Annotated in this window: 59 protein-coding genes and 1 pseudogene (2 of these 60 running past the window's edge); 25 read left to right on the plus strand and 35 right to left on the minus strand. The window is 63.5% G+C overall.

The annotated features are described in order from the left end of the window. Positions 1-559, plus strand: partial view of a CoA pyrophosphatase gene (locus tag A9K66_RS18825; protein WP_067326521.1) — the 3' portion only. 74 nt of this gene lie to the left of the window's left edge; the window shows 559 of its 633 coding nt (coding positions 75-633); its start codon lies off the left edge, out of view; the stop codon is at positions 557-559. Beyond that, positions 556-1,824 (plus strand): CCA tRNA nucleotidyltransferase, encoded by a 1,269-nt coding sequence (locus A9K66_RS18830; RefSeq protein ID WP_067326524.1) that lies wholly within the window; start codon positions 556-558, stop codon positions 1,822-1,824. Before A9K66_RS18825 ends, A9K66_RS18830 begins: the two co-directional genes overlap by 4 nt. A 25-nt stretch (positions 1,825-1,849) precedes the next feature. Here the strand turns inward: A9K66_RS18830 and A9K66_RS31250 are convergent, their stop codons facing one another. The 5 genes from A9K66_RS31250 to hemF all read right to left on the minus strand — a co-directional run bounded on the left by A9K66_RS31250 (position 1,850) and on the right by hemF (position 5,683). After that, a complete protein-coding gene (locus A9K66_RS31250) occupies positions 1,850-2,830 on the minus strand; it encodes a S8/S53 family peptidase (RefSeq protein WP_082953954.1) in 981 nt (326 codons plus the stop codon). 88 nt (positions 2,831-2,918) lie between these two features. Continuing rightward, positions 2,919-3,497, minus strand: a complete 579-nt coding sequence (locus tag A9K66_RS18840) for a hypothetical protein (protein WP_066994307.1) — start codon at positions 3,495-3,497, stop codon at positions 2,919-2,921. A gap of 267 nt (positions 3,498-3,764) precedes the next feature. Continuing rightward, entirely contained in the window at positions 3,765-3,950 is a 186-nt protein-coding gene (locus tag A9K66_RS18845; protein ID WP_066994310.1) for a DUF1059 domain-containing protein, read from the minus strand. A 315-nt stretch (positions 3,951-4,265) separates the two neighbouring features. Beyond that, complete coding sequence (locus A9K66_RS18850) at positions 4,266-4,526, minus strand: DUF1344 domain-containing protein (protein ID WP_066994313.1); 261 nt, start codon at positions 4,524-4,526, stop codon at positions 4,266-4,268. Between the two features lie 242 nt (positions 4,527-4,768). Further along, positions 4,769-5,683, minus strand: a complete 915-nt coding sequence (gene hemF / locus A9K66_RS18855) for an oxygen-dependent coproporphyrinogen oxidase (RefSeq protein ID WP_067326527.1) — start codon at positions 5,681-5,683, stop codon at positions 4,769-4,771. Positions 5,684-5,801: 118 nt separating this feature from the next. Here hemF and A9K66_RS18860 point away from each other — a divergent pair, with 118 nt between their 5' ends. Next, positions 5,802-6,059, plus strand: coding sequence for a hypothetical protein (locus tag A9K66_RS18860; RefSeq protein WP_066994316.1), 258 nt, complete (start codon positions 5,802-5,804; stop codon positions 6,057-6,059). 7 nt (positions 6,060-6,066) lie between these two features. On the opposite strand, the gene soxR is transcribed toward A9K66_RS18860, so the two are convergent. Together soxR and A9K66_RS18870 are read right to left on the minus strand one after the other, a co-directional pair. Further along, complete coding sequence (gene soxR / locus A9K66_RS18865; RefSeq protein WP_067326530.1) at positions 6,067-6,510, minus strand: redox-sensitive transcriptional activator SoxR; 444 nt, start codon at positions 6,508-6,510, stop codon at positions 6,067-6,069. A gap of 148 nt (positions 6,511-6,658) precedes the next feature. Beyond that, entirely contained in the window at positions 6,659-7,105 is a 447-nt protein-coding gene (locus A9K66_RS18870) for a tRNA (cytidine(34)-2'-O)-methyltransferase (protein ID WP_067326533.1), read from the minus strand. Between the two features lie 482 nt (positions 7,106-7,587). On the opposite strand from A9K66_RS18870, the gene A9K66_RS18875 reads away from it, so the two are divergent. The 5 genes from A9K66_RS18875 (at position 7,588) to A9K66_RS18895 (ending at position 14,113) form a co-directional block, all read left to right on the plus strand. After that, the gene (locus A9K66_RS18875) at positions 7,588-7,983 is read left to right on the plus strand and encodes a hypothetical protein (protein ID WP_082953983.1); all 396 of its coding nucleotides are present in this window, start codon (positions 7,588-7,590) and stop codon (positions 7,981-7,983) included. A gap of 25 nt (positions 7,984-8,008) precedes the next feature. After that, positions 8,009-9,889, plus strand: a complete 1,881-nt coding sequence (locus A9K66_RS18880) for an ABC transporter ATP-binding protein (protein WP_067326540.1) — start codon at positions 8,009-8,011, stop codon at positions 9,887-9,889. Positions 9,890-10,018: 129 nt separating this feature from the next. Next, positions 10,019-11,911: an ABC transporter ATP-binding protein gene (locus A9K66_RS18885; protein ID WP_082953955.1), complete on the plus strand. Its 1,893-nt coding sequence runs from the start codon at positions 10,019-10,021 to the stop codon at positions 11,909-11,911. Beyond that, complete coding sequence (locus A9K66_RS18890; protein WP_067326543.1) at positions 11,908-13,791, plus strand: ABC transporter ATP-binding protein; 1,884 nt, start codon at positions 11,908-11,910, stop codon at positions 13,789-13,791. The genes A9K66_RS18885 and A9K66_RS18890 overlap by 4 nt, the downstream gene beginning before the upstream one ends. A gap of 10 nt (positions 13,792-13,801) precedes the next feature. Beyond that, positions 13,802-14,113, plus strand: coding sequence for a DUF6665 family protein (locus tag A9K66_RS18895; RefSeq protein ID WP_067326547.1), 312 nt, complete (start codon positions 13,802-13,804; stop codon positions 14,111-14,113). Here A9K66_RS18895 and A9K66_RS18900 read toward each other — a convergent pair. Together A9K66_RS18900 and A9K66_RS18905 are read right to left on the minus strand one after the other, a co-directional pair. Then, positions 14,110-14,964 (minus strand): alpha/beta hydrolase, encoded by an 855-nt coding sequence (locus A9K66_RS18900; RefSeq protein ID WP_067327129.1) that lies wholly within the window; start codon positions 14,962-14,964, stop codon positions 14,110-14,112. The two genes, A9K66_RS18895 and A9K66_RS18900, sit on opposite strands and share 4 nt — an antisense overlap. A 91-nt stretch (positions 14,965-15,055) precedes the next feature. Continuing rightward, positions 15,056-15,400, minus strand: a complete 345-nt coding sequence (locus tag A9K66_RS18905) for a cupin domain-containing protein (protein WP_066994340.1) — start codon at positions 15,398-15,400, stop codon at positions 15,056-15,058. Between the two features lie 313 nt (positions 15,401-15,713). Here A9K66_RS18905 and petA point away from each other — a divergent pair, with 313 nt between their 5' ends. The 5 genes and pseudogenes from petA (at position 15,714) to A9K66_RS18930 (ending at position 20,049) form a co-directional block, all read left to right on the plus strand. Beyond that, the gene (gene petA, locus A9K66_RS18910; protein WP_066994342.1) at positions 15,714-16,274 is read left to right on the plus strand and encodes a ubiquinol-cytochrome c reductase iron-sulfur subunit; all 561 of its coding nucleotides are present in this window, start codon (positions 15,714-15,716) and stop codon (positions 16,272-16,274) included. Between the two features lie 17 nt (positions 16,275-16,291). Next, on the plus strand, positions 16,292-17,596 hold the full coding sequence (locus A9K66_RS18915) for a cytochrome b N-terminal domain-containing protein (RefSeq protein ID WP_066994345.1): 1,305 nt from the start codon (positions 16,292-16,294) through the stop codon (positions 17,594-17,596). Positions 17,597-17,615: 19 nt separating this feature from the next. Next, positions 17,616-18,473, plus strand: a complete 858-nt coding sequence (locus A9K66_RS18920) for a cytochrome c1 (protein ID WP_067326549.1) — start codon at positions 17,616-17,618, stop codon at positions 18,471-18,473. Between the two features lie 140 nt (positions 18,474-18,613). Beyond that, positions 18,614-19,298: pseudogene (locus A9K66_RS31640) on the plus strand (phosphatase PAP2 family protein). A gap of 205 nt (positions 19,299-19,503) precedes the next feature. Then, positions 19,504-20,049 carry an adenine phosphoribosyltransferase gene (locus A9K66_RS18930; protein ID WP_066994354.1) on the plus strand — a complete coding sequence of 182 codons (546 nt, stop codon included), beginning with the start codon at positions 19,504-19,506 and terminating at the stop codon, positions 20,047-20,049. 74 nt (positions 20,050-20,123) lie between these two features. Here the strand turns inward: A9K66_RS18930 and A9K66_RS18935 are convergent, their stop codons facing one another. The 5 genes from A9K66_RS18935 to A9K66_RS18955 form a co-directional block, all read right to left on the minus strand. Further along, a complete protein-coding gene (locus A9K66_RS18935) occupies positions 20,124-20,594 on the minus strand; it encodes a MaoC family dehydratase (protein WP_067326553.1) in 471 nt (156 codons plus the stop codon). Beyond that, positions 20,591-21,052 (minus strand): MaoC family dehydratase, encoded by a 462-nt coding sequence (locus A9K66_RS18940; RefSeq protein ID WP_066994904.1) that lies wholly within the window; start codon positions 21,050-21,052, stop codon positions 20,591-20,593. The genes A9K66_RS18935 and A9K66_RS18940 overlap by 4 nt, the downstream gene beginning before the upstream one ends. A 103-nt stretch (positions 21,053-21,155) precedes the next feature. Next, positions 21,156-22,259, minus strand: a complete 1,104-nt coding sequence (gene ychF, locus A9K66_RS18945; RefSeq protein ID WP_067326556.1) for a redox-regulated ATPase YchF — start codon at positions 22,257-22,259, stop codon at positions 21,156-21,158. Between the two features lie 94 nt (positions 22,260-22,353). Beyond that, positions 22,354-23,076, minus strand: coding sequence for an aminoacyl-tRNA hydrolase (pth, locus tag A9K66_RS18950; RefSeq protein ID WP_067326561.1), 723 nt, complete (start codon positions 23,074-23,076; stop codon positions 22,354-22,356). A 24-nt stretch (positions 23,077-23,100) separates the two neighbouring features. Further along, complete coding sequence (locus A9K66_RS18955; RefSeq protein ID WP_066994365.1) at positions 23,101-23,745, minus strand: 50S ribosomal protein L25/general stress protein Ctc; 645 nt, start codon at positions 23,743-23,745, stop codon at positions 23,101-23,103. A gap of 396 nt (positions 23,746-24,141) precedes the next feature. On the opposite strand from A9K66_RS18955, the gene A9K66_RS18960 reads away from it, so the two are divergent. Next, entirely contained in the window at positions 24,142-24,813 is a 672-nt protein-coding gene (locus A9K66_RS18960; RefSeq protein WP_067326563.1) for a glutathione S-transferase family protein, read from the plus strand. A 109-nt stretch (positions 24,814-24,922) separates the two neighbouring features. Here the strand turns inward: A9K66_RS18960 and A9K66_RS18965 are convergent, their stop codons facing one another. Continuing rightward, entirely contained in the window at positions 24,923-25,366 is a 444-nt protein-coding gene (locus tag A9K66_RS18965) for a MarR family transcriptional regulator (protein WP_066994371.1), read from the minus strand. A gap of 150 nt (positions 25,367-25,516) precedes the next feature. Between A9K66_RS18965 and A9K66_RS18970 the strand changes: the two genes are divergently transcribed. Next, entirely contained in the window at positions 25,517-26,380 is an 864-nt protein-coding gene (locus A9K66_RS18970) for an alpha/beta hydrolase (RefSeq protein WP_067326566.1), read from the plus strand. A 72-nt stretch (positions 26,381-26,452) separates the two neighbouring features. On the opposite strand, the gene A9K66_RS18975 is transcribed toward A9K66_RS18970, so the two are convergent. Beyond that, entirely contained in the window at positions 26,453-27,682 is a 1,230-nt protein-coding gene (locus A9K66_RS18975) for an MFS transporter (RefSeq protein ID WP_067327132.1), read from the minus strand. Positions 27,683-27,813: 131 nt separating this feature from the next. Between A9K66_RS18975 and A9K66_RS18980 the strand changes: the two genes are divergently transcribed. Beyond that, positions 27,814-28,698: a helix-turn-helix transcriptional regulator gene (locus A9K66_RS18980; RefSeq protein WP_067326569.1), complete on the plus strand. Its 885-nt coding sequence runs from the start codon at positions 27,814-27,816 to the stop codon at positions 28,696-28,698. Here the strand turns inward: A9K66_RS18980 and A9K66_RS18985 are convergent. The 6 genes from A9K66_RS18985 to lgt form a co-directional block, all read right to left on the minus strand. Further along, positions 28,695-29,630 carry a ribose-phosphate pyrophosphokinase gene (locus A9K66_RS18985; protein ID WP_066994382.1) on the minus strand — a complete coding sequence of 312 codons (936 nt, stop codon included), beginning with the start codon at positions 29,628-29,630 and terminating at the stop codon, positions 28,695-28,697. The genes A9K66_RS18980 and A9K66_RS18985 overlap by 4 nt on opposite strands. A gap of 163 nt (positions 29,631-29,793) precedes the next feature. Then, the gene (locus tag A9K66_RS18990; protein WP_067326572.1) at positions 29,794-30,408 is read right to left on the minus strand and encodes a hypothetical protein; all 615 of its coding nucleotides are present in this window, start codon (positions 30,406-30,408) and stop codon (positions 29,794-29,796) included. A gap of 55 nt (positions 30,409-30,463) precedes the next feature. Beyond that, positions 30,464-31,615 (minus strand): Xaa-Pro peptidase family protein, encoded by a 1,152-nt coding sequence (locus A9K66_RS18995; RefSeq protein ID WP_067326575.1) that lies wholly within the window; start codon positions 31,613-31,615, stop codon positions 30,464-30,466. After that, positions 31,615-32,403 carry a peptidoglycan editing factor PgeF gene (gene pgeF, locus A9K66_RS19000; protein WP_067326578.1) on the minus strand — a complete coding sequence of 263 codons (789 nt, stop codon included), beginning with the start codon at positions 32,401-32,403 and terminating at the stop codon, positions 31,615-31,617. The genes A9K66_RS18995 and pgeF overlap by 1 nt, the downstream gene beginning before the upstream one ends. 108 nt (positions 32,404-32,511) lie before the next feature. Beyond that, a complete protein-coding gene (locus tag A9K66_RS19005; RefSeq protein WP_067326581.1) occupies positions 32,512-33,579 on the minus strand; it encodes a class I SAM-dependent methyltransferase in 1,068 nt (355 codons plus the stop codon). After that, positions 33,576-34,430 carry a prolipoprotein diacylglyceryl transferase gene (gene lgt / locus A9K66_RS19010; protein ID WP_082953956.1) on the minus strand — a complete coding sequence of 285 codons (855 nt, stop codon included), beginning with the start codon at positions 34,428-34,430 and terminating at the stop codon, positions 33,576-33,578. The genes A9K66_RS19005 and lgt overlap by 4 nt, the downstream gene beginning before the upstream one ends. Before the next feature lie 132 nt (positions 34,431-34,562). On the opposite strand from lgt, the gene A9K66_RS19015 reads away from it, so the two are divergent. The 3 genes from A9K66_RS19015 to A9K66_RS19025 all read left to right on the plus strand — a co-directional run bounded on the left by A9K66_RS19015 (position 34,563) and on the right by A9K66_RS19025 (position 36,065). Next, a complete protein-coding gene (locus A9K66_RS19015) occupies positions 34,563-34,865 on the plus strand; it encodes an accessory factor UbiK family protein (RefSeq protein ID WP_066994397.1) in 303 nt (100 codons plus the stop codon). Positions 34,866-35,186: 321 nt separating this feature from the next. Next, entirely contained in the window at positions 35,187-35,687 is a 501-nt protein-coding gene (locus tag A9K66_RS19020; RefSeq protein WP_066994911.1) for a YbjN domain-containing protein, read from the plus strand. An 18-nt stretch (positions 35,688-35,705) separates the two neighbouring features. Next, complete coding sequence (locus A9K66_RS19025) at positions 35,706-36,065, plus strand: tRNA-binding protein (RefSeq protein WP_067326584.1); 360 nt, start codon at positions 35,706-35,708, stop codon at positions 36,063-36,065. On the opposite strand, the gene A9K66_RS19030 is transcribed toward A9K66_RS19025, so the two are convergent. The 4 genes from A9K66_RS19030 to A9K66_RS19045 form a co-directional block, all read right to left on the minus strand. Beyond that, positions 36,057-37,121 carry a glycosyltransferase family 1 protein gene (locus tag A9K66_RS19030; protein WP_067326588.1) on the minus strand — a complete coding sequence of 355 codons (1,065 nt, stop codon included), beginning with the start codon at positions 37,119-37,121 and terminating at the stop codon, positions 36,057-36,059. The two genes, A9K66_RS19025 and A9K66_RS19030, sit on opposite strands and share 9 nt — an antisense overlap. Positions 37,122-37,324: 203 nt before the next feature. Next, a complete protein-coding gene (locus A9K66_RS19035) occupies positions 37,325-38,740 on the minus strand; it encodes an ATP-binding protein (RefSeq protein WP_082953957.1) in 1,416 nt (471 codons plus the stop codon). Between the two features lie 51 nt (positions 38,741-38,791). Further along, complete coding sequence (locus A9K66_RS19040; RefSeq protein WP_059188911.1) at positions 38,792-39,511, minus strand: response regulator transcription factor; 720 nt, start codon at positions 39,509-39,511, stop codon at positions 38,792-38,794. Then, positions 39,498-40,031: a MarR family transcriptional regulator gene (locus A9K66_RS19045; protein ID WP_067327140.1), complete on the minus strand. Its 534-nt coding sequence runs from the start codon at positions 40,029-40,031 to the stop codon at positions 39,498-39,500. The genes A9K66_RS19040 and A9K66_RS19045 overlap by 14 nt, the downstream gene beginning before the upstream one ends. Before the next feature lie 262 nt (positions 40,032-40,293). Here A9K66_RS19045 and A9K66_RS19050 point away from each other — a divergent pair, with 262 nt between their 5' ends. The 3 genes from A9K66_RS19050 to A9K66_RS19055 all read left to right on the plus strand — a co-directional run bounded on the left by A9K66_RS19050 (position 40,294) and on the right by A9K66_RS19055 (position 42,172). Further along, positions 40,294-41,187, plus strand: a complete 894-nt coding sequence (locus A9K66_RS19050) for a branched-chain amino acid aminotransferase (protein ID WP_067326591.1) — start codon at positions 40,294-40,296, stop codon at positions 41,185-41,187. Positions 41,188-41,326: 139 nt separating this feature from the next. Continuing rightward, complete coding sequence (locus tag A9K66_RS30405; RefSeq protein ID WP_156751098.1) at positions 41,327-41,464, plus strand: hypothetical protein; 138 nt, start codon at positions 41,327-41,329, stop codon at positions 41,462-41,464. A gap of 66 nt (positions 41,465-41,530) precedes the next feature. Further along, a complete protein-coding gene (locus A9K66_RS19055; protein WP_067326594.1) occupies positions 41,531-42,172 on the plus strand; it encodes an MBL fold metallo-hydrolase in 642 nt (213 codons plus the stop codon). A gap of 66 nt (positions 42,173-42,238) precedes the next feature. Here the strand turns inward: A9K66_RS19055 and A9K66_RS19060 are convergent, their stop codons facing one another. The 3 genes from A9K66_RS19060 to A9K66_RS19070 form a co-directional block, all read right to left on the minus strand. Then, positions 42,239-42,649, minus strand: a complete 411-nt coding sequence (locus A9K66_RS19060) for a BA14K family protein (protein ID WP_066994411.1) — start codon at positions 42,647-42,649, stop codon at positions 42,239-42,241. 189 nt (positions 42,650-42,838) lie between these two features. Further along, a complete protein-coding gene (locus A9K66_RS19065) occupies positions 42,839-43,051 on the minus strand; it encodes a cold-shock protein (protein ID WP_006202521.1) in 213 nt (70 codons plus the stop codon). 239 nt (positions 43,052-43,290) lie between these two features. Next, complete coding sequence (locus A9K66_RS19070; protein WP_006202520.1) at positions 43,291-43,503, minus strand: cold-shock protein; 213 nt, start codon at positions 43,501-43,503, stop codon at positions 43,291-43,293. Positions 43,504-43,960: 457 nt separating this feature from the next. On the opposite strand from A9K66_RS19070, the gene A9K66_RS19075 reads away from it, so the two are divergent. Both A9K66_RS19075 and A9K66_RS19080 read left to right on the plus strand, forming a co-directional pair. Continuing rightward, on the plus strand, positions 43,961-44,356 hold the full coding sequence (locus A9K66_RS19075) for a Kazal-type serine protease inhibitor domain-containing protein (protein ID WP_067326597.1): 396 nt from the start codon (positions 43,961-43,963) through the stop codon (positions 44,354-44,356). 170 nt (positions 44,357-44,526) lie between these two features. Continuing rightward, complete coding sequence (locus A9K66_RS19080) at positions 44,527-46,167, plus strand: sulfotransferase (RefSeq protein ID WP_067326601.1); 1,641 nt, start codon at positions 44,527-44,529, stop codon at positions 46,165-46,167. A gap of 142 nt (positions 46,168-46,309) precedes the next feature. Here A9K66_RS19080 and A9K66_RS19085 read toward each other — a convergent pair whose 3' ends face one another. The 6 genes from A9K66_RS19085 to A9K66_RS19115 all read right to left on the minus strand — a co-directional run bounded on the left by A9K66_RS19085 (position 46,310) and on the right by A9K66_RS19115 (position 54,062). Beyond that, complete coding sequence (locus tag A9K66_RS19085; RefSeq protein ID WP_067326604.1) at positions 46,310-46,663, minus strand: DUF1428 family protein; 354 nt, start codon at positions 46,661-46,663, stop codon at positions 46,310-46,312. Between the two features lie 109 nt (positions 46,664-46,772). Next, a complete protein-coding gene (locus tag A9K66_RS19090; RefSeq protein WP_066994423.1) occupies positions 46,773-47,189 on the minus strand; it encodes a glyoxalase/bleomycin resistance/extradiol dioxygenase family protein in 417 nt (138 codons plus the stop codon). 162 nt (positions 47,190-47,351) lie between these two features. Further along, a complete protein-coding gene (locus A9K66_RS19095; protein WP_067326607.1) occupies positions 47,352-47,534 on the minus strand; it encodes a hypothetical protein in 183 nt (60 codons plus the stop codon). A 158-nt stretch (positions 47,535-47,692) separates the two neighbouring features. Further along, entirely contained in the window at positions 47,693-49,219 is a 1,527-nt protein-coding gene (locus A9K66_RS19100; protein WP_067326610.1) for an ABC-F family ATP-binding cassette domain-containing protein, read from the minus strand. A 393-nt stretch (positions 49,220-49,612) separates the two neighbouring features. After that, positions 49,613-52,690 (minus strand): excinuclease ABC subunit UvrB, encoded by a 3,078-nt coding sequence (gene uvrB / locus A9K66_RS19110; RefSeq protein WP_067326616.1) that lies wholly within the window; start codon positions 52,688-52,690, stop codon positions 49,613-49,615. A gap of 118 nt (positions 52,691-52,808) precedes the next feature. After that, a complete protein-coding gene (locus A9K66_RS19115; RefSeq protein WP_067326620.1) occupies positions 52,809-54,062 on the minus strand; it encodes a hypothetical protein in 1,254 nt (417 codons plus the stop codon). A 96-nt stretch (positions 54,063-54,158) separates the two neighbouring features. Between A9K66_RS19115 and A9K66_RS19120 the strand changes: the two genes are divergently transcribed. Next, on the plus strand, positions 54,159-54,874 hold the 5' portion of the coding sequence (locus A9K66_RS19120) for a CapA family protein (protein ID WP_348626451.1). 349 nt of this gene lie beyond the right edge of the window; 716 of the gene's 1,065 nt are visible here — the first part of the coding sequence; the start codon lies at positions 54,159-54,161; its stop codon lies beyond the right edge, outside the window.

Raw genomic sequence — 54,874 nt, forward strand, 5'->3', positions numbered from 1 at the left:
ATCCGGCGACGAGTTCGGCGACCACCGCTTCAATCCAGGGCATCCCAGGCTGAAGCATGTAAAACCGCTGCGCGACGCCGCGGTGCTGATCCCGGTCGTCGATCACGCCGACGGCGCCACGGTGCTGCTCACCAAGCGGGCGGAGAAGCTGCGCAGCCATTCCGGCCAGGTCGCCTTTCCCGGCGGCACCATCGATCCGACCGATCCCACCCCTGAGGCCACAGCGCTGCGGGAGACATTCGAGGAGATCGGCCTCGACCGCGATCACATCGAAATTGTCGGCCGCATGCCCGATTATGTCTCCGGCAGCGGCTACCGCATCGTGCCGGTGCTTTCGGTGGTGCGGCCGGGCTTTTCGCTGATGCTCAACGCCGACGAGGTCGACGCCGCCTTCGAGGTGCCGCTGCGCTTCCTGATGGACCCTGTCAACCACGCGCGCGACAGCCGCATGTGGGACGACCTCGAATGGTTCTTCTACGAGATGCCCTATGGCGGCCAGCGGATCTGGGGCGTCACCGCCGGCATCATCCGCACACTCTATGAAAGGCTCTATGCGTGAGCGCTGAGGTGTCTCTCTCGGGCAGGGCCGATTGGCTGGGCGAAAAGCATCTGCAGAAGCTGCTTGCCGCGCTGAAGGAGGGCGGCGAGGAGGCGCGGGTGGCCGGTGGAGCGGTCCGTAATGCGCTGATCGGCCAGCCGGTGGCCGACATTGACATTGCCACCACGACGGTGCCCGAGGACACGATCCGCCGCGCCCAGGCAGCCGGCTTCAAGACCGTGCCGACAGGGATCGAGCACGGCACGGTCACGGCAATCGCCGGCGGCAAGGCCTATGAGGTCACGACGCTCCGGGCCGACATCGAGACCGACGGTCGGCGGGCGAAAGTCATCTTCGGGCGCGACTGGAAGGCCGACGCCGCGCGGCGCGACTTCACCATCAATGCGCTTTATGCCGAAGCCGACGGCACCATCGTCGACCTTGTCGGCGGCGTCGCCGATATCGAGGTGCGGCGGCTGCGCTTCATCGGCGATCCGGAAGCGCGCATCCGCGAGGATTATCTGCGTATCCTGCGCTTCTTCCGCTTCTTCGCCTGGTATGGCGACGGCCGGCCGGACGCCGAGGGCTTGAAGGCCTGCGCCAGGCTGAAGGACGGGCTCGGCAGGCTGTCAGCCGAACGCGTGTGGTCCGAACTGAAGAAGCTGCTTTCGGCGCCCGACCCATCGCGTGCCCTGCTGTGGATGCGCCAGGCCGGTGTCCTCACCGCCGTGCTGCCGGAGAGCGAGAAATGGGGCATCGACGCCATCCACGGGCTGGTCAGGACCGAAAAGGATCTCGGCTGGGATGCCGATCCGCTGCTCAGGCTGGAGGCCGTCGTTCCGCCGGATGCCGCGCGCATGAAGACGCTTGCCGAAAGGCTGAGATTTTCGACCGACGAGGGGGAGCGCCTGCGGCACTGGGCACAGACGGTTCCGCCTGAACCCAAGACGGCCGAGACGGAATTGTCGAAAAGGCTCTATTTCGGCGACCGCCAAGGCTTCGTCGATCGGCTGCGGCTCGCGCTCGCCGCCGCGCGGACAGGGGCCATCGAGGACGATCAGGCGATGATGGAAGCCGGCGGTTTCTCGCGCCTGCTCGGCTTCGCCTTGAAATGGCAAAAGCCGAGCTTTCCGATCAAGGGGGCCGACCTGACCGAACTCGGCGCCGCGCCCGGCCCGAAGCTTGGTGCCACGCTGAAGAATCTCGAAAGGGAATGGGTGGATTCAGCATTCGCCATGGATCGCGGCGCGCTGCTCAAACGCGCCGCGCAGGCACTCGAGGCTTAGATGAGTCCCTAAATCGTGGCGTCGCTCAGCGTATCGCCATCGGGGCCAGGGCACGCGAAAGGCTTGCCTCGCCCTTGCCGTAGACTGAGGGGTTGTAGTTGACCAGCGTGTCGGTGCGAGCCGTGTTGAGCAGGTCGTTGGTGATCTGAACCGGGGTCGCCTTGGTGAATTTGCTGCCGATGATTGCGGCATATCCGGAGACGATAGGCGCGGCGAACGATGTGCCGTAAAGGCCGGTCTTGTCGCCTTCGACGCCGACCACCAGGAAATGGCTCTGCACGGTCGGGTCGGAGCCGGCGTAATTGGAATACCAGGCAAGCTGAGCCTTGTTTGACGCCGTGCCGTTTGTGGACAGCGCGCCAACAAAGATCGCCGTCGGTTTGCCGATCAGAGCGAGATCGAGATAATCCTGCTGTCCGCTGGTGACGCCGCCGACCGCAACCGAATCGTTGCCAGCCGCTTTCGAGACGATGGCCGATCCCTTGCTGGCGTAGGAGATGATCGATTGCTCCTCCGGGGCCCAGCGGATCTGGTTCACGCTGTAACCCGCGTTCGCGTACATGCCGTAGCTGAGGTTGAGGACGTTGCGGCCACTTGCCAGCGGGACGGCCGAACCCGTCGAGAAGTCCTTGGAGCGGATGGTCGCCGCAGGAGCGATCATGCTTGCTTCCTCGCGCGTCCACTCTCCGTGTCGCTGATATTGCGTGCCGATGCCAAAATTGCCGGAGAAGCGCGATGAACTGCTGAAGTCGTCGACGATGGTGATGGTGACGCCCTTGCCCTTATAGCCAGCCGCCCACGCGGCGCCGACATCGGGACTCATCCAGCTCTGCACCGCTTGTGTCGTTCGCGCAACCGGTATCTTTGCGCTTACGCATATGGACCCGCCGCCGTGACACAGCGCGGCCGACTGGTCCGCGTCGAGAGCTTCCTGCGCCGACGCCAGGCATGCCGGCAGAATGGTCAGTGCCGCGGCAATGCCGAGCTTCCAGAAATTACCAGACATGGTCTTACTCCCGGTCAAAGCAGGAACGAGGACGGACGATCGCGAAGTTCGGGAGCAGGAAGATTTCTCATGCGCGGCATCCCGGCGATCAGAAGGTAACACGGTAGTTGAGCCACAGGCGCAGCCTTTCGGGCGTAGCGTTAACCAGATATTTCAGCGTGTCCTCAGGCGCCGTCTCCCCGGCCGCAAGCCGGCAGTTGACGCTGTAGGTGCCCAGATCCCCGTAGTCGGCCACGCATGGCTTTTCGCTCAGGTTGCCGCCGAAGGTCGAGGTAACCGAAAGGGAGAGAGTGCTGTTGAGGCTCGGATGGGTCTGGGTGAGAAAACCGAGCTTGAGGCTCGGCGCGATGCGGTACTTCTCGGCTTGTTCCCCGGTTCCCACTCCCCACAGAAAGCCGCTGTCTTCGGTAAGTTGCGTGATGAAGTCGACGTGCATGTCGACCCAATCGCTGTGGTACCAACGATTGAATGAGACCCAGCTCCCGTCCTGCAGCTCATAGCCGCCATTGCCGAGAGCTCTGGCGCGGTCGCTGAGCCATGACCCCTGGTGGATGTTCACGAGCGACGTGGTCATTTCCTGGGCCATCGACGGCGAGGCGCCAACGACTAGGCACAGCAACAGTGCGGCTGCGCCGAAACCGTCTCGTTTGTTGGATCTTTCGCGCATGCGCGAAGCACCTCGCCCCACCGGATCCAGACGCGCCTTGTGGCGGACGGCTCCTCGGGCAGCCGCGGTCCCCGGATCATGCGCGACGATCGCATGGAGACCGTTACCGCGGGGTTATCCAAGCCGGTACGAATATAAGTTTTTGCTTGAATTCGGCGAAGCCAAGCCGTTGCCAGCGATCAGACGCAAACGAAGCGAGATGCGCCGGATGCTGCATCCAACTCGCCGGCTTTGCCAATGGTCGTCCGAAAACGGTGACCCGATGCCTCAGGCCGCGTCGCGGACCTTTTGGATGCGCGAGCGGATCGCCTCGATCATGGTCTCGCGGATGGTGGTTTCGCCATGGGTTTCACGCATGTGCTCGACGGCGCGGCGCATGACCTCGGCTTCCTCCTCGGCGCGCGTGTGCCAATCGCAGCCCGGGACGAGTGTCCCGCATTGGAACTCCTTCATGGTTTTTCCTTTCCTAGGTCCGGAGCCCTGATTCCGCTCCTTGTTATCATGCAATTCCGCATGGAAAGCCGCATCGCATTTTCCTGAAATTGCCCCGGTGGAAAACCATAACACATGTCGCCGGCTTCGGTTGCATTGGAGCCGGTGGCGAATTGTTTTTTCACGGTCTCCGCGCGAAATCAAAGGCGGAGCATTGCTGCTCCGCCCGTTGCCACCTGGTTTCCGTGAAACGATGAACCGCACTGTCTTTTTGTTTTGACGCAATTCCGGCGGAAACCGCTTCAACGTTTCTGCAATTGCTGGCCGTGCAGGCCGTCACTTCATGATCTTGACAGCCTCGGCAATCTTGTTCTTGCCGCTCATATCCCAGGAAACGCGAACCTTCTCGCCCGGCTTTATGCCCGGATCCTTGAAGGCCTTGGACAGCGTGAAGGTCGATCCGTTGTCCAGAACAAGGCTCATGGCCGTTCCATCAAAGCTCTTCACTGTTCCCGTGGTGTGCTTGACCGCGGCGAACGCGGCGCCACCGGAGGCGAGAAAGGCGGCGGTTGCCGCCGTCACAATAAGCTTGCGCATAGGATGTTCTCCTGGGATGCGGGCACCATTGGGAAGGCACTCCGCTCGATCAGGGCCGTCCGGACGCGTCGGGTCGCGGCTCGTAGCAGTGACGAGCCGCCGGCGCTTCCCGACCCGGCACGTTAAATAGATCAATTTTTTCAAAAGGATATTAGACGAAAAAGAAATCGCCCCTGCCACATTGCCGGTCAAAATTCGGCGAATGGGACAGCAATGCGGCTGGCCTTCCGCTCACCGGATTTTTACGGCCACTTTACCTCGGGCGGCAGGCTGGAGAGGATCGAGGCGACATTGCCGCCGGTTTTCAGGCCGAAGATGGTGCCGCGATCGTGAAGCAAATTGAATTCGACGTAACGGCCGCGCCGGACGAGCTGTTCCTCGCGGTCGCCGTCGGTCCAGTTCTGGTTGAAATTGCCCCGCACCAGATGGGAATAGACGACGAGGAAAGAGCGGCCGACATCCTGGACGAAATTGAAATCGGCGTCCCAGCCGCCCTTGCCCTCATCGGAATGCAGCCAATCGAAAAAGATGCCGCCGATTCCTCGCGCCTCGTTGCGATGCGGCAGGAAGAAGTACTCGTCGCACCACGCCTTGAATTTCGGATAGTCGGCCACCCCGGCGTTCTTCTCGCAGGCGAACTGCATGGCGCGGTGGAAGGCGATCGTGTCGGGATCGTCCTGGGTACGGCGGCGGTCGAGCACCGGCGTCAGGTCGGCGCCGCCGCCGAACCAGTGGCGGGTGGTCACGACCATGCGTGTGTTCATATGCACGGCCGGAACGTTGGGGTTCCAGGGGTGCGCGATCAGCGAAACGCCGCTCGCCCAGAAGCGCGGATCCTCGTCGGCGCCCGGGATCTGCTTGCGGAATTCGGGAGAGAATTCGCCGTGGACGGTCGAGGTATGCACGCCGACCTTCTCGAAGACGCGGCCGCGCATCATCGACATGGCGCCGCCGCCACCTTTGCCGTCGTCGCGCTCCCACGGCGTCTGCTCGAAATGCCCGGGCGACCATGCCGATTGCGGTCCAGTGAGTTCCTGCTCGATCTGCTCGAAGGCGGCGCAGATGCGCTCGCGCAGCGCTTCGAACCAGAGGCGGGCCTTCATCTTCTTCTGCTCGATGTCGTCAGGCAGGCCCACCGCAATGTCGGGTCGTTCCAATTCCGTCTCCAGTCCAGGCTGCTTGCCCGACAAATGACTCGTTTTTTCTGCGCGCGATCCCTAATCTCTTAAGGGCAAGGGTCAAGTCCTGTCTGACCAAGGTGCAAGGAGTTTGCTCGTGCGCACCCCGGCAAGACCGCCGCTGGATGGCTTGAAGAAGAGGCTGGAGCGCTCACGGGCCGAGCGCGAAAGAGAGCCGCGCGACGGATTTTTGCGCGAGACTTTCGTGCTGCCGCGGCCGGCCGCGCGCCTCAAGGCCAAGGAATGGTTCGAGCGCTTTCCCAAGCAGGCCTATTGGACCGAGATCGAAAGCTGGTTCGAGCGCCCGGGCGACGTCATCGAATTCACCATGCGACGGCTGCCGGCGGCAGATTGAAAAATCCTCAGGGCACCAGTAGCCGTCTCGCTCCAGTTCCCTCTCTGGCCAGTCGGTCTTCCTTGTTCCGAAGCGGGCATTTGTCGATCGACATGCAACCGCAGCCGATGCAGTCGGTCAGGCCGTCGCGCAGCTTCTTCAATTGGGCGATCTTATGATCGAGGCCGTCGCGCCAAGCCGTTGAAAGCAGATTCCAATCCTCGCGCGTCGGGGTGCGGCCCTCGGGCAGGGAGTGGAATGCCGCGCCGATTTCGGCGAGCGAGATGCCGACCTCCTGGGCGACGCGGATGATCGCCACCCGTCGCAGCACGTCGCGGCCGTAGCGCCGTTGGTTGCCCGCGGTGCGATGGCTGCGGATCAGCCCGCGCGCTTCGTAAAAATGGAGCGCCGAGACCGCGACGCCACTGCGCATCGCCACCTGGCCGACCGTCAATTCCTTCACCGGAGCCATCTCGCACTTTCCGCTTGACCTCAAGTTAGGTTGAGCTTGTAGCGAGGAAAGCCTGACAAGGCAAATTGAGGAGAAGGCGATGTGCGCCTGGGTGAGACTGACGCCGCAAGTGGGAGGCGTTCGCGACGACGAGCAGGGCTTGAGCAGCCTATCCGAGCTGGCGGACCGCTTCGCCCGCGAACAGCGCGACATTGATGCTGCGGGCGCCCGGCCGCATCGGAATGGTCAGTCGCGCATCCGCCGCCTGATGAACCTCTTCCGGCACGCCGGCGGATTCGCGGCCGAACAGAAGGACGTCGCCGGCGGCGAAAGCAAACCGCGTGTAGGCGGTCTCGGCCTTGGTGGTGAGCAGCACAAGGCGGCGCGCGTTCGTTCGGCGCCATTCCTCGAAGGCGTGCCAGTCGGCATGGCGGGCAAGCGCCGCCATTTCGAGATAGTCCATGCCGGCGCGTTTCAGCGCCCGATCGGAGAGCGGGAAACCGGCCGGCTCGATGATGTCGACGCCAAGATCAAGGCAGGCGGCGAAGCGCAGGATCGTCCCGGTATTGCCGGCGATATCCGGTTGGTAGAGCCCGATGCGGAGACGGTCGTTCATTTCCGCATCCTTCTAATAAGTGGCAGAACGGCCACAGGCGGCTCCGGCTTTTGGCGATTTCTAGACTGGCGGGTGGCCATTTTCTGCGAAGTCGAGTATACGCCCATCATCGTCAACCCGAACCGAAGGAGAGGGACCACATGATGACCATGCACTTCCAGCCCTTCTCCGGGCAGCTCCTCTTTGGGGCCCACGTATGCCCAACGGCGGTTTCGGTACGACGATTCTTCTGACACTTTAAGACCTCATCGCACCGATTCCCGCCGAACCCAGTTTTCGGCCTTCGAAGGAATCTTGCGATGTTTCTCAAACTGCCAAAGCGGCGCCCCGCCCCGCCTGAACGTGTCGACACCGACGCTGGCCGTCATGTCGGGACTGACGCTTGCCGTCATGTCCTGACCGCGTCGCGTCCCTCCGGCCGAATGCCGGAGGTCGAGCTCGCATCACCCTTTTTAACGCATTTGCACATGGAGGACGGACCGATGTTCGATCCCTTTAAGATACCGGGTTCAAGAAGCTTGCATGAGCGCAAGGTGGCGACCTGGGCGCTGCTGATCGGCGAGACTTACTCGTCGGCGGTGCACGCCGAGACGCGCCGGCGTCCGCATCGCGGCATGCTGCCGGACGTCGACTTCTCGCGCGCGGTGCCCGATCCCGGTCGACCCTCGCTTGTGCGCCGGATCATCCGCATGGTTCGGCCGGGTAAAACCAGGGCTGGCGACAGCTTGTCGTCAGGATCCTCTGGCAAGCCTGTCGGCGAAAAGACCGCGACACCCCATATTGCGCGAAGCAGGGCCGGCGATACGGACAATTCCGTATCGCCGGCCCGCGGCGCCGTGCGGCCGAACGGCCTTACCAATCAACCCCGCGCCGCGTGAGCGCACAAATCGTCGAGTGCCTCGAATGTTCCGCTGGTTTGAGAAGAGGCTCGATCCGTTTCCCGCCGCGGAGCCGGTCGAGCCGCCGAAGACGCTGGTCGCCTTCTGCGTGCATTACACGCGCGGGGCCTGGCCCTATATCCTCGTCGATGCCGTGCTTGTGGCAGCGATAGCCCTTGCCGAAGCGTGGATGTTCGGTTTCATGGGCCGCATCGTCGACTGGCTGTCGGCGCAGAACCGCGAAACCTTCCTTGAGACGGAGCGCTGGAAACTCGCCGGCATGGCCTTCATCGTGCTGTTCGCGCTGCCGGGCACGGTATGGCTGCATTCGCTGCTCAACCAGCAGACGCTGATGGGCAATTATCCCATGCGCATCCGCTGGCAGGTGCATCGCTACCTGCTCAAGCAGTCGATGGCCTTCTACCAGGACGAGTTTGCCGGCCGTATCGCCACCAAGCTGATGCAGACCGCTCTTGCCGTGCGCGAATGCGTCATCAAGCTGATCGATGTCCTAAACTATGTCGTCGTCTACTTCCTCAGCATGCTGTTCATCGTCGGCTCGGCAGACTTGCGACTGGCTGTGCCCTTGGGTGTATGGCTGGTCGGCTATATCGGGCTCTTGCGCTTTTTCATCCCAAAGCTCGGCAAGGTCGGCGAGGAGCAGGCCAATGCGCGCTCGACCATGACCGGCCGCGTCGTCGACAGCTACACCAACATCCAGACGGTGAAGCTGTTTTCGCATGCCCGCCGCGAGGCAACTTTCGCCAGGGAGGGCATGGCGAGCTTCCTCGATACGGTCTACCGCTCGATGCGGCTGGTGACGCAGTTATATGGGATGCTCTACATCCTGAATTCGCTGCTTCTGTTTTCCGTGACGGCGATCTCGCTGTGGCTATGGCTGGGCGAGGCGGTGACGATCGGCGCAGTCGCCGTGGTTATCGGCCTGGTGCTCAGGATGTGGGGCATGTCGCAGTGGATCATGTGGGAGATGTCGAGCCTGTTCGAGAATATCGGCACGGTGCAAGACGGCATCCAGTCGATCTCGCTGCCGCGGCTGGTCGAGGACCGCCCGGGCGCCAGCGACATCGCCGTCAGTCAGGGCGAGATCCGTTTCGAGGAGATCCGCTTCCACTACGGCAAGCAGAAGGGCGTCATCGAGAACCTGTCGCTCACTGTGAAACCCGGCGAGAAGGTCGGCATCGTCGGCCGCTCCGGCGCCGGCAAGTCGACGCTAGTCAACCTTTTGCTGCGTTTTTACGACCTGGAAAGCGGCAGGATCCTCATCGATGGCCAGGAGATCGCCGGGGTAACGCAGGATTCGTTGCGCGCGCAGATCGGCATGGTGACGCAGGACACCTCGCTGCTGCATCGGTCGGTGCGGGAGAATATCCTCTACGGGCGCCCTGACGCCACCGACGAGATGCTGATCGAGGCGGCCCGGCGGGCGGAGGCGCTCGATTTCATCGGCGCGCTTTCGGACCATAACGGCCGCAAGGGATTCGATGCACATGTCGGCGACCGCGGCGTCAAATTGTCCGGCGGTCAGCGGCAGCGCATCGCCATTGCCCGCGTCATGCTGAAGGACGCACCGATCCTCATCCTCGACGAGGCGACGTCGGCGCTCGATTCGGAAGCCGAGGCGGCGATCCAGGAGAACCTCTACAAGCTGATGCAAGGCAAGACCGTGATCGCCATCGCGCATCGGCTGTCGACCATCGCTGCGATGGACAGGCTCGTCGTCATGGACAAGGGGCGCATCATCGAGGAAGGCTCGCACGAAGAGCTTGTCACCAAGGGCGGCCTTTATGCCCAGCTCTGGCAGCGCCAGTCGGGTGGGTTCCTCCTCGATGATGCGCCGGCTGAGTCCGATGCCAAAGGGTCTCACTCCGAGATGGCGGCGGAGTAACGCGATCGCGATTGGCATCAAGGTTACGGCAATTGCGGGGAATCGCTCCCGGGCGTAACCACGACCCGTCAGAGGCCTGCCCGCGACCAAATCGGGTGCCGGCGGGGTTCCGGCATCTACGAGAGAAAAATGTTCGACCGCATCTTCACCTGGTTCGAAAGCCATTATTCGCCGGTGGCGCTGGCCGAAGACAGGCAGCCGCCAATGGGACTTTGGCGGTTCTACTGGTATTTCATAAGACAGTTTCGCGCCGCCTATTGGCTGCGCATGATCATCGTTGCCGTCGCGGCAATAGTGGACGCGATGCTGCCGATTTTCGTCGGCCTGATCGTGGGCCTGCTCTCCAACACCAGGCCGGGCGATTTCTTCGCCGCGCATGGGCCGCTGCTCGTCATGATGGCGATCGTCGTGCTGCTGCGTCCGCTGTCCATGGTTATCGACGCGCTTATCCCCAATCACGCCATCGCGCCGAACCTCATCGACCTCATCCGCTGGCAAAGCCATTGGCATGTCGTGCGTCAGGACTGGTCATTCTTCCAGAACGACTTCGCCGGCCGCATCGGAACGAAGGTCATGCAAAGCGGCGACTCGGTGGAGATGAGCGTCAATCTCACCGTCGATGCCGTCTGGTACGCGCTGGTCTTCGTCGCGGTCGCCATCGTTGTGCTGGCGCGGCTCGACCCGCTTCTTCTGGCTGTGGTGGCGGCCTGGCTGGTGTTCTATTGCATGATCTTCTGGTTTGCGATGCCGAGGATCACCCAGCGCTCGTCCCAACTGTCGGAGCGGTGGTCGCAGGTGAGCGGCCGCATGGTCGACAGCTACACGAATATCCTGACGCTCAAGACATTCTCGACCGGCGAGCACGAAGACAAATATGTCTCGCAAGCCGTCGTCGAGCACGCCGACACGTTTTACCAGCTGATGCGCGTTTTCACACTGATGTGGTCGGCCCTGTTCGTCCTCAACGCTGCGCTGCTTATCGCCATAAGCTGGTTGGCGCTGGCCGGCTGGAACACCGGCGCCATGACCACGGCGGCCGTGGCGACGGCGATACCGTTCGCGCTGCAGATCGCCAACATCTCCGGCAGGATCCTCGATGTCGGCGCCAACGTCTTCCGGCAGATCGGCGTCGCCAGCAATTCGATGACGACGATCGCGCGCCCCATCACAATGCAGGACCAGCCGGACGCGCCGGCCCTCGTGGTCAAAGCCGGCGGCATCGAGTTCGAGCAGGTGAACTTCAACTATTGGCGCAAGGACGGCAAAGGCGGCGTCATCGACAATCTGTCGCTGAAGATCGCGCCGGGCGAGCGGGTGGGCCTGATCGGCCGTTCCGGGGCCGGCAAGTCGACGCTGGTCAATCTCGTCCTGCGGCTGTTCGACGTGCAGGACGGCAAGGTGCTGATTGACGGACAGGACATCCGCAACGTCTCGCAGGAAAGCGTTCGCGCGGCGATCGGCTTCGTCAATCAGGATACGTCGCTCTTGCATCGATCCGTCCGCGAGAACCTCAAATATGGACGCCAGTCCGCCAGCGACGAGGCGATGTTCAGCGCCGCCAAGGCCGCGCAGATCGACGATGTGATCGCGGGACTGACCGATCCGCATGGACAAAGCGGCTATGAGGCGCTCGTCGGCGAGCGCGGCGTGAAGCTGTCCGGCGGCCAGCGGCAACGCATCGCCATTGCCCGCGTTATGCTGAAGGACGCGCCGATCCTCATTCTCGACGAAGCTACGTCTGCGCTCGATTCCGAGGTGGAGGCCGCCATCCAGGAGAACCTCTACAAGCTCATGCAGGGCAAGACGGTCATCGCCATCGCCCACCGCCTGTCGACCATCGCGGCGATGGATCGGCTCGTCGTCATGGACAAGGGCCACATCGTCGAGGACGGCTCGCATGAGGCGTTGATCGCCAAGGGCGGGCTCTATGCCCAGCTCTGGCGGCGCCAGTCGGGCGGCTTCCTGCTCGAGGAAAAGCAGGCGGCCGACGATCTGCCGACGAAAGGTGAAGCCGCGGAATGATGAAGGCCGTCTATCGCTGGTTCGAAAGCTGGGTCTACCCGTTCCGCGAGCCGACGAACCTTCGTCCACCTGCCAGCGTCGGCGGCTTCCTCTGGCACTATGTCGGGCAAGCGAAGCTCGCCTTCTTTGCCATGCTGATCATCGGCGGCATCGCGCCGCTGGTCGAGGCCGGGCTGTTCTATTTCGTCGGACGGCTGGTCGATATCCTCGACCAGCTTCCCGGCGAACGCAGCTGGCACGCGCTGTGGGCAGCCGCCGGGCCGGAGCTGCTGTTCATGGGCGCGGTGGTGCTGATCATCCGCACGCTGGTGGTCGGCCTTTCGGCGCTGGTCGACGAGCAGACGATCACGCCGGGCTTCTACAGCCTGGTGCGCTGGCAGGCGCACCGGCATGTCTCGCGCCAGTCCTACGCCTTCTTCCAAAACGACTTCGCCGGGCGTATCGCCACGAAGGTCTGGCAGGCGGGGCAGGCCACTGGCGACCTCATGGAAAGCTTCATCGAAGTCGTCTGGTTCATGATCGTCTACACGGTGACGACGCTGGCGCTGGTCGCCGGGCTCGACCTCAGGCTGGCGGCGCTGGTGGTGATCTGGATCGTCGCCTTCGGCTGGCTGGCCAGGCTCCATTTGCCGGCAATCCGCAAGCATGCCGAGGCGACCGCCGAGGCCGGCTCGATGATCACCGGCCGCTTCGTCGATTCCTATTCCAATGTGCAGACGCTGAAGCTGTTCGCGGCCGACGGCGACGACCGCTACATCCGCAACGGCTTCGACATCTATCTCGATGCGCTGCGGCCCTTCACGCGGCGGCTGACCGGCGTGCGCGTGGCGCTGACGACGCTTTCCGGCATCATGATCACGGCGATCGCCGCCTTTGCAGTCTATCTGTGGGTGGAAGGCTCGATCACCGTCGGCGCCGTCGCCTTCACGCTCTCGCTTGTGCTGAGGCTCAACATGCTGCTGGGACGGCTGATGATGCAGCTCAACAGTATCCTCAGGAATCTCGGCGTGCTGGAAAATTCCAAGGCGCTGATCTCGCAGCCGCTCGGCCTGACCGACGCCCCGGATGCCAAGGAGCTGGTGGTTGCGGGTGGCCGCATCGACCTCAAGAACGTCACCTTCCACTACGGGAAAGGGGCAGGGGTCCTCGAAGGCATCGACCTCGTCGTGTGTCCAGGCGAGAAGGTCGGGCTGGTCGGTCCGTCCGGTGCCGGCAAGACGACGCTGGCCAATCTCATCCTGCGCCTTTACGACCTCGAGGGCGGCAGGATCCTGATCGACGGCCAGAATATCGCCGGCGTGACGCAGAATTCGCTGCGCGCCAATATCGGCGTGGTCAGCCAGGACACGGCGCTGTTCCACCGCTCGCTGCGCGACAACATCAAGCTCGGCATGCCGGACGCTACCGACGCTGAGGTGATCGCCGCGGCGCGCAAAGCCGAGGCGCATGACTTCATCATGGGGCTGCGCGACAATCGCGAGCGCCTTGGCTACGAAGCCTATGTCGGCGAGCGCGGCGTCAAGCTCTCCGGCGGCCAGCGTCAGCGCGTGGCGATCGCCCGCCTCTTCCTCAAGGATGCGCCGATCCTCATCCTTGACGAGGCGACCTCGGCACTCGATTCCGACATCGAGGCGGCGATCCAGGAAAACCTGGCAAGGCTGATGGAGAACAAGACCGTCATCGCCATCGCCCACCGGCTTTCCACCATCGCAGCGCTCGACCGGCTGGTCGTGCTCGACGGCGGCCGCATCGTCGAAGAAGGCACGCATGATGAGCTGGTGGCGCTGGACGGTCTTTATGCGCGGCTCTGGAAACGGCAGTCCGGCGGCTTCCTCTTCAATGAGGAAAGCGCGCTGGAAGAGACGCGCCCGGCGGAGTAGAAACGCAGCCATGTCGATCAGAATGCCCAGCAATTTCGGACGGTCAGGCGCGCAGGAGAGCGCTCTCGATCTGCTCGGCCACGAAATACTCGCCGAGAAGGCCGCCGCCCTCGGTCGCGCCGGCCAGCGCGTCGAAGAGGCCTTGGCGAAGCTGCGCGAAAATGGGGAAGGCGGGGATCGCAACCGGCTGCTGAAAGAAGCGGCAGAAGCCGTCCACGCCTATTTCATCCAGCGCGAACTCTGCGGGCTGCGCAAGCACGACGCCGTGATCCGCGAATACGACATCCCGCGGGCGGTGCTGGTCAGGCTCGGCGCCAGCTAAGCGCTGACTTCCTTCCGAAAGCGCGCGAGGCGCAAGGCGAGCGCTCCGGGATTCTCATCGGCGACGAAGTGCCCGCTATCGGGGATGATGTCGCCCTCGACATTGGAGAGGCCGGCGGCCTTCAAGCCATTGAGGTAATCGGTGATCTCGCCGGTCTCGGCAGCGCCCCTGAGGCAGAGCACCGGCGTGTCGATCGGGCTTGCCGGCGGAACGGCATTGGCCTTGGCGTCCTCGGAAAAGGCGCGGTACCAGTCGAAGCCGGCCTTGAGGCTTTCCGGCCGCGAATAGGCCTTGGCGTAGATGTCTCTTGCTTCGGCCGGGATGGCGGATTTCTCCTTCGAAAGGGTGTCGAAGAAGAAGTCGAAATAGGCGCGCTCGTGACCCCCAACCAGCAGTTCCGGGAGAGCAGGAACCGCGTGGAACGCGAAATGCCAGAGGTTTGGATTGCGGATGACCTTGTCCCACGGCGCCACGCCCGGAACGACAACATCCATGATCGCGGCGGCGGAGAGGATTTCCGGATGGTTGCGCAAAAGCGCGAAGACGATCTGGCCGCCGACGTCATGGCCGGCCACTATGACCTGTCGCAGGCCGCAGGCGTCAATCAAGGCCGCTATCACCCTGGCCAGATGGGCTTTCTCACCGGTTTTGCGCGTGCCTTGCGAGCCGCCTATACCCGGCAGGTCCGGCGCGATCACGCGCTGATCGGTGGCCAGCCGACCGATCACGTTCTCGAAGGCATGGGAACTTTGAGGCCAGCCGTGGAGCAGCACGAGGCCGGGCGCATCCCGTGGTCCGGCTTCGCGGATCGCAATGGTCAGTCCTTCAACCTCGATGCTGGAAGTTTCCATCCGCCCGGCCTTCACCTGTCCGATCGCTCCGACCGACAGAACTAGGCGGGAATCGGTCCGCGGACAGGGCCTGTCTCTCGAATAAGCCGCATCACTCCAGCCATTCGGTGATGAAGCTGCCGTTCTCGTGGATGTCGGTGGTCTCGAGCGGACCGGGGCCGAGATTGGTGAATTTGTGCGGCGTGTCGGCCGGCACGATCAGAATTTGGCCTGCGGTGGCCGTTATCTGCCGATCGCCGACCGTGAACAGGCCGGTGCCGGAACGGATGACGAAGATCTCCGCGTAAGGATGCTTATGCAGACGCGGGCCGCCGCCGATCTCGGGTTGATAATTGAAGATCAGGCAGGAGTTGGAGCCAAATGCGCCGCATTGCAGCTCGCCTTGCCAACGGTCGGGCGTGCTCGCCCATTTGTCGCGGTCGATGACATGCGCCATGGCTCGACAATAGACCGGGCCGGCGGTCGCTGTCGAGGCAAGCGGAGTTCCGATTTACCGCTGAAGTTAGCGCTATTTAGCGCTGTTCGGCGGCCCGATCATCAAGCCGTTGCGCGGGCCGCGGCATGTGCCCGCGACAATGTGCCCTTGTGCCTCCACGCGTCTGGACAAAAACGGGCTTCACGCATAAACCGAACCTCCAAATGCCGGAGGAATTCGCTAGCCTGTTCGCCATGCGCTGTCGGGCCGGCGCGATTGAGCGGGGACAAGGCTCGGCCGCCGGCACGGAAAGAGGCGAAAGGATCAGGCACCCGTGAGCGCAACCGACATCCACGATCCCAACCGTCGCGATTTTCTCTACATCGCCACCGGCATGGCCGGCGTGGTCGGCGCTGGGGCCGTCGCCTGGCCGTTCATCGACCAGATGCAGCCGGATGCCTCGACGCTGGCGCTGGCTTCTGTCGAGGTCGATGTCTCCTCGCTGCAGCCCGGCAGCTCGCTGGTCGTCAAGTGGCGCGGCAAGCCGGTCGTGGTGCGCAACCGCACCGACAAGGAAATGAAGGACGGCGCGGCGGTTAGCCTCAACGATCTCAAGGATCCGATCGCCCGCAATGCCAACTTGCCGGCCGATGCGCCGGCGACCGACGCCAACCGCACCACGCCCGGCAAGGAAGCCTGGATGGTCATGGTGCAGGTCTGCACCCATCTCGGCTGCATCCCGCTCGGCCAGGAAGGCGATTTCGGCGGCTGGTTCTGCCCATGCCACGGCTCGGTGTACGATACCGCCGGCCGCATCCGCAAAGGCCCGGCGCCGGAGAACATGGCGATCCCGGTGTTTAAATTCATTTCCGATACCAAGATCCTTATCGGTTGAGGCAGGGGGATATTTCGATGAGCGAGGGACACTCCACCTACACACCGAAGACGGGTCTCGGACGCTGGTTCGACGCCCGTATGCCGCTTCCCCGGCTTGTCTATGACAGCTTCATTGCCTATCCAGTGCCGCGCAACCTCAACTACATGTGGACGTTCGGCGGCATCCTGTCGATCATGCTGGTATCGCAGATCCTCACCGGCATCGTGCTGGCCATGCACTACACGTCCGACACCACACTCGCCTTCGATTCGGTCGAGAAGATCATGCGCGACGTGAATTCGGGATGGCTGTTGCGCTATCTCCATTCCAACGGCGCCTCGTTCTTCTTCGTGGCCGTCTACATCCACATCTTCCGCGGGCTGTTCTACGGCTCCTACAAGGCGCCGCGCGAGCTGCTCTGGATCCTCGGCTGCATCATCTACCTCCTGATGATGGCGACCGGCTTCATGGGCTATGTGCTGCCATGGGGACAAATGAGCTTCTGGGGCGCCACCGTCATCACCGGCTTCTTCAGCGCAATCCCGCTAGTCGGCAACTGGATCCAGGAACTGCTGCTCGGCGGCTTCGCCGTCGACAATCCGACGCTGAACCGCTTCTTCGCCCTGCATTACCTGTTGCCGTTCATGATCGCCGGCGTCGTCGTGCTGCACGTCTGGGCGCTGCATGTCGTCGGCCAGTCGAACCCGACCGGCATCGAGGTCAAGTCGAAGACCGACACCGTCGCCTTCACGCCCTATGCGACCATCAAGGACGCGTTCGGCATGATCGTGTTCCTGTTCTTCTTCGCCTATTTCGTCTTCTACCTGCCGAACTACCTCGGCCATCCGGACAACTACACGGTCGCCAATCCGCTGAAGACCCCGGCCCACATCGTTCCGGAATGGTACTTCCTGCCGTTCTACGCGATCCTGCGCGCCATCACCTTCAACATCGGGCCGATCAACTCCAAGCTCGGCGGCGTGCTGTGCATGTTCGGCGCCATAGCCATGCTGTTCCTGGTGCCGTGGCTCGACACCTCCAAGGTCCGCTCGGCGGTCTACCGGCCCTGGTACAAACTGTTCTTCTGGCTGTTCGTGGCCGACGCCATCCTGCTCGGGTGGCTGGGCTCGCAGCCGGCGGAAGGCTCTTACGTATTCATGGCGCAGATGGCGACGCTGTTCTACTTCGCCTTCTTCCTGGTCGTCATGCCGGTGCTCGGCCTGATCGAGACACCGCGTCGGCTGCCGAACTCGATCACCGAGGCGGTGCTGGAAAAGAAGAACAAGGGAGCCGGCGGGCATCCGGCAGGCGCGGTCAGCGCGCCGGAAACCAAGGGCTGAGAATCTGAGGGGATTTGGCATGAAGAAGATTCTCACCTCGCTGGCGCTGCTTGGCCTGGTGGTCGCGGGCACCGCTGCCATCGCAGCCGAAGAGGAACACAACGCGGCGGCCCCGACGCATTTCCCGATCAACGAACCGAAGGAAATGAGCTGGAGCTTCGCCGGGCCGTTCGGCACCTACGACAAGGCCCAGCTGCAGCGCGGCCTGAAGGTCTACAAGGAAGTCTGCTCGGCCTGCCACTCGATGAACCTGGTGGCGTTCCGCACGCTGGAGGGCCTCGGCTATTCGGAAGCGCAGGTCAAGACGCTTGCCGCTGAGTACACCATCCATGACGGCCCGAACGATGCCGGCGACATGTTCGACCGCCCGGGCAAGCCGTCGGATCACTTCCCGTCGCCGTTCCCGAACGAACAGGCCGCCGCCTCCGCCAATGGCGGCGCCGCTCCGCCCGACATGTCGCTGCTCGCCAAGGCGCGCGGCGTCGAGCGCGGCTTTCCGCGTTTCATCTTCGACATTTTCACCCAGTATGCTCAGGGCGGCCCGGACTACATCCACTCGCTGCTCACCGGCTACGACCAGACGCCGCCGGCCGGCATGGTGATCCCCGAAGGCACGCACTACAATCCATACTTCCTGTCCGGCGTGTCGCTGAAGATGCCGAAGCCGCTTTCGGACGGCCAGGTGACCTATGACGACGGCTCGCCGCAGACGGTCGACCAGTATTCGCGCGACGTGTCGGCGTTCCTGATGTGGGCCGCCGAGCCGCATCTCGAAGAGCGCAAGAAGACCGGCTTCCGCGTGCTGGTGTTCCTGCTGCTGTTCGGCGCGCTGGTCTACCTGACCAAGCGCAAGGTGTGGGCCGAAGTAGCGCACTGAGCCGCGATCGGTCAGACACTTTCGAGGGGCGCCGCAAAGGCGCCCTTTTCATATGTCGGGACCGCTTTGATCCGGCCGTGTCACATGGCTGTCATTGCGCATCGCGATCCTGCGTTGCCCCACCGCCAAGGATCGTGCCCATGAAAAGACTTGCGCCGCTTGCAGCCGTGGTGCTGCTTCTTGTCGCCCCCTCGGCAGTCCGCGCCGAGGACGCCCAGCCCTTTGTCACCAACAAGGACGTCCACTTGACGATGATCCTGCCGCCGCCGCCGGCCAATGATTCGGCCGAGATCAAGGCAGAGCTCGGCGAGGTGCTGACCCTGCAAGTGACGCGAACTCCCGAAATGGAAAAGCGTGCTATCGCCGACGCCGAAGAGGACGTCTGGCGCTTCGCCGATGTCATGGGACCGAAATTCAGCAAGGAGACGCTGCCGAAGTTCAGCGCCTTCTTCGACCGCGTGGTGGCGACCGAAGGCGCGGTCGTCGATCCGGCCAAGGACGTGTGGAAGCGTCCGCGTCCGCATCAGCGTCAAACCCGCGGTGAAGCTGTCGAATTCCGGTTCCTGGCCCTCGGGCCATGCGACGGTCGGCACCATGATGGGCATCATCCTGTCCGACATGGTGCCGGAGAAGCGGGCCGAGATCATGGCCCGCGCGGCCGAATATGTCCATAACCGCGTGGTCGGCGGCATCCATTATCCGTCGGATGTCGAGATGGGCAAGATTTCCGGCAGCGCGATCGCCGCGGTCCTGCTCAGCCGGCCCGATTTCAAGACCGAGTTCGAGGTGGCGCGATCCGAGCTGCGGTCCGACCTCGGCATGTGAGCCGTCCGTCGCCGACGTTTCTGCAAGGGCGCCAGCGGGCGCCTTTTTCGCTTGCGGCGCCGGCACGGGAGCAAGGCAGGCGATGCCGATCCTTTGCCGGATGCGCTTGTCTCCCGGGCTCCATCGCGGTAGCCGTTGTTGGTTGCGTTGCGCCGGGCGCGTCGACGCCGTTATATCCGACAGCCGGACACGCGGAGCTCGTCTCATGAAACCCTCGCTCGAAGACACGCTGCTTGCGGCCATCCGCACCATTCCGGATTACCCCAAACCCGGCATCCTGTTTCGCGATATCACCACGCTGCTCGGCGACGCTCGCGCCTTTCGCCGCGCCATCGACGAGCTTGTGCATCCTTACGCCGGGCTGAAGATCGACAAGATCGCCGGCATCGAGGCGCGCGGCTTCATCCTGGGCGGCGCAGTGGCGCATCAGCTTTCGGCGGGTTTCGTCCCGATCCGCAAGAAGGGCAAGCTGCCTTACGAGACCGTGCGCGTCGCCTACAGCCTCGAATACGGTCTGGACGAGATGGAGATGCACAAGGACGGCGTCTCGCAAGGCGAGAAGGTGATCCTGGTCGACGATCTGATCGCCACCGGCGGCACGGCGGAGGCGGCCGTCAAGCTGCTCAGGCAGATCGGCGCCGACATCGTCGCCGCCTGCTTCGTCATCGACCTGCCGGATCTCGGCGGGCGCCAGAAACTGGAAGCGCTCGGCGTGCCGGTAAGGACGCTGATCGGCTTCGAGGGGCATTAATCAGTGTTGAATGGTGAATAGTGAATGGTGAATAGGGAATGGTTCACTGGTCACCATTCACTATTCACCATTCGCTACTCCACCTTCACCAGCACCGCGCTGTCGAACTCGATAACCTTATCGCCGCTGGAGTCGAAACCTTCGGAACGCAGCGTGAGCAGGCTCCAGCCGGGGCGGCCGGCAAGGGGCCGATGGGCAAGCGCTGTGCGGGTGAAGGTCACGGTTTCGCCGGCATAGACCGGCTTCAACCATTTGAGGTTGCGAAACCCGGGCGAGGGGCCGAATTCGGGCTGCGGGCCGGGACCGGTCCAACGCACGCCCTCGGTCTCCATGCGCTTTTCGAGGTTGTATTTCATCCAGGTGGCGGCGGTGTGCCAGCCGGAGGCGCAGAGACCGCCAAGCATGCTCTCCTTCGCCGCCTCCTCGTCGACATGGAAGATTTGCGGATCGTATTTCCTGGCGAACGCCTTGATCTCGTCGGCCTCGAATTTGTGCGCGCCGAGGGTGACGGTTTGGCCGATGAGGAAATACTCGTCCAGGGTCACGCGACGGCCCCGCGGGTCAGAAACATGCCGGTGTTCTCAAGCTCGAAGACGCATTCGCCGCGCTGGTTGAACAGCTCGCTGCGCATGCTGACCAGGCCGATCTGCGGCCGCGACTTGGACTGGCGCTTGGAAAGCACGGTGACCTTGCCGGTGAGACGGTCACCGGCCAGAACCGGCTTCTTCCATTTGACATGCTCGATGCCGGGTGAGCCTTGCGAGGTCGAATCGAGCAGGAAGGCATCGCACAGCATGCGCATGAACATCGCGCAAGTGTGCCAGCCCGAAGCCGAAAGGCCGCCCAGGATGCTGGCCTTGCCGGCCGCCTCGTCGAGATGCATCGGCTGGGCGTCGAATTCGCTGGCAAACTCGATGATCTCAGCCGCGCTTACATTCTTGCTGCCGAGGTCGAGCGAGGCGCCCTCGACGAAATCCTCATAGGCCCAGGTCTTTCCGGTCATGTCGGCAATCCGGTTGACGAACGCGTGATCCCGAAGGTCGAGCATCCCGGATGGAGGCCCGAGCCAATTTGGTCAAGTCCTTTCTGGTGAGCCAGCCAGGCACTCAGGTGTTGAACTTGAACAGCATGATGTCGCCGTCCTGGACGACATACTCCTTGCCTTCGTCGCGCGCCTTGCCGGCTTCCTTGGCCGCCACTTCGCCGCCGAGCGTGACGAAGTCGGTGTAGGAGATCGTCTGGGCGCGGATGAAACCACGTTCGAAGTCGGTGTGAATGACGCCGGCAGCTTGCGGTGCCTTATCGCCCTTGTGGATCGTCCAGGCGCGCGTCTCCTTCGGCCCGACGGTGAAATAGGTGATCAGATGCAACAGTTCGTAGCCGGCGCGGATCACCTTGTTGAGGCCCGGCTCGTCAAGGCCGAGCGAGGCGAGGAACTCCATTTCCTCCTCGTCGGAAAGCTGGGCAACTTCCGCCTCGATCGCCGCCGAGATCACCACCGTGCCGGCGCCCTGCGCGGCGGCCATCTTCTCCACCGCCTTTGTATGCTCGTTTCCCGTGGCAGCGTCCGCCTCAGCGACGTTGCAGACATAGAGCACGGGATGCGATGTGAGCAGGTTCAGGCCCTGCAGGATGCGCAGATCCTCCGCCGCGATGCCATTGAGCAGGACGCGGGTCGGGCGACCTGCCTGCAGCAGTTCGAGCGCCGCCTCCATCATCGGCAGAACGGTCATTGCTTCCTTGTCCTTGCCGGCGGCGCGCTTGCGGACCTGCACGATGCGGCGCTCCAGGCTTTCGAGATCGGCGAGCATCAGCTCGGTCTCGACGGTCTCGGCGTCGGCGACCGGATCGATGCGGCCCTCGACATGGGTGATGTCGTCATCCTCGAAGCAGCGCAGCACATGCACGATGGCGTCGACCTCGCGGATGTTGGCGAGGAACTGGTTGCCCAGACCTTCGCCCTTGGAGGCGCCGCGCACCAGTCCGGCAATGTCGACGAAGGAGATGCGGGTCGGGATGATCTCCTTCGACTTGCCGATCGCGGCGATCTTCTGCAGCCGCGGGTCCGGAACCGCCACCTCGCCGGTGTTCGGCTCGATGGTGCAGAAAGGATAGTTGGCGGCCTGCGCGGCAGCCGTCCTGGTCAACGCGTTGAACAGCGTCGACTTGCCGACGTTGGGCAAGCCAACGATGCCACATTTGAAACCCATGTTCGTCCGGTCCTATCGGGAATTCGAGATTTGCTGAGGGCTATGGGCGAAAGCGCGGACGATCGTCAAGCCCTTGGCATGGTCGTTTCGACGCTCAGTCTTTTCCGAACAGCTTCTTCAGCATCGCGGCCATCGGCCCGCTCTCGGGAACCTTCGCCGGCGGCTGCTGCGGGCGGGCCTGGCGGATATGGCTCTGCTGTTTTGGCTCCTTGGGCGGAGGCCGATCGTCATCGCCGGTCGGCACGAGCTTTTCGCGCAGCGCCAGGGTGATGCGGTTCATGAAGGAGTTGTCGTCGCCCTTGGCCAGCAGTGCGGCGTCGTCGGCGATCGCGTCGAGCAACACGTCGAGCCATTCACGGTCGGCCTTGGCGAAATCGCCGAGCACATGGCCGTGCACCATCTCTTTGACGCCGGGATGGCCGACGCCGATGCGCACCCGGCGATAGGCATTGCCGACATGCTGGTCGAGCGATCGGATGCCGTTGTGGCCGCCGGAACCGCCGCCGACCTTGACCCTGAGCTTGCCGGAGGCAAGGTCGATCTCGTCGTAGAAGACAGTGAGGGCGGCGGCATCGAGTTTGTAGAAGCGCAACGCCTCGCCGACCGACTGGCCGGATAAATTCATGAAGGTCTGCGGCTTGATTAAAAGGATCTTCTCGCCGCCCAGGGCGCCCTCGGCGATCAGGCCCTGGAACTTCTTCGACCAGGGCGAAAAGGAATGGCGGCGGGCTATCGCGTCCGCCGCCATGAAGCCGACATTGTGCCGGTTGTTCTGATATTTCGCGCCCGGATTGCCGAGGCCTGCAAAGACAAGCATCGTCGTCTCCTGGCGCCGAGAGAATTACTTCTCTTCGGCCTCAGCGGCCTCAGCTTCCGGCGCCGCCGCTTCGGCAGTCTCCTCCGTCTCCGGCTTCATTGCCGCGGAGCCGGCGATGGTCGCGATGGTGAAGTCGCGATCGGAGATCACCGGCTTGACGCCGGCCGGCAGGGCAACCGCCGAAATGTGAATCGAGTCGCCGATTTCGGTGCCGGCGAGATCGACGGTGATGAATTCCGGGATCGCGTTGGCAGGGCAGTGGAACTCGACTTCGTGACGAACGATGTTGAGCACGCCGCCGCGCTTGATGCCGGGCGACTTGTCCTCATTGATGAAGTGGACGGGCACGTCGACATTGACCTCGGTGTCCTTGCCGATGCGCAGGAAGTCGACATGGACCGGGAAGTCCTTGACCGGATCGAGCTGAAAATCCTTCGGCAGGACCTGGATCTTCTTGCCGTCGACATCGATCGTAGCGATCGTGGTCAGAAACCCGCCGCCGTGGATCTTGTAGAAGATGTCCTTGTAGTTGAGGGCGATCGCCAGGGGGGGCTGCTTGTCGCCGTAAATAACTGCAGGCACTTTGCCGTTGCGGCGAACTGCACGGGCGGACCCCTTACCGACCTGTTCGCGCGCTTCGGCCTTGAGCTCGTAAGCCTCGTGGCTCATGGCATTTCCTTTCGCGTGTTATGGAGCGTTCGCGGCGGGCAAGCCCATCCGTAAACGTCGAAAGCCGTCGCGGCCTTGCATGGTCGATCCAACGCTTTTGGCTGTCCAAACGCTTCGGGGATCATGCAGGCTTGGCCGGCCTTCCTCCGCGTTGCCTCCAAGGGTGTCTACGCGGGTGGCGGCTCTATAGCGGAAGGCGGGCAGGGGCGCAAGCCGTTGAACGGGAAGGCTTGGCTAGGCTAAGCGATGATATCCGGCCCGGGAGGCATAGCCGACGCGTTGCTCCGCTGCAAAGTCGGATCTGGCGAGTTGCGCCGGGTCCCGCCCGCATGCGTCATGTAGCATCGGGCCGGTTTCAAACGTCCTTGGCAGGCAATCAAAGGACCGGAGATCGACATGAAACTACTGTTCAGCCGCAATCCCAATCCTCGCCTCGCGGTCGCGGCGGCGCGCTATCTGACGGCCGATATCGCCTTCGAATTCGCCTCGCCCATGGCGCCGGGGCAGGCCGAGCGCTACCGCGCGCTTAACCCCAATTTGACCTTGCCTATCCTGGTCGGCCGGGGATGGAGCCTGTGGGAAGCCGATGCGATCGCATGCCGGCTCTCGCGCGACATGCATTCGGATTTCTGGCGCACCGGCGACGACGAGCCGCAGATGATCCGCTGGCTGAGCTGGGGCAAGGAGAATTTCGTCAGGGCCTGCGACATGGTGCATTTCGAGCGCGGCACGAAACAGCGCTGGGGACTGGGGCCGATCGACAAGGCATTGGTCGAGGAGGGGCTGAGGCAGTTCCACATGACGGCCGCCATCCTTGAAGCCGAGCTTTGCGGGCGCCAATGGCTGGTCGGCAATTCGGTTTGCTATGCCGACTTTCGTATGGCGACCTTTCTCGCGTTCAATGATGCTGCCCGGTTGCCGCTCGATGACTATCCGTCGCTCAGCCGCTGGTATCGGCGGATCGAGCATATCGATGCCTGGCGCGACCCGTTCCAGGGGCTGGATGCGCCGCAACTGCCGCCGGTCAGCAGCGAGGAGCAAGCAAGTATTTTGAACGTTCCGTCTTGAAAGGACCATTGTCGAGGATGCCTGCCAAGCCGCGGGGGAAATGGCTCGCCCCTGCTATGAGACGCGGGCCGTGGCCTGCACTAAGCAGACTTTGTCCGGCGTTTGGAGGTCAGGCAGCATCAGCCGATTGGTCGCCGCTCAACGCATCGCGCAACGCCCGGACTTTTCGCGTGAGAGCATCGATCTCGGCCGAGGTCATGCCTGAACGCTCGACCAGCGTTTCGCCCAGACAGCTGCATTGCGTGAGCAGCGCCCGGCCTGCCGCGGTGAGATCGACCTGCACCTGCCGCTCATCGTCATGGCTGCGCTGGCGGGTCACCAGACCCGCCTGCTCCATGCGCTTGACGAGCGGGGTGACGGTGCTCGATTCCAGCGCCAGCCGGCGCGCTATGGTGCCGACCGACATGCCATCGGCCTCTCCAAGCGCATTGAGCACGAGATACTGGGGATACGTGATCCCCATCTCGTCGAGCATGGGCTTGTAGGTACGGTTGATCGCCATGCTCGTGGCGTAGAGCGCGAAACAGAGCTGATTGTCCAGGGGCAGAGGCATCGCGCCATGATCCTTTTGTCGATGTCGTGAGGCTCTTTAGCACAAAAAATCATATCGCGATACATATTATCGTGGACAAGTAGTCATCGTTGCGCTAGACATATCATTATCGCGATATCATTTATCGCGACATCTAAAACGGAGATTGAGATGACTGAAGCTTCACATGCGAAGGCCGGCTCGGGCAGCGGCACGATCACCACCAACGACGGCACGCAGATCTACTACAAGGATTGGGGCACCGGTCAGCCGGTCGTCTTCCACCATGGCTGGCCACTGAGCAGCGACGACTGGGATGCCCAGATGCTGTTCTTCCTCTCCAAGGGCTATCGGGTCATCGCCCATGACCGCCGCGGCCATGGCCGCTCCAGCCAGACTGACACCGGCAATGAGATGGACACCTACGCCGCCGATGTGAGGGCGCTGGTTGCGCATCTCGACCTCAAGAACGCCATCCATGTCGGGCATTCGACCGGCGGTGGCGAAGTGGCGCGCTATGTCGCGCAGTACGGTTCCGGAGGCCGTGTCGCCAAGGCTGTGCTGATCGGCGCGGTGCCGCCGATCATGCTCAAGACCGCTGCCAATCCCGGCGGCTTGCCTATCGAAGTGTTCGACGGCTTTCGCTCGGCGCTGACGACGAACCGCGCCCAGTTCTTCCGCGACCTTCCGGCCGGCCCTTTCTACGGCTTCAACCGTCCAGGCGCGACGGTGTCGGAAGGTGTGGTCGACAATTGGTGGCGGCAGGGCATGATGGGCGGCGCCAAGGCGCATTACGACTGCATCAAGGCGTTCTCGGAAACCGACTTCACCGAGGACCTGAAGAAGATCGACGTGCCGGTGCTAGTCATGCATGGCGACGACGACCAGATCGTGCCGATCGCGGATTCGGCGCTGCTCGCGATCAAGCTGCTCAAGAAGGGCGAGCTCAAAGTCTACAAGGGCCTTCCGCACGGCATGGCGACGACCCATGCGGAGGTCATCAATGCCGACCTCCTGGCTTTCTTCCAGGCCTGAGTCCCAGCGCCAGAAAAGCACCCGCCATCGCGCGGGTGCTTTGCTCTCTGGAGCTCGTCCGGAGTGGCCGGCTCAGGCTTTCCTGGCCTCCTTCATGTTCGGCAGGAACACGGTCAGCAGGCCGAGGAAGGGCAGGTACGAGCAGACGTGGTAGACGAAGTCGATGCCTTTCATGTCGGCGATGACGCCGAGCACGGCCGCAGCGATGCCGCCCATGCCGAAGGCGAAGCCGAAGAAGATGCCGGCGATCATGCCGACGCGGCCGGGAACCAGTTCCTGCGCGAAGACGACGATGTTGGAGAAGGCCGACGACAGGATCAGGCCGATCACAACGGTAAGCACCATCGTCCATTCCAAATTGGCGTAAGGCAGCGCCAGCGTGAAGGGCAGAACGCCGACGATCGAGAACCAGATCATCGCCTTCTGTCCGTAGCGGTCGCCGAACGGGCCGCCGAGCAGGATGCCAAGCGCCGAGGCGCCGAGGAACAGGAAGAGCATGACCTGCGACATCTGCACCGAAACGCCGAACTTATGGATGGCGTAGAAGGTGTAGTAGCTGGACAGCGAGGCGATATAGGCGTTCTTGCTCAATACCAGCAGCGTCAGCACCGCCAATGCCCCCATGACCTTTTTGCGTGGGAAGGGCGAGACGTGAGCCGCCGGCTTGCGGCTGGCCATCGAGGCGCGCAGCCGGCTGTACCAGCCGCCAACCTGCCACAGCACGACGATGCCGATCAGCGAGCCGACGGCGAACCAGGAAATGCTGGTCTGGCCGAAAGGCACGACGATGAAGGCGGCGAGCAGCGGGCCCATCGCCTGGCCGAAATTGCCGCCGACCTGGAACAGCGATTGCGCGAGACCGAAGCGGCCGCCCGAGGCGAAGCGGGCGATGCGCGAGGATTCCGGATGGAAGATCGCCGAGCCGATACCGATCAGCGAGGCGCCGATCAGGAGCAGCCAGTAATGGCCGGCATGCGCAAGCACCACCAGCCCGACCAGTGATGAGGCCATGCCCCAAGGCAAGGAATAGGGCATCGGTCGCTTGTCGGTGATCATGCCGATCACAGGCTGCAGCAGCGAGGCCGTTACCTGGAAAGTGAACGTAAGAAGGCCGATCTGCCAGAAATCGAGACCGTAATTCTCTTTGAGCAGCGGATAGATCGCCGAAAGCAGCGACTGCATGATGTCGTTGACGCAGTGGCAGAAGCTCACCGCAAGAATGACCGTGAAGGCCGTCGCTTGCGCCGAGGCGTGGCTTGCCGGCGCTGGGGTGGCGACGGCGGTGGCGGTCGTATCGGTCAAGGCAATGCTCCGGGTCTTTTTGGCGGCGAACCGCAGCCAGCCAGCTTTATTGGCCGCTTGTCTTATAATCGGCTTGAATGGCGACTTCTTTCGTGGTTTGGTCCAATAGTTTCGCAAGTGGGCCACATCGAATGCCGCATGGCCGGGAAATCTTCAGGGGCGATGCCGCCGAGCTTGGCCGGCTGCATGAAAGCCGCTGGCAGTGGCTGGAGCAGGCGGTCGGGCCGGCGGTCGCGCTGCCGACCGAATATCCCGACGGCTACCACGTGCCGCGGCACCGCCACAGCCGCAGCCAGTTGCTGCATGCGCTTGTCGGCGTCGTGCTGGTGACGACTAGGCACGGCCGCTGGATGGTGCCGCCCGACCATGCGATGTGGATACCGGCCGGCATCGAGCATTCGGTCGAGATGCTGGGCGATGTCTCGATGCGCTCGGTTTATGTGGTGCCGGATGCAATTCCCGGCCTGCCGGAGGGATTACGCGTCGTCGGCATCACCGAGCTGATGCACAGCCTGATCGTGGAATCGGAGAAGCTGCCTCAGGGCGGCGAGCTCGAAGGACGCGCCGGGCTGATCATGGGGCTCTTGCTGCATGAGATACCGAACCTGCCGGAGCGGCCGCTCGGCCTGCCTTTTCCGTCGGATCCGAAGCTCGCGGCGCTCTGCCGGCGCTTTGTCGCGGCGCCCTCGCCACATGCGACGATCGACGAATGGGCGGATGCCGCTGGCATGAGCCGGCGCTCCTTCACACGCGCCTTCCACCGCCAGACCGGGCTGTCGCTCTCCACTTGGCGCCGGCAGGCCTGCCTGTTCGCGGCGCTGCCGAGGCTCGCCGACGGCGAACCCATCACCAGGGTGGCGCTCGATCTTGGCTATGACAGCGTGCCGGCGTTCATCACCATGTTCAGGCGCATGCTCGGCAGCTCGCCTCGCGGCTATATGCGCGGCGCGCGCGAGTCAGGCGAGGGGCCAAAGCGATCAAGCGGCCCGGTTCAAGCCAGCAGCGCCGCGGCTTAGTCGAACAGGCTTGAGACCGATTCTTCTGTCGCCGTGCGCGAGATCGCCTCGCCCATCAGGTCGGCGATCGAGATGACGCGGATGTTGGGCGCGTCGAGCACGGCCTGGCTGGGCTGGATGGAATCGGTGATCACCAGTTCTTGCAGTTTCGAGCCACTGATGCGGGCAACGGCGCCGCCCGAGAGCACGCCATGGGTGATGTAGGCAGTGACGCTGGTCGCGCCGTTGGCGAGCAAGGCATCGGCCGCGTTGCAGAGCGTGCCGCCGGAATCGACGATGTCGTCGATCAAGAGGCAATCCTTGCCGGCGACGGCGCCGATGATATTCATCACCTCGGATTCGCCGGGCCGCTCGCGGCGCTTGTCGACGATGGCGAGCTGCGCATCGAAGCGTTTTGCAAGCGCGCGCGCCCGCACTACGCCGCCAATGTCGGGCGATACGACGACGACATTGCCGAGCTGCTTGTATTTCGCCTTCACGTCGCGGGCCATCACCGGCACCGAGAACAGATTGTCGGTCGGGATGTCGAAGAAGCCCTGGATCTGGCCGGCGTGCAGGTCGAGCGTCAGCACGCGATCGGCGCCGGCGCGGGTGATCATGTTGGCGACGAGCTTGGCCGAAATCGGCGTGCGGCCTGAGGCGCGGCGGTCCTGCCTGGCGTAGCCGAAATAGGGAATGACCGCCGTGATGCGCCTTGCCGAGGAGCGCATGAAGGCGTCCATCATGATGAGCAGCTCCATCAGATGGTCGTTGGTCGGATAGGAGGTCGACTGCAGGATGAAGACATCCTCGCCGCGCACGTTCTCCTGGATCTCGACGAAGATCTCCTGATCGGCGAAGCGCCTGACGCTGGCCTTCCCCAGCGGGATGTTGAGATAGCGAGCGACCGCTTCGGCCAGCACCCTGTTGGAATTGCCCGCAAAAAGCTTCATGCACCGTTCCTGGTGAAGGATGGAGAGACCGGACAGACTCTCATGAGCCTTTATGCCGGGCTTTTAGCGGCCCGCGCCGGTATTGCAAGCCTCGTGATCGGGAATCGTTCGACAAGGCGCAACAAAGGCCGGCTGGATCGCAAGCCGGCAACAGGTTGGTCGATCAACCGGCGCCGCCGCTGCCGAGCCACGCGGTGAACTGGTCGATCGTCTGGTCGGCGATGGCCTGCATGGTCGCCGGCGCTACTGCCGGCCAGCCTTCGCCACTGCCGACGGAAACCGCTTTCTGCTGCCCATTGATGCGATGCAGGCGGTTGCCCGAAGGATCGTAGATGTCCCAGACATAGATGACTGTGGTCTCCTTGCCTTCGGACATCGTCGAAAAATATCCCTTCAGCACATGCGTCGCCGTCTGGTCGGTGCTGCCGACAAGGGTCACGCCGCGCTGCCTGGCGCGCGTCTGCAATTCCGCCGTCAAGGGTGCTGCGGCCTCCACCGAGGCGCCGACGATCGGCGCTACCTGCAGCCGGGTCTTGGCGATGGCGGCGGCCTGAGCCGGCGTGGCAGGCGTTGAAGCCGCCGCGGTCGCTGTGGGCGCGGGCGCGGTGGTCGTTGTTGGCGATGCGGTGGCCGACGTGCCCTGGGTGGCCGGCAGAGCCTGGGCCGAACCCGCCGGCGGCTTGACGGCAGAAGGATCGAGGACGTCCTTGGCGTTGGTGCAGGCGGCCAGCGCCAGCGCCGCAAGCAATGACACGGTCGTCACCTGCGATCGTCTCATTTGCCCGACAACTCCTTGGTGGCGAACGCCCCCGCGTGAACCAACCATTATGGATTCACTGCACGATCAAGTCGAGATCATGGCGCGAGAGCGGCTTCGGCGCCGATTCCGTGGTAAGATAGGTGCGGCCGAGCGTCATCGCCGTATCGGTTTCCGAATCCATGATGATCATATGCGCGAACAGCGTCATGCTGGGCGCGATCGGCTCCGGATTGCCCTGGTAGAACATCGGCATGTCCATCCAGGACGGCGTGAAGCGGGCGCCGAGCGAATAGCCGCAGGCGTTCAGCCGGTGCTTGGTCAGATTATGCGCCTCGAGCGTGCGGGCATGCGCGTCGAAGACGTCGCCGAAGGAATTGCCCGGCGTCATCGCCTTCTCGACGGCAAGCAGAGCCGCGCGGGCGGCATCGAACAGTTCCTGGTGGCGCTTCGAGATCTTCCCGGTCAAAACGGTGCGCATCATCGCCGCGTGATAGTGATGGAAGACGCCCGCCCATTCGAGCGTCAGCTGGTCGTTCTTGGTGAGCTTGCGGCGGCCGGCCTTGTAGCGGCAGAGCAGGGCATCCGCGCCGGAGCCGATGATGAATTCGTTGGCGGGATAGTCGCCGCCGCCGGCAAAAACTGCTCCTTGCATGGCGGCCAGGATCAGCGCCTCGTCGCCGCCCTGCTTGATCAGCGGCAGCGCGGCATCGAGCGCATCGTCGGCGAGGCTTGCGGCTTTTTCGGCCTTGGCGATCTCGGCCGGACTCTTGAAGAGACGCAGCCGGCCGACGATTCCGGAAGCATCGGCGATCTGGCCGAAGGTCTGCAACTGCTCGTCCACGCGACGGCCATTGTAGGCCGTGAGGCCGTGCGTATCGTATTCCACGCCGATGCGGGCGCCAAGCAGATCGAGATCGTTGAGCAGGTTGCGCAGGTCGATCGCGGGATTGGCGCCATCACGATCGGTCCACAATACGATATTCTCGATGGTCGAGGTGTTTCGCGCCTGCCTCAAATCGGCCGAGCGGGTGAGCAGCACCATCGAGCCGTCGCCCTTCACCACCAGGCACTGGAAGAAGCAGAAGCCGAAAGTGTCGTAGCCGGTCAGCCAGTACATGCTCTCCTGCGCGAACAAAAGCACGGCGTCGAGCTTCTTCTCGGCCATCTCGATCAGCAGCCGGTCGCGCCGCGCGTCGAATTCCGAACGTTCGAAATGCAGCGCCATTACTCTTTCTCCAGAACGATTGCCGAGACCTGCCGCCCGTAATCCGCTTCCTTGCGGTGGGTGGTGCGGCGGTAGGAATAGAAAAGGTGTTCTTCCGCGTAAGTGCAGCGGCCGAGCCCGTCGGCGGTCACGCCGGCCTTGCGCAACCGATCGACCGTATATTGGTTGAGGTCGAACATCGAGTGGCCAGGGTTCTGCGACGACTTGAAGTAGCGTTGATTGCCGGCGTCGGCCTCGATGAAGCGAGCGACGAATTCCGGTCCCACCTCGTAATTGTCGAGTCCGATGGAAGGGCCGAGCACGGCGACGATGCGATCGCGGCGGGCGCCGAGCCCTTCCATCGCGGCTACGGTGTTTTCGAGCACGCCGGTGAGGGCGCCTTTCCAGCCGGCATGGGCCGCGCCGATGACGCGCGCCTCCGCGTCGGCGAACAGCACCGGACCGCAATCGGCCGTCGAGGCGCCGACAGCGATGCCCGGCCGGTCGGTGACGATGGCGTCGGCCTGGGGGCGAGGGCCGGCAAAAGGCTCCCTGGCAATGACGACATCGGGAGAATGGACCTGGTGCGCGGTGAGGAGATGATCCGCCGGCACGCCCATCCAGTAGGCAACGCGGCGACGGTTCTCGGCAACCAGCGTCTGATCATCGCCGGAGCCCGTGCCGATGTTGAGGCCTTGATAGATGCCGCCGGAGACGCCGCCGATGCGGGTGAAATAGCCGTGGCGTATGCCTGGCGCCTTCGCAAGCAGCGGCGAGCGTACTGGATCGGGTCTGGTCTGATTCAGCATGGAAGGGTTTGTTGTCCGCGTGGGCGATTTCGTCAAGGTGGAGTTCGGTTGGGGGATGTGAGGCTCGGGCAAGTGGCAGGGTCAGCTTGCACGGGTTGCCCGCCGATGTCAGCCAGTTTTCGCGGCTGGCAGGATCTTCATCACCTTGAACAGCTCGCCCATCGCATCGGGGCCGGCAAGGCGCTTGACCGCCTCGGAAATCGCCTGACGCGCGACATCATCGGCCCGGGCGCCCAGCGCGCCGGCGCGCTCGAGCAAGCCCATGCCGAGCAGGAATTCGCTCTGCGTGGTCAGTTCCGCCTGGAGGCCGTGCTCCCGGACGGCTGCGGCCAACGCGGCGAAATCGACGTGAGCGGTAAGATCGGCCCCGCCGGGATTGGCCAGCACGTCTTCGTGATCGTGCCTGCGCACAGCCTGCAATGTGTCGCCGAAGCCCGGCTCAAGATGGCCGTAGTCGATGAACAGCCCGGCGCCGCCATGGCCGGCGATACGCTCGGCAATCGCTGCCATCAGAGCGGCGCGGGCCGGCGCCACCTCGACGATGGCGCCTTGCAGAGCATCGGCCGCGCCGGCCGGCAGCAGCGCCGGGTCGACGGAACCCGCGCCGGCGAAGAAATGAAGATTGTCTTGTTCGTCGAGCCCGACCATGCGCTCGCGCCAGCCGGCGCCGACATAGACGAACTGGCGGATCGGCACGGCGTCGAAGAGTTCATTGCCGACGATGAAGAGCGGCTGCTGCGGCAGCGTGTCGATGGTTTGGTGCCAGCTCAGGGCGGGGCTCTGGCCGGCGAGCGTCTCTTTCTGGATTTCGGCCAGGCGCGGACTGGTCTCGATCATGGCGAACGAAGCCTTAGCGGCAAGCGCCGGATCGAGGCGGGACCAGGTGCGCAGCATGTCCTTCATCAGCGTGCCGCGACCGGGGCCGATTTCGGCGAAGGTGGCTGGCAGCGGACGCCCGCCGCCTTGCCAGGCCTGGTAGAGCCAGACGGCGACAAGCTCGCCGAACATCTGGCTGATCTCCGGCGCGGTGACGAAGTCGCCGGCGGCGCCGAAGGGCTCGCGCGTCGTATAATAGCCGTCCTCAGGGTCGAACAGGCAGAGCGCCATGTATTCGCTGACCGGGATCGGCCCCACCGCGCCGATCAGGCCGATGATGCGCTCCTTCAGCCTGGTCATGCCGGCTGCGTCTGCGTCGTCGGCTTTGCGGTGGCCATGGCCCAGATGCCGGCGAGCACCATCGGCGAGGACAGGACCATGCCCATGGTCAGCCAGTTGGTGCCGAGCAGATAACCGAGCTGCTGGTCAGGCTCGCGGAAGAACTCGACGAAGATGCGAGACAGGCCGTAGCCGCAGATGAAGGCGCCGCCGACGAAGCGCGGTGTCTTCAGCTTCAGCCGCGAGTGGGTGAGAAAGCGCAGCACCAGGAAGAGCACAAGACCTTCCAGCAGCGCCTCGTAGAGCTGGCTGGGATGCCGGGTGAACGGGCCGCCATTGGGGAATTCGATCGCCCAGGGCACGTCCGACGGACGGCCCCAGAGCTCCGAATTGATGAAATTGGCCACACGCACCAGCCCAAGGCCGACCGGCACGCCGGCCGAGACGACGTCAAACAGCGTCCAGGTATGAATGCCGCGCTTGAGCGAAAAGAGCGTCATGGCGAGGATCACGCCGAGCAGTCCGCCATGGAACGACATGCCGCCCTGCCAGACCGCCAAGGTGTCGAGCGGATGCGCGATATAGCGTGGAAGGTCGTAGAAGAGGACATAGCCGGTGCGCCCGCCGAGCACCACGCCGATCGCCGCCCAGACGATGAAATCGTCAAGATCCTCGGGCTTCATCGGCAGCTTGCCGTCCGGCCAAAGGCTGGCATTGCTGACCAGGCGCTTGGCGTACCACCAGGCGAACAGAATGCCGACGATGTAGCCGACGCCATACCAATGCACCGCCAGCGGCCCGATATGGACGATAACCGGGTCGATATTGGGGAAGGGCAGGGAGGCCAGCGGCAGCAGGAAATATTCGCTCAAACTGGGTCGCTCCGGTTGCGGTCGTCTATCGGGCGCGGACCATGCGGCAGGGTTTTGGCGGGGTCAAGGCACGCTTCGCTTGCAATCCGTGCCGCGCGCCACTACGTCAAAATAATCAAGCGAGGATTTGCCATGTCGACCGGAACGAACCGCATTCTCGATGAATTCGCCAAGCTGATGACCGATGCCGCGGGGGCAGCCCAAGGCGTCAGGCGCGAGATGGAGACGGCTTTCCGCAGCCAGGCCGAGCGCCTGCTCAACTCCATGGATGTGGTGAAACGCGAGGAGTTCGAGGCTGCGCGCGAGATGGCCGTCAAGGCAAGAGAAGACAACATCCAGCTTGCGGTGCGCGTCGAAGCGCTCGAGGCCAAGCTCGCCGAATTGACCGGGCAAGCCGCACCTGCGGCTGCGGCGAAGCCCAGATCAAAAAAATAATCGTAAACTTTTCCACAAAGCACGATCCGAAAAATCGCTTTGCCGTGAATCGCTTACCGGCATTGCATGAATCTTTTTGACAGCGCCTTTCCACATGCGAATGACGCAGTGCGAAAAATTGGGCTGTTCACGCGACTCCCGATCAATAGACTGAATTTGTTGCATGATTCGAAGCAGGGTCATGCGCCGGGCGGTGGGGTCCGGTTGGGGTCTTTGCGTTTGGAAAGTCCTGGCCGTCCGAGTTCTAGACAAGATTGTTCGTTGTGCGTGCCCTCTCTCGCGGAGCGTGTGGCGGCGCTCTCAGAACGACAGGAAGCATTCATGGAACTCCTCGAACTCGAATTCTCCCGCGAAATCCACCCGGTGGACGTCATCGAGCAGGTGGCCCACAACAATGACTGGTCCTTCGAACGCGCCGGCGACGACGAGATCTCGATTTCGGTGACAGGCAGCTGGACCGACTATCATGTCTCCTTCTCCTGGATGGAAGATTTCGAGGCGCTGCACCTGGCCTGCGCGTTCGACATCAAGGTGCCGGAAACGCGCGCGCTCGAAGTGATGCGGCTCCTGTCGCTGATCAACGAACAGATGCTGTTTGGCCATTTCGACCTGTGGGAGCAGGAGGGCGCGATCATGTTCCGGCAATCGCTGCTGCTTGCCGGCGGGGTCGAGCCGTCGAGCCAGCAGGTCGAGGTGCTTCTGTCATCGGCGTTAGAGGCCTGCGAATGCTATTTCCAGGCCTTCCAATTCGTCGTCTGGTCGGGTACGTCGGCCAAGGACGCGCTGTCCAGCGTGCTCTTTGAAACCCATGGAAGCGCCTGAGCGAAGCCAACACCGCCGATGAGTTCCAGCAGCGAGCGCAAGCCCGAGATCAGCTTTGCCGATTTCGATCGTGTCGACATCCGTGCCGGCACGATCGTCGAGGCTGAGCCCTTTCCGGAGGCGCGCAAGCCGGCATTCAAGCTGAAGATCGATTTCGGCCCGGCGATCGGCGTGAAGAAGTCGTCGGCGCAGATCACCAAATATTATGCGCCGGAGACGCTGATCGGCCGGCAGGTCTTCGCGGTGGTCAATTTCCGGCCGCGTCAGATCGGCCCGTTCATGTCGGAAGTGCTGACGCTTGGTTTTCCGGACGAGGAGGGCGCCGTCGTGCTCGGCGCCATCGAGCGCAAAGTGCCGGACGGCGGGCGTCTATTCTAGAACTAGCCTGGGCCGGCCTGACGTCACCGCGTCCCGATCGGCGCGCTTGCGCGGTATCCCCAGCGCTTCTTCGACCACGTCCAGGAACATCTCGGCGCATGCCTTCCAACTGTAGCGCAGGGCGCGCTGGCGCGCCTCCGCGCGGTCAATGCGAAGCGCCTTGAGCGCCGCCTCGCGCAAATCCTCGGACACGGCCCCGCCGACCCCGTCGCCGACGATGTCGATCGGTCCGGTCACCGGATAGGCGGCCACCGGCGTGCCGCTGGCCAGAGCCTCGATGATGACATTGCCGAAGGTGTCGGTGCGGCTCGGAAAGACGAAGACGTCAGCCGAGGCGTAGATTTCCGCCAGTTCGTCGTTCGGGCGATGGCCGAGGAAATGCGCGTTCGGATAGCGGGCGCTGAGCTTTGCCAGTTCCGGCCCTTCGCCGACCACCACCTTGCTGCCGGGGAGATCGAGATCGAGGAAGGCGGTCAGGTTCTTTTCGATCGCGACACGGCCGACGCAGAGGAAGATGGGGCGGGGAAAGCTGGTGTCCTTGCGTTTGTCCGGCCGGAAATGATCGGTGTCGACGCCGCGAGTCCAGGGCCTCAGCTTATCGAAGCCGCGCGAGGCAAGGTCGTCCGCCAACGATTGCGTGGCGACCAGCGTGCCCTGTCCGGAATTGTGGAAGTCGCGCAGCCAGTTATAGGCCCACCTCTCCGGCACCGGCAGGCGGGCGCTGAGATATTCGGGAAAACGCGTGTGGTAGCTGGTGGTAAAGGGACGGCCGGCCTTGCGGCAGTAGCGGCGCGCCATGATGCCGAGCGGCCCTTCGGTGACAATGTGGATGTGGTCGGCCTTTCCCGCTTCGATCAGCCGCGCGACATGACTGGGGGTTGTCAAGGCGAGCCGAATGTCCGGGTAGGTCGGCAGCGGCAAGGTGCGGAAGATGTTCGGCGTCAGAAAATCGACCTGGACTTCGAAGGATTTCAGCGTTTCGGTAAGCCGCTCCAGCGTGTGAACCACGCCGTTGACCTGCGGTCGCCATGCATCGGTGACCATCAGGATTCGCATGGCGACCCTTCGCACAGATTCTTGGGCGCGCCGGCACGATGGCGGAACGGCAGCCAGGCTGCAGCTCACGCTTCGCTCCAGCGCACCCGGGCGGGTGCGGGATCGAAGCGGGGCGGCATGGCCGAATCGATAAAGGTCGCGCGCTTCATGCGCGCTCTTGACCATGATTTCATGACGGGGGGATGAAGGCCGTCTTTGTCCGACTAAGCCGGCACCTTGATCACGGCTCGCAAACCGCCCAGCGGGCTGTCTTCAAGCATGATGTCGCCGCCATGGGTTCGGGCGATGTCGCGGGCGATCGACAGACCAAGGCCGGTGCCGCTGGCATCGAGATTGCGCGCTTCGTCGAGCCGCAGGAATGGCTTGAACACTTCCTCGCGCTTGTCCGGCGCGATGCCGGGACCGTCATCGTCGATGGTGACGGTCAGCGAGCCGCGGCCGTGATTGGCATGGACCTCGACCGTCTTGGCATATCGGAAAGCATTGCCGATGACATTGGACATCAGCCTGGCAAAGGCGTTCGGCCGCACATGCACGGTCGGATCGCCGGTCAGTGTCGTCGACAGCTTGCATTTGCGCAGTTGCGCTTCCTCGCCAAGCTTCTGGAAATAGGCATCGAGATCGAAGCGGCCGGTGTCTTCCGCCGCCTCGCCGCGGGCAAAGGAGAGATAGCCCTCCAGCATCGACTGCATGTCGTCGATGTCCTGGTTCAGCGCAGCCTTGGTCTCGGCCTTGCCGCCGGCCAGGGCCAACTGCAGCTTGAAGCGGGTCAGAATGGTCCTGAGATCATGGCTGACGCCGGTCAGCATGGCGGTGCGCTGCTCGATCTGGCGCTCGATGCGCTCGCGCATCTGGATGAAGGCGAAGCCGGCGCGGCGCACTTCCTCCGCGCCGCGCGGACGGAAATCGCGCGGCATCGGCCGGCCCTTGCCGAAGCTCTCGGCGGCTTCGGCCAATGTCAGGATCGGCCTTATTTGATTGCGCAGGAAGGGGATGGCGATCATCAAGAGCACCAGCGAGGTGCCGACCATCCAGATCAGGAAGATATGGGTGTTTGAGGCATAAGCCTGGCTGCGACGCACGAAGACGCGCAGCACCTTGCCTTCGAGCTGGACGCGGACCTCGACGACATTGGAGTTGCCGACCGTGTCGATCCAAAAGGGACGGTTGATCTGCCGGGTAATCTCCGACGACAGGGCCGTGTCGAGGATTGAGAAGAACGGCTTCGGCCCGGGGGCCGGCAGGGGATCGGGCGGCAGCAGATCCACTTTCAGCTGCATGCGGTCTTGGGCGATGCGGATGATGTTGGCGTAATCGGCGTCGTGGGGATAGGTCTCCATCATGTCGATGATGGCAGCGATGTCTGCGATCGTCGCCTGCGACAGGCGTTGGGTAACTGTCTGCCAGTGGCGCTCCATGAAGACGAAGGCAACGACCGACTGCAAAAGGATCATCGGCGCGATGACGATGATCAGGGAGCGGGCATAAAGCCGCTTCGGCATGTAGAGCGCGACCAGGCGCCAGAACCGGTTCCAGGCGCGCGGCATCGCCCTCAGCGTGCGCAAAGCGAGATCGCCGAGGCTCCCGGTCTTGGGCTTTTCCAGTTGCGTGGTCGCCATTCGCCCTTCCGCTCGTAGACGGCCATTCAGCCAAGGCCGTCTGCGAGCATGTTATTCCACGCTGAGCCGATACCCAATACCGCGCACGGTCTGCAGCCACACCGGATTTGACGGATCGCGCTCGATCTTGCGGCGCAGCCGGTTGATCTGGACATCGATGGTCCGCTCGCCGACATCCGATTCGTCGCCGACGAGCTCGTGCCGAGGTATGGTTTCGCCCGCCCGGGCGGCGAAGATCGCCAGGATTTCCTGCTCGCGGTCGGTCAGCTTCAGCGCCTCGCCGCCACGCTTCAGTTCGCGCTTGGCGATCTGGAACGTGTAGGGGCCGAAGACGAGCTGCTCGACTTTCGGCGTCGCCGCCGGGCCGCCGCGGCGCAGGATGTTGTTGATGCGCAGTATGAGCTCGCGCGGATCGAAGGGCTTCGGCAGATAGTCGTCGGCGCCGGCCTCGAGCCCGGTGATACGGCTGTCGGTTTCCGACAGCGCCGTCAGCATCAGGATCGGCACGTTCTTCTCGGCCCGTAGCGCCTTGGTGAGGTCGACGCCGGTTTCGCCGGGCATCATGACGTCAAGCACGAGCAGGTCGAAGTCCAGCCCCGCGAGCTTGCGCCGGGCCTCGCCGGAGTTGCCGGCAACGGTGACCCGAAAACCGTTCTCGGACAAATATTGCTTGAGCAGATTGCGAATGCGGGTGTCATCGTCGACCACCAGCAGATGCGGCGCATCATCGCCGGGCGCTGCCGGATGATCAACCTTCTCAGTGGTCTCCATTTTTCTTCCCCGATGTTTGCGCAGGCACAATGTCGATCTGCGCTCTAAGTTCCGGATTGACCATCGCCTCGAGGAATCTCTCGATCGAGGCGCGCTCGGCGGTCCCGGAATCCTCCAATGCAGCACGGATGCGGCGCGACTGTGGCCGTGCCAGCGCCAGTGCCAGCGCGCGGCCCTTGGCAGTCGGATAGAGCTCGCGCTGCCGGCGGTCGCGCAACCCTTGCACCTGGACGATATGGTCCGTGTCGATCAGCTGCTTCAACACCCGCGCCAGGCTCTGCTTGGTGATCTTCAGCACGTCGAGCAGCTCGGCAACCGTCAGTCCGGGCCTGCGGTTGACGAAATGCAGGACGCGGTGATGGGCACGGCCGAAGCCGTAATCGGCAAGGATCTGGTCGGGATCGGAGGTGAAGTCGCGATAGGCGAAGAAAAACAGCTCGATGATGGCAAAGTCGATGCCGTCCTCGTCGGTGATCGCCGTCCTGATCGGTTTTCCGGCTGCGGGGCTTCGATCCGTCATCATTTCTCCATGCCAGCGGGGAATTACGTCAGTACTGTTGACGTAATTTCCCGCAAATGATAATTTTTGACAAGCTTTTCGGCGGATTGCGAACGAAAAGGCAAGCGGAAGCCGTTTTTCCGGAACTTCCTAAGTTTGCCATGGATTGAATATCCGCCTACGTTTCCAGGCACAGGCTCGCGGTTTCGGACCCAGTAGCAGGGCCGACACAAAAGGCCATAAGACACAACGATTGGCGGGCGCCCGCCCGCGGGAGGTTTCCATGGCATCCGTTCCCTTCGATCAACTGGACGGCTTCATCTGGATGAACGGGGAGTTCGTCAAATGGGGCGAGGCCAAGATCCACGTGCTGACTCATGGCCTGCACTATGCCAGCGCGGTCTTCGAGGGCGAGCGCGCCTATGGCGGCCAGATATTCAAGCTCACCGAGCACAATGAGCGCCTGCATGAATCGGCACGCCTGCTCGGTTTCAAGATTCCCTACTCGGTCGGCGAGATCGACGAGGCTTGCCGCAAGCTTCTGAAGAAGCAGGGTTTCAAGGACGCCTATGTGCGTCCGATCGCCTGGCGCGGCAGCGAGCAGATGGGTGTTTCGGCGCAGAACAACCGTATCAACTGCGCCATCGCCATCTGGCAGTGGCCGAGCTATTTCGACCCGGCGCAGAAGCTGAAGGGCATCCGTCTCGACGTCGCCGAATGGCGCCGGCCCGACCCGCGCACCGCGCCATCCAAGTCCAAGGCCGCCGGCCTCTACATGATCTGCACGCTTTCCAAGCACGCCGCCGAGGCCAAGGGCTACGCCGACGCCATGATGCTCGACTGGCGCGGCCAGGTGGCGGAAGCCACCGGCGCCAACATCTTCTTCGTCAAGGACGGCAAAATCCACACCCCGACGCCCGACTGCTTCCTCGACGGCATCACCCGCCGCACCGTCATCGGCCTGGCCAAGGACCGCGGCTTCGAGGTGATCGAGCGCGCCATCATGCCCGAAGAGCTCGATGGCTTTGAGCAGTGCTTCCTTACCGGCACGGCCGCGGAAGTCACGCCGGTCTCGGAAATCGGCCCGTACCGATTCGAGGTCGGCGAGATCGCCAAGACGTTGATGAACGACTATTCTGCCGCGGTGCAGCCAAAGCACGCCATCGCCGCAGAATAGCGATAGTCACAGCCTTTTTGTGCAACGGGGCGGTTTCGGGCCGCCCCTTTTATTTAGGCGCCTGCGCAGCAATTCGGCGTCTCATGGGTGCGGGCGATCCGGCGACGGCAGCGGAGCAGCCGGTGGGACTGGCAGGGCGATGGGCATACAAAGCATCATCGTCGGCGCCGGCGCCATCCTCACCGACATCATGCGCGCGGTCATGACCGTGATGAAGAATAGGCTTGGCAGAATTTCAGGTTTCCCATGGACGGCTGTGGCCGCCCATTTCTTTTAGAGGGATCACCGGTGGACGCAGTCGGCTGTGCCCTCTACATCAGGGCAACACCTCGAAAGGAAAGCCATGGGTCAGCTCAATGCCGGCATCGTGCCGGTCACGCCCTTCCAGCAGAATTGCACCATTCTCTTCGACATGGACGACAAACAAGGTGTCGTCGTCGATCCCGGCGGCGACGTCGACAAGATAGTGGCAGTGCTTAAGGACAACGCGATCAGGGCGAAGGCGATCTGGATCACTCACGGCCATATCGATCATGCCGGCGGCGCGATGGATCTGAAGGATGCACTCGGCATCGACATCATCGGCCCGCACGAGGCCGATCGGCCGCTGCTTGCCAATCTCGAGACCCAGGCCAAGCGCTTCGGCCTTACCGATCCGGTGCGCAATTGCATTCCGGACCGTTTTCTCAGCGAAGGCGACACGGTCTCGTTCGGAGAGCATGTGTTCGAGGTGCTGCATTGTCCGGGGCACGCGCCGGGCCATGTCGTCTACTACAACCGCGCGGCCAAATTCGCCCATGTCGGCGACGTGCTGTTTCGCGGCTCGATAGGCCGCACCGATCTGCCGGGCGGCGATCACGCCGCGCTGATCGCCGCGATCAAAGACAAGCTGCTGCCGCTCGGCGACGATATCGGCTTCATCTGCGGTCACGGTCCGGGCGGCCGCTTCGGCGAGGAGCGCCGGACGAATCCCTTCCTGACCTGATCCTCTGCGCAAAGAAAAAGCGCCGCTGGAGGGCGGCGCTTTTGCCTGGACTGGAAACCGTAAGTCTTAGTTGGCAACACAGAAATGCTGTTCGCCATCGTTGCCCGTGAATGTGCCGGTACGCGAGTTGAAGGTGCGGTACCGGTCGGAGCAATACTCGTACCATTCGCGGGTCCACGGCTCGGCATAGCGGTCGGCATAGACGACGCGCGGCTGTACATAGTAGCGGCGAACGGGGCGGTCGACATAATAGCCGTCATCATAGGCGGGATCGTAGTATCTGGGCCCAGGGTTGCTGAGAGCACTACCGATCAGGGCGCCCGCCGCCAGGCCGACAACGCCCGCGGCAAGGGCGTCGCCGCCATTGTGATGATGACGACGCCAGCGCCAATCATCAGCATTTGCCGCCGAGAAGGTGGCCAAAGTGGTCGCGGCGACGCCGGCGGTCACAATGGCGGTCTTGAGAATTCGGTTCATTTTCGGTCTCCTTCGCGCCGGCCCGCGTATTTCAGGGATGCGGGTCGGCTTTAGCAGGGGTTAGTAGAAGACCGTGGCTGAACGGAGGCTGAACGGCACTGCGCGAACGATTTCGCGGCTCGACAAAATTCCGAGCTCTGCGGGAGCGCCCCGCCTGCTCAGTCTCCGTCGGATCTGTCTTGAGCCGGCTTAGCCGATAGACAGGTTGACGGCCTTCGGACCCTTGCCTCGCTTGTCGGGCTCGGTGTCGAATGTCACTTTCTGCCCATCCTCAAGACCGGGAAGGCCCGACGCCTGCACGGCCGAAATATGGACGAAGACGTCCTTCGCGCCATCGTCGGGCGTGATGAAGCCGAAGCCCTTGGCATGGTTGAAGAATTTGACGGTGCCGGTCTGCGGCATGGGAAGCTCCTTTGATCCCATCAAGTCAGTCTCGGGCCGGCAAATTGCCCGAGAGGAAATTTGTCCTTTATTTTAGCGCTATCGGCAAGAGAAAGTTTTCGCCTGCCAATACAACTATTTGCCGGACAAAAAAGGGCGCGACGGAACCGTCGCGCCCTCGAAAACTCAAGCTTCCTGCGAAGCCGATTCATGATCCTGCCGCGCCGTTCATCAGCGGAAGGACAGGCAGCGTCGCCCGCTCAGGCGGCGCGGAGGTTGACCGCCTTCGGACCCTTGCCCATGCGGTCAGGCTCGACGTCGAAGGTGACCTTCTGGCCGTCGACGAGCGTACGCAGGCCGGAGGCCTCGATCGCGGAGATGTGGACGAACACGTCCTTGGCGCCGCCGTCAGGCGTGATGAAGCCGAAGCCTTTGGTGGCGTTGAAGAACTTTACGGTGCCGGTCTGGGCCATGGGGGAAACTCCTTCACCCGTATCAGTCTCGTGGGCTCGCCCGCTTCCTTGGGCTGATCCCGGTGTTGCTTCGGCAGTCATGCATTCGCGCATGGTCAAAGCCCCCGCCGAAAAACGGGGCCGTCAGAGATTCACACTATCGGGGAAAGGTCGTCCAAAACGTGCCGCTCTCCGGGTCGCAAATGCCCGAACACCAAATTTATTACACGGAAATGTGATGGTTGCAAGACAGCACCGCGGGCCGCCCTCGGCGCGCCCAACGCCAGGCCATCGATACACCCGGCGCCATGACCGGTCATCGGCCAGTGAAAAGCCGGGCATGGGCCAGTGCGAGAAGCCGACCGGCGATAAATTTCGCCCCGGGCAAAGCACAAGCCGGGGTTGCGTTCGATCCCAAAATGGCGAGGAATTGCGCGAGCTGGCGCGATCGCGCCTGAGCCAAATAGGAGAGGGACCTATGCGATTTCTTGCGGCAATCGTTTCGCGGCAGGGCCTTGTCGCCCTGCTACTGTCGGCATTGCTGGCGGCCTGTACCGTGGTCGTCGACGAAGGACCGCGTCCGCGTCCGCCGGGGCCGCATCCGCAGCTCTGCACGATGCAATACGAACCAGTGTGCGCAAGACGCGGCGGCGACCGCCAGACCTTCGCCAATGCCTGCCTGGCGGAGCGGGCAGGGTATCGCATCGTGCGTGACGGGCCTTGCCGGGATGGCGGCGGTGGCGGCGAGCAAACCTTCTGCACCCGCGAATACGCGCCGGTCTGCGCCAGACGCTACGGCGAGGTGCGCACTTTCCCGAATGCGTGCGAGGCCCGCGCGGCGGACTATCGCATCATCGGCGACGGGCCTTGCTAGCGGTATTGCGGGCAAGTCGCCGGAGCGCTGCCCACACACTTGCATCTGCCGCCCGCTTGGCTTAGGTCCGGCGGACGGACAAACACGGCAGGTTTCCCATTAACAGAGATCAGAGAAGAGCGGCAAACGCGGGCGGCAAGCCAGGATCGGCGAGCCCCCTCGATCCCTATGTGCAACGGGCGCTGCAGCTGCACCAGGCCGGACGTCGGCAGGAGGCGGAGTCGCTTTACCGGCAGGTGCTGGGGCAGCACCATAATCATGCCGCCGCGCTGCATTTCCTCGGGCTCCTCCTGCACCAGACCGGTCGCAGCGAGGAAGGGCTGGATCTCATCGAGCAGTCGGTCACGCTGCAGCCCCAAAATGCCGATTTCCTCAACAACATGGGCACGGTGATGCGCGACCTCGGCCGCGTTGCCGCCGCCGTCGATTTCTTCCGCGGCGCGGTGGACATCCGCCCGGACCAACTCGCGGCGCGCGACAATCTCGGCTCGTCGCTGAAGCAGCTCGGCCAGTTCGATGGCGCTGAGGAGATCTATCGCGGCACGATCGGCCGCAACCCGTTCCATGTCCGCGCCCGCATCGGCCTTGCCGAAACGCTGCAGGAAGCCGGGCGGCTCGACGAGGCGATTGCGCTCTTCCGCGAGTCGCTGTCGATCCGGCCCAAGGATGCCGAGCTGCTCTACGGACTGGGCGTCGCCCTGATGGAGAAGGGCAAGCTCGCCGAGGCCGCCGATCTTGCCCGCCAGGCGGTGGCGATCGCTCCGGCGATGGCGAAAGCCTGGCTTCTGCTGACCCAGGTCAAGCGCCAGACAGAGCGCGACGCCGAGCTTGCCGGCATGGAGGCCGAGCACGCCAAGGCGCCGCAGGACAGCCTTGCGCGCATGCAGCTTTCCTTCGGCCTCGGCAAGGCCAATGACGATCTGAAGGATTATGGCCGCGCCTTCGACTATTTCGCCGAGGGCAATGCGATCCGCCGCAAGGGCATCGACTACGACCCGGTGAGAACGCGCGACGAGTTCGAAGCGATGAAGTCGGCCTTCGACAAGGCCTTCTTCGAAAAGCACAGGCCGAGCGACATTTCCGACGACACGCCGATCTTCGTCGTCGGCATGCCGCGTTCCGGCACGACGCTGGTCGAGCAGATCATCGCCAGCCATCCGCAGGTCTTTGGCGCGGGCGAGCTCAGCATCCTGAAGTCGGTCGTCGGCAAGCAGTTTCCGATGAGCATGCCGGGCGGTTTTCCCTCAGGGATAGCCGACATGCCGGACAAGGCCTTTGCCGAAGCCGGGCAGGCCTATATCGACATGCTGCATGCCCGGTATCCGGGCTTCCGCCATGTCACCGACAAGATGCCGGGCAACTTCCTGCTGGTCGGCTTCCTGCACATGATGCTGCCGAAGGCGAAGATCGTGCATTGCGCGCGCGACGCCGCGGCCACGTGCCTGTCGATCTTCAAAGTGCATTTCCGCGGCGACAGCCATCGTTACGGCTACGATCTCGGCGAGCTCGCCGATTTCCATAACCTCTACACCGATATCATGGCGCATTGGCACAAAGTTCTGCCCGGCGTCGTCCACGACGTCCGCTACGAGGATTTCGTCGCCGATCAGGAAGGCCAGACGCGGGCGCTGATGGCGCATCTCGGCCTGCCTTGGGACGACAAGGTGCTGGCGTTCCACGAGACCGACCGGCCGGTGCGCACGGCGTCGGCCGCGCAGGTGCGCCAGCCGATGTATCAGGGCTCGGTCGACCTGTGGAAGCGTTATGGGGAGCGGCTGAAGCCGCTGCTCGTCAAGCTCCAGAACGGATAGAGCCGGGTTGGACTGGTAGGCCGCTTGCTCTCAGCCATCGCAGGCCTGTGAGATTAGCCGCTGCCTCGCAACCTCGTCATTCCAGGGGGAAGCAGGAGCTCCGCTCCTGCTCCGCCCTGGATGAGGACCGAATCGGCTGTGCTCAAACCTCGATAAATGGCTGGAAGCCGCCGAAGATCATGCGCTTCCCGTCGAAGGGCATTGTCGACCAGTCCATCTTGAGACGTTCGTCGGCCATCACTTTCGCCATGACCGCGTCGCGGCTCTGCCTGGATTCGTAAACGACCCAGGCAAAGATGACGACTTCGTCGTCCTTCGCCTGCACGGCGCGCGGGAACGAGGTCAGTTCGCCATAGGGCACGTCGTCGCCGATGCATTCGACATAGGCGAGCGCGCCGTGCTCCTTCCAGACGGCGCCGGCATTCGCAGCCATTTTCTTGTAGTCATCAAGATTTGCCTTCGGCACGGCAAGCACGAAACCATCGACATAGGACATGGGTAAACTCCTTCGCTGAAAACGAGCGCCGGGCCGGCGGGGATACGACCCGGCGCGGGTGAGCGCGTCAGCCCTGGGATTGGCGGCCGACGCTTGCTCGCTGGGAAACCTATTTTACCGGCGCGTTCATCGCCCAGGCGACGCCGAAGGGATCCTTCACCTGGCCCCAGCGGTCGCCCCAGAACATTACCTGGAGGGGCGTGACGACTTCGCAGCCGGCGTCTACCGCGCGCTTCCACCAGGCATCGACGTCGTCACTACCGAGATGGAGTTGGAGCGTATAACCCTGCGCCGCCTGATGCGGATGGCCGTGCTCGGGATAGGCGTCGCCCAGCATGAGCGTCGAGCCGTTGACATAGAGATGGATATGCATGGTGCGGCCCTTGTCGTCCGGCGGATAGGCAAAGACTTCCTCGGCCCCGAAAGCCTTCTTGTAGAACTCGGCCGCCTTGATGGCGCCGTCGACCTGCAGATAGGGGGTCAATCCGCCAAGAACTTTGGCGCGGGGCGGGTTCTGGTCGGTCATTTCACGTGTTCCTCTTCACGGGTTGATTGGGCGTTGCGATCAAAAGACGGACGAGGCGACAGCAATCCTACACGGGCAGCGGAATTTTTTTAGCGGGCCGGGCCCGGACCGGCCGCGCAGCCGGTGAAGCCGATGACCGTCGCATGAACCCGTTGGTCACTTTCAAATGACGTCGGTCGAGAAGGTGGCTGTGCAGCGGCCGTTTCGCGTGTCGAGAATTTCCGGAAAACCGATGTCCTTGCGCAGGTCGGCCGGCAGCGAAAGCAGAATGCGCTCGCTGCGGTAGCGGGCGCGCGCCGTCGCATATTGGCTGGCGATGCGGCTGATGGATGACAAGATGGACATGATAAACTCTCCCTGGTTGGTGCCGTCAGCACCGTGTCGGCATCCCAAGGACGAGGAATGCTGCGGCAATCCGACAGGTCACCGGAATTTTTCATGCGCGCCCGGAAAGCCGGCCCGTATAGGCCGGCCCCCCGTATAGGCCGGCCTTGTCGTGGCTATCAGCGCTCCGTCGCGGCCACCGAGCGGAAGAACCCTTCCGGACTGTCGACTTCGGTCAGCCGCCGCTTCTCGATCAGCCAGAACCGGTTGCCGATCGCGCGGATGAAGGAGCGGTCGTGCGAGGCGAGCAGGCAGCTTGCCTGATGCTTCAGCAACTCGTCCTCCAGCGCTTCCTGGCCGTCAATGTCGAGGTGATTGGTCGGCTCGTCGAGGAGGTAGAAATTGGGGTTGAGGAGCCGCAGCACCAGCAACATCAGCCTCGACCGCTGTCCGCCCGACAACGCGGCAATCCTTTTCTCCTGCATCTCGATGGCGACGCCGGCGCCGGCGAGAAGCGAGCGGGCGCGCTGCTCGCCGATCTCGAAGCGGCGCGAGACCATCGCCAGCGGGGTGGCGTCGGCGCCGATGCCGGACAGAGCCTGGTCGCTGTAGCCGAGCACGGTCGACGGCGTCACCTTGACGCTTTCTTCCGACCCCGGTTCGGCGATGGCGGCGCGGATCATCGCAATGAAGCGCGATTTGCCGACACCGTTGCGGCCGAGCAGCACGATGCGGTCGCCTTGGCAGATATGGCGCTTGCCGGTCCTGAACAGCAGCGTGCCGTCGGGCGTTTCGACCGCCGGGTCGTCGAGCGTGATCAGCACCTTGGCGTGGGTGCCGCGGTTGGCCAATCGGATCGCGCCGGCCGAACGCTCGCGATGCGCTGCCACGGCTGCATCTTCCAGCCTTTCGGCCCGCTCCCTGAGCTGCTTGGTTTTGACCGTCAGCAGGTCGCTGCCGGAATTGATGCCGATGTTGTTGAGCTTGGCTGCCTGCCGGCGCAACTGCTGTGCGACCTTCATGTCGCGCTCGAACCGCCGCGCCGTCGAGGCGTCGACCTCGTCGAGCGCCTGCCGGGCGCGCGAATAGGGCAGCGAAAACACCGGCGATTCTTCCGGGCGCAGGAACAGCGTGCGGTTCGTGGTGGCGTCGAGAAAGGCGCGGTCGTGGCTGGCGATGATCACCGGCACATCGCGTGGCAGCGCGTTCAGCCAGGTTTCCAATTGGCTGATCCTGGCCAGGTCGAGATGGTTGGTCGGCTCGTCGAGCAGAAGCACGTCCGGGTCGGTGACCCAGACGCGGGCGATCAGCGCCAGCCTTTGCCAGCCGCCGCTCAAGGCCCGCATCGGCCTGTCGCGCATGTCCTCAGGCACATCGAGCGAATCCAGCACCACGTCGACGCGCCAAAGCTCGCTGCCAAGCTGCTCCGGCGGCAAGGCATCGGCAACCACCTGATGGAAGCTACGGTCGAGCAGCGCGTCGGGGACGGATTGCTCGACATGGCCGACGCACAAGCCGCGCGTCCGGGTGATATCGCCGCTCGTGGCGTCCAGCTCGCCGGCCAGGCATCTGAGCAGGGTGGATTTGCCACGGCCGTTCGCCGCGACGATGCCCAGCCGGTCGCCGGCACCGATGATGAGGTCGAGGTTGGAGAAGAGCGGCGCACTCATGGTGACGCCGAGGGATTTGAGGCTGATCAGGGCCATGTCGATTTCTCTGGTCTTGCCGGAGCCCGGCTCAATGCACTTTGACGGTGCGCCGGTAGGCCATCAGGCCGAGATCAGCGGCACCACGAAGGGCAGACCAAAAATCGAAGCGGGGGAAAATTCCCGGACCGTCCTGGTCAGCCCTGCAAGCAAGCTCGCAGGGCACAGACAGGGCCGCGCTGACGGTGGTGATCGATAGACACGCAGCCCTCCTTTCCAGATGTTCGAATTGGGAAACTGGGTACACCTCGGGAGGGGGACATGGCAAGGGGCGGCAGGACAGAGCGGAGCGCTGAAACTGCCGACCTCCCTCTTGTGGGCCCATTGTGGGGGAGATGTCCGGCAGGACAGAGCGCTGTCCCGCCGGCATGTCAACATCAATCTCTTCAGAAATCAGTGCCCCGGCCGCCCAGTCTTGCTCGGCCGGCGCTTTTGACGGCGCTCATCGGCTGGGTCTTCGTAAGAGCCGATGCCAGAGCGCTGGCGGACGATGGGTTTATCGTCGCGTTCCTTCGCGCCCCCCTCTGTCCTGCCGGACATCTCCCCCACAAGGGGGGAGATTGGCCGTGGCTTCGTAGGCACCGTTCCTTCGACGGGTTTTTCGGTACGGCGCACCGTCATCTCGTCGAGCGAGTTCTTGCGGAACAGCGACCCGGTGCGATCGCCCGGGATGCCGAAGTCGGAGCCATGCGCTTCCTGCGCCGACTGCTTCTTGAACAGCGAACGCGAGACCGCGCCAGCGGGTGTTGCCATATCGGTGCCCGGTCCCATGTCGTCGATCGAGGGCTTGGCGAAAAGAGGCTTCTTCACCGGCACCGCGCCGTCCGCGCCCATCTCATCGAGATCCGGCTTGCGGAACAGGCCCTTGCCGTCGTCATCGACGGTGCGGTGCACCGCACGTCCCTTGTTGTGCCTGCCTTTCTCGCGGCCGGAAACCGGGCTTTCCATGTCGGCGTAGCGGGCGAGCGGATCGTCCGAGATGGACAGCTCCATTTCGCGCAGCCGCTTGATCTCGTCGCGGATGCGGGCGGCCTTCTCGAAGTCGAGATTGGCGGCGGCATCGCGCATCTGCTTGTCCAGCGCCTCGAGATGGGTTTTCAGATTGTTGCCGATCATGGCGCCGGCATCGTCGGTGAACTGCGAGATGTCGGCGCGCACGTGATCCTTCTCGTAGACGGAGTCGAGGATGTCGGCGATGCGCGACTTGACCGATTCCGGCGTGATGCCGTTGGCCGCGTTCCACTCCATCTGCTTCTCGCGGCGGCGGTTGGTCTCCGCCATCGCCCGTTCCATCGAGCCGGTGATCTGGTCGGCGTAGAGGATGACCTTGCCGTCGACGTTGCGGGCGGCGCGGCCGATGGTCTGGATCAGCGAGGTTTCCGAACGAAGGAAACCTTCCTTGTCGGCATCGAGGATGGCGACGAAGCCGCATTCGGGAATGTCGAGGCCTTCGCGGAGCAGGTTGATGCCGACCAGCACGTCGAAGGCGCCGAGGCGCAGGTCGCGCAGGATCTCGATGCGCTCCAGCGTGTCGATATCGGAGTGCATGTAGCGGACTCGAATGCCGTTCTCATGCAGATATTCGGTGAGGTCTTCGGCCATGCGCTTGGTGAGAACCGTGACCAGCGTACGGTAGCCCAGCCTGGTCGTCTCACGGATTTCGCCGACGACATCGTCGACCTGGCTCTTGGCGGGGCGCACCTCGACCGGCGGGTCGATCAGGCCGGTCGGGCGGATGACCTGCTCGGCGAAGACGCCGCCGGACTGGTCGAGCTCCCAGCCGCCCGGCGTCGCCGAGACGGCGATCGACAGCGGGCGCATGGCGTCCCATTCCTCGAAGCGCAGCGGCCGGTTGTCCATGCAGGAGGGCAGGCGGAAGCCATACTCGGCCAGCGTCGCCTTGCGGCGGAAGTCGCCGCGATACATGCCGCCGATCTGCGGCACGGTGACGTGGCTTTCGTCGATGAAGATCAGCGCATTGTCCGGCACATATTCGAAGAGCGTCGGCGGCGGCTCGCCCGGCTGGCGACCGGTGAGATAGCGCGAATAATTCTCGATGCCGGCGCAGGAACCGGTCGCCTCGAGCATCTCGAGGTCGAAGCGCGTGCGCTGCTCGAGACGTTGCGCTTCAAGCAGACGGCCAGCCTTTTCAAGCTCTTGCAGGCGGTATTGCAGCTCTTCCTTGATCGACTTGATAGCCTGATTCAAGGTCGGCCGCGGCGTCACATAGTGCGAATTGGCGTAGATCTTGACGCTCTTCAGCTCGCCGGTCTTCTGGCCGGTCAGCGGATCGAATTCGGTGATCGCCTCGATCTCGTCGCCGAACATCGAGATGCGCCAGGCGCGGTCTTCGAGGTGGGCCGGAAAGATCTCGATCGTGTCGCCGCGGACGCGGAACGAGCCGCGCACGAAGTTGATGTCCTGGCGCTTGTATTGCTGGGCGACAAGGTCGGCGAGCAAGGCGCGCTGGTCGAGCCGGTCACCGACCTGCATCTGAAAGGTCATCGCCGTATAGGTCTCGACCGAGCCGATACCGTAGATGCAGGAGACCGAGGCGACGATAATGACGTCATCACGCTCCAGCAGCGAGCGCGTCGCCGAGTGGCGCATGCGATCGATCTGCTCGTTGATCGAGGATTCCTTCTCGATATAGGTGTCGGTGCGCGGGACGTAGGCTTCCGGCTGATAGTAGTCGTAATAGGAGACGAAATACTCGACCGCGTTTTCGGGGAAGAATTTCTTGAACTCGGCGTAGAGCTGCGCGGCCAGCGTCTTGTTCGGCGCCAGGATCAGGGCAGGGCGCTGCGTCTCCTCGATCACCTTGGCCATGGTGAAGGTCTTGCCCGAGCCGGTCACGCCGAGCAGCACCTGTGTGCGGTCGCTTTGCTCGACACCCTCGACAAGGTCCTTGATGGCGGTCGGCTGGTCGCCGGCGGGCTCGAAATCCGAGACCATCTTGATGGCGATGCCGCCTTCCGATTTTTCCGGCCGGGCAGGCCGGTGCGGCGTCCAAAGCTGGCCATCCTTGTGCAGCGGATTGCCGGATTCGATGAGTTTCGACAGCGCGGCGACGGTCGCGGTCACACCGCTCGAGGAAACCTGCTCGGCGTCCTCCAGGCTGATGTCGAGGCCGGCCACCGGGTTGAGGCCGGCGGCGGCGCGTTCTTTCGCCGATGCCGCGCCGCCCATCGAGGTGCCGCGCGCCGTGCGCCCGGGCGCAGCAGAGCGCTCGGGGACCTTCTTCGGCGCTTTAGCCTTCGGCTGCTTTTGCGCCTCGCGCTCGATCTGCCCGGCCCAATCGGAGATCGAGCCGGTGAGAGGCGCGCCGGAGAACTCGCTTTGCGGTGCTTCGGCGAAGCCGCCGCGCTCCAGGGGCTCGGCGGCGTCGAGGAATTCGGTCAGCGGACTGCGCCGTTTCGGCGCGCCCTCTTGCGCCGGCGAGGGCGTTTTCTTGTCGGTGCGTTTGGCCATTGCTCGAATATGGGAGGACTCGGCCGAAATGGAAAGAGCGGAGTGGAATGGCGGGTACGCGCTGCCGAGCCTGCTGACAGAAGGCTGTCAGGAGGCGTGTCGCACGCGCCGTTTCGTTTCAGTTGAACCACAGCGCGAAGGTCAGGAAGCCGGCGCCGCCGAACTCGCGCTGAATCTGATTGAAATCGTCGCTGGTGAGGATTTTTCCACTTTCGAGATAGGGCGCGATGGCCGGGCCGGTGATCGACAGGACGAGGTCGAAAGGTTTCGGCTCGTCGAAGAAGCGCTTCATGTTGATGCCTTTGCCGATGATGCGGAAATGCGGCAGCAGCACGCGGCCTTCAAGAAGGTCCTCTGCCATGGTCAGGGCGGCAAGCCATGCCTGCACTTGCGCCTCGCCGACCTCGAGGCCGGTGAGCGGGTTGACGCCCTTCTGCTGCGGTCCGGGCAGCCATTCGCGGTCATTGTCGGTTTCGGCGCGTATCGCTTTCCAGTCATCGCGCGAAAGCCGGATCATCTCCAGCAGGTGACTGCGCGCCGCCTTCCGGCGCTCCGGCTCGATCACCGGCCAGTTGACGAGATGCACCAGCGAGATGAAGTCGGCAAAGCGCCATTCCGAGGCGAAGATGCTGCCGCTCATGCCGCCATCCGGCGGGACCAGCGCGTCCTGCAACGGCAGTTTCGCGTGCGGAAACAGCATGTGGAAAGAGCCGTCGAACATGGCTTTGAAATCATGCGCCAGCCAGAAATCGGCCTGCGCCATCAGGAACTCGGCGTAACCTTGCAGCCAGAAGCCGTCGGCGCGGTCGAAGCGGAAGGCAAGCGAAGGGGCGGCATCGCTTGCGTCGACGCCGCCGCGTGACAGCGAGGCCATGATCGCGGCGATGCTTTCGTCCGGCGCGATGTTGCCGTCCTCGTTGAGATCGATGCCGGCATGGGCGAGGTCGACCACCATGCCGATATCGGCGTCGGCGGGCACCGAGCCCAGCGTGGCGGCGGATTTCTCCAGACGGTCGCGGAAAGCGATCAGGATGGCGCGGAACTTTTCATAGGTCAGCGGCTCGGGACTGGGATTGTCCGGCACGGGCAGCCGCATCAGCGGCAGCATGAAGGATTGCGGGCTCTCGAAACCGTGCCGATGCAGACGGCTGGCCAGGATTTCCAGCGCGGTAAAGAATTCGCCGGCGCCGGCGGCATAGGCCGATGCCGGATCGCCCGGTGCCGCCGCCTCCAGTGCCGCCAAGGCAGTATTCCGATCCGCTACGGTCTTCGCCTCGAACAGGGCGGCCGGGTCGGGGCTAGCCGCTTTGGCGTAAGCAAACGGCAGGAGCAGCAAGAGTGTGAGTGCCAAAAGGCCCGACAGTCGCTTCACGATGGATCCTCCCGTCCCAATCCCGCCAGCCACAATATACGGATTTGCGGCGCTTCGCCTGCAGCTTTCTCCTGTCGCGTAGACGGTCTACACACGATGGCAAACGGTTGGCATCGCGTGTCGAATTATCCGCTCTCCTACAAATTGTCGTGGCTGCCGCGTTTTCTGAAGCCGTCGCTTGGCGGCGACAGAAACGGTTTCGCGGCGCCGGCAGCGACGCTGATGGTGCCGGGGCCAACGCAAACTGTGCGGCTTGCCTTCATCGGCGACCTGTCGGCGGTCGCCAATCGCAGGGTGCCGGAATGCGACCCTGCGATCGCGGCGCTGCTCGCTTCGGCCGATCTCGTGGTCGGCAATTGCGAAAGCCCGATCGTCGAGCGGCCGAGCGCGGTGGCGGGCACGCGGCTTGGCACGCATCACGCGATGAGCGAACGCTTCCTGGCGGATTCGCTGGCAGCCGTCGGCATTGCCCGTGACAGTCTCGTGCTGTCGCTCGCCAACAATCATGTCCTCGACCAGGGCGTTGCCGGCTTCGACGAGACGGTCGCGGCGCTGAAGCGGCTCGGCATCCGCACCATCGGCACCGCGGCCGGCGGCCCGGTCCAACACCAGGCCGCCGGGTCGCTGACGATCGGCTTCGCCGCGTTCACGCTTTGGCGCAACGCTGACGAGGCCGAATTTCGGGCGCGGATTTCCATGGCGGGCGATCCGGCCGAATGGCCGCTCGGGATCCTCGCGGACGTCGACTTGCTCTGTGCGGTGCCGCATTGGGACTGGGAGTTCCGACATTTTCCGAGACCTGCGACGCGGGC

Origin of the sequence: Mesorhizobium sp. AA23, assembly GCF_001672435.1 — a bacterium.
In the GTDB taxonomy this organism is placed as follows: Bacteria; Pseudomonadota; Alphaproteobacteria; order Rhizobiales; family Rhizobiaceae; genus Mesorhizobium.

Bases quoted from the DNA above. Each gene is read 5' to 3' on its own strand.
- A9K66_RS31250 (WP_082953954.1), bottom strand. From the start codon at position 2,830: ATGTCTGGTAATTTCTGGAAGCTCGGCATTGCCGCGGCACTGACCATT.
- A9K66_RS18840 (WP_066994307.1), bottom strand. From the start codon at position 3,497: ATGCGCGAAAGATCCAACAAACGAGACGGTTTCGGCGCAGCCGCACTG.
- A9K66_RS18845 (WP_066994310.1), bottom strand. From the start codon at position 3,950: ATGAAGGAGTTCCAATGCGGGACACTCGTCCCGGGCTGCGATTGGCAC.
- A9K66_RS18850 (WP_066994313.1), bottom strand. From the start codon at position 4,526: ATGCGCAAGCTTATTGTGACGGCGGCAACCGCCGCCTTTCTCGCCTCC.
- soxR (WP_067326530.1), bottom strand. From the start codon at position 6,510: ATGGCTCCGGTGAAGGAATTGACGGTCGGCCAGGTGGCGATGCGCAGT.
- A9K66_RS18870 (WP_067326533.1), bottom strand. From the start codon at position 7,105: ATGAACGACCGTCTCCGCATCGGGCTCTACCAACCGGATATCGCCGGC.
- A9K66_RS18875 (WP_082953983.1), top strand. From the start codon at position 7,588: ATGTTCGATCCCTTTAAGATACCGGGTTCAAGAAGCTTGCATGAGCGC.
- A9K66_RS18880 (WP_067326540.1), top strand. From the start codon at position 8,009: ATGTTCCGCTGGTTTGAGAAGAGGCTCGATCCGTTTCCCGCCGCGGAG.
- A9K66_RS18885 (WP_082953955.1), top strand. From the start codon at position 10,019: ATGTTCGACCGCATCTTCACCTGGTTCGAAAGCCATTATTCGCCGGTG.
- A9K66_RS18890 (WP_067326543.1), top strand. From the start codon at position 11,908: ATGATGAAGGCCGTCTATCGCTGGTTCGAAAGCTGGGTCTACCCGTTC.
- A9K66_RS18895 (WP_067326547.1), top strand. From the start codon at position 13,802: ATGTCGATCAGAATGCCCAGCAATTTCGGACGGTCAGGCGCGCAGGAG.
- A9K66_RS18900 (WP_067327129.1), bottom strand. From the start codon at position 14,964: ATGGAAACTTCCAGCATCGAGGTTGAAGGACTGACCATTGCGATCCGC.
- A9K66_RS18905 (WP_066994340.1), bottom strand. From the start codon at position 15,400: ATGGCGCATGTCATCGACCGCGACAAATGGGCGAGCACGCCCGACCGT.
- A9K66_RS18915 (WP_066994345.1), top strand. From the start codon at position 16,292: ATGAGCGAGGGACACTCCACCTACACACCGAAGACGGGTCTCGGACGC.
- A9K66_RS18920 (WP_067326549.1), top strand. From the start codon at position 17,616: ATGAAGAAGATTCTCACCTCGCTGGCGCTGCTTGGCCTGGTGGTCGCG.
- A9K66_RS18930 (WP_066994354.1), top strand. From the start codon at position 19,504: ATGAAACCCTCGCTCGAAGACACGCTGCTTGCGGCCATCCGCACCATT.
- A9K66_RS18940 (WP_066994904.1), bottom strand. From the start codon at position 21,052: ATGACCGGAAAGACCTGGGCCTATGAGGATTTCGTCGAGGGCGCCTCG.
- ychF (WP_067326556.1), bottom strand. From the start codon at position 22,259: ATGGGTTTCAAATGTGGCATCGTTGGCTTGCCCAACGTCGGCAAGTCG.
- pth (WP_067326561.1), bottom strand. From the start codon at position 23,076: ATGCTTGTCTTTGCAGGCCTCGGCAATCCGGGCGCGAAATATCAGAAC.
- A9K66_RS18955 (WP_066994365.1), bottom strand. From the start codon at position 23,745: ATGAGCCACGAGGCTTACGAGCTCAAGGCCGAAGCGCGCGAACAGGTC.
- A9K66_RS18960 (WP_067326563.1), top strand. From the start codon at position 24,142: ATGAAACTACTGTTCAGCCGCAATCCCAATCCTCGCCTCGCGGTCGCG.
- A9K66_RS18965 (WP_066994371.1), bottom strand. From the start codon at position 25,366: ATGCCTCTGCCCCTGGACAATCAGCTCTGTTTCGCGCTCTACGCCACG.
- A9K66_RS18970 (WP_067326566.1), top strand. From the start codon at position 25,517: ATGACTGAAGCTTCACATGCGAAGGCCGGCTCGGGCAGCGGCACGATC.
- A9K66_RS18980 (WP_067326569.1), top strand. From the start codon at position 27,814: ATGCCGCATGGCCGGGAAATCTTCAGGGGCGATGCCGCCGAGCTTGGC.
- A9K66_RS18985 (WP_066994382.1), bottom strand. From the start codon at position 29,630: ATGAAGCTTTTTGCGGGCAATTCCAACAGGGTGCTGGCCGAAGCGGTC.
- A9K66_RS18990 (WP_067326572.1), bottom strand. From the start codon at position 30,408: ATGAGACGATCGCAGGTGACGACCGTGTCATTGCTTGCGGCGCTGGCG.
- A9K66_RS18995 (WP_067326575.1), bottom strand. From the start codon at position 31,615: ATGGCGCTGCATTTCGAACGTTCGGAATTCGACGCGCGGCGCGACCGG.
- pgeF (WP_067326578.1), bottom strand. From the start codon at position 32,403: ATGCTGAATCAGACCAGACCCGATCCAGTACGCTCGCCGCTGCTTGCG.
- A9K66_RS19005 (WP_067326581.1), bottom strand. From the start codon at position 33,579: ATGACCAGGCTGAAGGAGCGCATCATCGGCCTGATCGGCGCGGTGGGG.
- A9K66_RS19015 (WP_066994397.1), top strand. From the start codon at position 34,563: ATGTCGACCGGAACGAACCGCATTCTCGATGAATTCGCCAAGCTGATG.
- A9K66_RS19020 (WP_066994911.1), top strand. From the start codon at position 35,187: ATGGAACTCCTCGAACTCGAATTCTCCCGCGAAATCCACCCGGTGGAC.
- A9K66_RS19025 (WP_067326584.1), top strand. From the start codon at position 35,706: ATGAGTTCCAGCAGCGAGCGCAAGCCCGAGATCAGCTTTGCCGATTTC.
- A9K66_RS19030 (WP_067326588.1), bottom strand. From the start codon at position 37,121: ATGCGAATCCTGATGGTCACCGATGCATGGCGACCGCAGGTCAACGGC.
- A9K66_RS19035 (WP_082953957.1), bottom strand. From the start codon at position 38,740: ATGGCGACCACGCAACTGGAAAAGCCCAAGACCGGGAGCCTCGGCGAT.
- A9K66_RS19040 (WP_059188911.1), bottom strand. From the start codon at position 39,511: ATGGAGACCACTGAGAAGGTTGATCATCCGGCAGCGCCCGGCGATGAT.
- A9K66_RS19045 (WP_067327140.1), bottom strand. From the start codon at position 40,031: ATGACGGATCGAAGCCCCGCAGCCGGAAAACCGATCAGGACGGCGATC.
- A9K66_RS19050 (WP_067326591.1), top strand. From the start codon at position 40,294: ATGGCATCCGTTCCCTTCGATCAACTGGACGGCTTCATCTGGATGAAC.
- A9K66_RS30405 (WP_156751098.1), top strand. From the start codon at position 41,327: ATGGGCATACAAAGCATCATCGTCGGCGCCGGCGCCATCCTCACCGAC.
- A9K66_RS19055 (WP_067326594.1), top strand. From the start codon at position 41,531: ATGGGTCAGCTCAATGCCGGCATCGTGCCGGTCACGCCCTTCCAGCAG.
- A9K66_RS19060 (WP_066994411.1), bottom strand. From the start codon at position 42,649: ATGAACCGAATTCTCAAGACCGCCATTGTGACCGCCGGCGTCGCCGCG.
- A9K66_RS19065 (WP_006202521.1), bottom strand. From the start codon at position 43,051: ATGCCGCAGACCGGCACCGTCAAATTCTTCAACCATGCCAAGGGCTTC.
- A9K66_RS19070 (WP_006202520.1), bottom strand. From the start codon at position 43,503: ATGGCCCAGACCGGCACCGTAAAGTTCTTCAACGCCACCAAAGGCTTC.
- A9K66_RS19075 (WP_067326597.1), top strand. From the start codon at position 43,961: ATGCGATTTCTTGCGGCAATCGTTTCGCGGCAGGGCCTTGTCGCCCTG.
- A9K66_RS19085 (WP_067326604.1), bottom strand. From the start codon at position 46,663: ATGTCCTATGTCGATGGTTTCGTGCTTGCCGTGCCGAAGGCAAATCTT.
- A9K66_RS19090 (WP_066994423.1), bottom strand. From the start codon at position 47,189: ATGACCGACCAGAACCCGCCCCGCGCCAAAGTTCTTGGCGGATTGACC.
- A9K66_RS19095 (WP_067326607.1), bottom strand. From the start codon at position 47,534: ATGTCCATCTTGTCATCCATCAGCCGCATCGCCAGCCAATATGCGACG.
- A9K66_RS19100 (WP_067326610.1), bottom strand. From the start codon at position 49,219: ATGGCCCTGATCAGCCTCAAATCCCTCGGCGTCACCATGAGTGCGCCG.
- uvrB (WP_067326616.1), bottom strand. From the start codon at position 52,690: ATGGCCAAACGCACCGACAAGAAAACGCCCTCGCCGGCGCAAGAGGGC.